Here is a 57,671-nt window from a genome sequence, read left to right as displayed (position 1 = left end):
GGTTTAGGTTGCCTGTTACTTGCAGGAAGCGAAGTGTACAAATTGAAATAAGCACAGAGCTACCATTAATATAACTGCCCTATGAAAACAGAAGAAAATTTAAAGCGTATTCACTTTTCTCAAGACAAATTAAATGTTTTGGGCAGAAGTTGTTTGAAAGACAAAAATTTCTCGAACGTTTTAAAAAAGATGTTTCTTGCGGCAGTTATTTTTTTTTGTACTTTCTTTCAAGCACAACAATCTGCAATTTCAACTCTTATTATACCTGCCTCGGATTTTTTAGATGAAATTCCAAAAGGAAATTATGTGACAACGGCTGCCGAACAAAAACAGGATTGGCTATTCAATAATACCGGAATCATCCTTAATTCGGAAACGAACATTATGACAAAAATAAATGCTGCTGAAGCAGGAGATTATCATCTATTTGTTCGCAGTAGCGGGAATGGTAAAAGCACCTTCAAAGTAGCGGTCAACGATAAGGTTACGAATGTTTTCTTCGGCAAAAATGAATTGAGTTGGGTAGGTGGAGGCGTATTTAAGCTCAAAAAAGGCATTAATGATGTCAAAATTACACGTATTTCAAAAGGTGCAATGTTTGATGTTTTGGCGTTGAGTAAAAATGCTTCTCTTACGGAAAAAGAAATTTATTCTAAGCAATTGCCTGACGATGTTAAGTTACTTAAAGAGTATAAAATTCCAGAATGCAATGCTGTGAAGTTTGGTGATGTAGATGGTGATGGTAAAACTGATTTTCTTGTATTGGAAAGAGATTTTTCTGCCCATGTCTTTAATCATGAAGGTAAGGAACTTTGGCAATGGAAAGCTCCGGAAGAATATGCGAAAGAGCGTTCAGAATTTGAAGCACCAGGCGTTATCTGGGACTTTGATAAGGATGGGAAAAGCGAAATTGCACATTGGCGTCTGATGGATGGCAAAGAATGGCTGGTGATTGCAGACGGAGAAACGGGTGAAATCAAAAATAAAACAGAATGGCCTACACAACCGCTGCCACATGTTTACAATAATTTCAGGTTAGCCATGGGTAAATTCAGCAATGCTACTCCGAATGAACTAGCCGTATTTACAGACATGGGAAACAACATCAATGTGAATGTGTATGACAGTAATTTAAAGCAATTCTGGCAACACACCGAGAAAAGAAAAAAAGACAATCTCGGTCATTATATTTATCCTGTTGATTTCAATAAAGATGGTATCGATGAAGTATTGGTGGGTTCTCTTCTTCTAGATTCAAAGGGAAAAACCATCTGGAATAAGTTTGATTTGATTCCCGATAACCACGACCATGCTGACAGCTACAAATTTGCAGACATTAATGAAGATGGTAAACTGGACATTGTTACGGCAAACAGCGAAGCCGGAATATTCATGTATGATGGCATGACGGGTAAAATTATCTGGCAGAATGTAGCAGAGCACAGCCAACAAATACAGGTGGGTCATTTTTTAAAAAACAATCTTGGTTTGCAGGTCGTTGTCGGTGGCAGAACCTATGGAAATCGTCAATTGGGTGAACCTTATTTATCGAGTCAGCTGTATTGGTTTAATCAGTCCGGAGATTTTCTATTCAAATGGCCAGGAAATCCTATCAATGGAAATCCCGATTTTGTAAAAGGTGCATGGAATGGGAAAGATGAACAGCTTTTTTGGTACAAATTTAAAATCGAAGATAATGGAAAAGGGAAACTTTATTTCCCTGACCCTGTTTTTCATATGTTCGATTTTATGGGTAAAGGAGCAGAGGAAGTCATAACGCTTAGCGGTGGCAGTCTGAAGGTTTGGGGAAGTAGAAAAGCTGTGTACACCAATAAAGACAGAAAAAAAGATTTAACGTATTTGAAAAACACAGTTGTTAATCATACGCATTATTAGAAATCGTTTTAATTATTAAACCAGCGAAAAAAATAGTTTAATTTAAAAAATCAGAGCAATAGTTCTGATTTTCTGTTTTATAGAAACTCAGTGCAATTTTTATCATTTCGAATTACAGAAAAAAAGAGAATACTAAAGATTGATTTGATACATTGCAAAAATGCAAATATCTTTGAGGTTTTGTTGTGCATGACACTACAAGATGCGCAGTTGCTGTCATATCAGTAATTTTCAGATTCAACCAATACAATAATTATGAATGCATTATTAGGAGTACTATTTCATTTTCTCGGAGGCTTTGCTTCTGGCAGTTTTTATATGCCTTACAAAAAAGTAAAGGGCTGGCAATGGGAAACTTTCTGGTTAGTTGGTGGCGTCTTCTCATGGATTATTGTTCCGCCATTGGCAGCATATCTTACCATTCCCGGATTTTGGGATATTATTCAGAATGCGAGTTCATCCATAATAGGTTTGACCTTTTTATTCGGTGCTTTATGGGGAATTGGCGGCTTCATGTATGGTTTGGGCGTTCGTTATTTGGGCGTGGCATTGGGAAGCAGCATTATGTTAGGACTTACGATGGTCATCGGCTCACTCGTTCCGTCTATTTTTTATGAATTTTCTCCGCAGGCCGGAAAAGACAATATAGGTTTAATGTTTTCAGAATCTTGGGGACAATTTGTTTTGCTCGGACTTTTCGTTTGCGTCATCGGAATTATCATCAGCGGAAAAGCTGGCGTGATGAAGGATAAGGAACTTCAAAACGAAACCACAACAGATCCACACGGTGTAACGGTAAAAACTGAATATAAATTTGGATTAGGTTTAACGGTAGCTATTATTTCCGGAGTTTTGAGCGCTTGTTTCAATTTCGGTTTAGAAGCAGGAAAACCGATGGCAATGGTTGCCAACGAAGCCTGGAAAGTTGCCAACCCAAATCAGGGAGAATTTCTTTTTCAGAATAATGTAACGTACATTGTTGTTCTATGGGGTGGTATGGCTTCTAACCTTATCGGCTGTCTTTATTTGGCGTTTAAAAATAAATCGTATACCGATTATACAAAAAAAAATGTACCTGTTGTAAAAAACATCATCTTCTGTGCATTGGCAGGAACGATGTGGTATCTCCAGTTTTTCTTCTACGGAATGGGAGAAAGCAAAATGGGGAACGGTGCCAGTTCATGGATTTTACACATGGCATTCATTATTTTAATAGCTAACCTTTGGGGTGTTATTATCAAGGAATGGAAAGGTGTTTCCAAAAAAACAATTACTACCATTTCACTTGGGATGTTTGTTTTGCTGATCTCGATTCTGATTGTAGGTTACGGAAATTCATTAAGATAATGATGAGCAGAAAGGCCTTCAAAATGTTCCTGAATAAAGGTTCTGAAATTGAATATAAAAGGCGTCATGAGGAAACCTGGCCTGAGATTAAAGAGCTTTTGAAAGATGCCGGTGTTGCCAATTATTCAATTTTTTTAGATGAAGAAACAGGTGTTTTGTTTGGTATTTTAGACAGTCATGATGAAATTAAATATCAAAATATTCCCCTTCAGCCAATCATGCAGAAATGGTGGCATTATATGAAAGATTTAATGCAAACCAATGAAGACAATTCACCGGTAAGCATTTCTTTGAAGGAAGTGTTTTACCTAAAGTAAATCATACTATTTTTTTAAAATATAATCGAACTTTCGAGGGCAGCTGGTTTTTCTAGCTGCCTTTTTTGCTGAGTTGCAGCCCAGATTTGAAAACGAAAATGTTAAAATATGACAAATGTCAGGTAATCCTATCAATTAAGTATTTCAATAATTTAAGCGTTAATTGTAATTAAAATGATAATAGTTTGAGTTTTTAGTATAAAAATATATAAATTATTAAGAAATATTATGAATTTTGCAATGCAGGATAAGGCAGGATGCCAAAACATTTGTAACGATGTACTTTGGAGACAGAAATAAGTAATGTAAATAAAAAATTAATATATGTCTCAAATAATTAAACAGAAGAATCTAAAGCCACTCATCGCACCGCTGTTTTTGCTTGCGTCTGGCCTTATGTTCGGACAGCAAGCAAAAAGTGATACTGCTAAGGTAGATACTAAAGATATCGAAGAGGTAGTGGTTATTGGATATGGTAAAGTAAAAAAATCTGACCTTACCGGATCTGTATCATCAGTATCAGCAAAAGATTTGGCGGCAACGCCTTCAATGAATGCACTTCAGGCTTTGCAGGGTAGAGCAGCCGGACTAAATATTGTGACCGCTGGTGGTGCTCCTGGAGCAGGTGCAAATGTTACCATTCGTGGTGGAGCATCTATCACTCAGGGTACAGAACCACTGTATATTGTGGATGGATTTCAGTTTGATAATGCATTAAATATTATTAACCCTAATGATATTGAAAGTATTGATGTTCTTAAGGGTGCTTCTGCAATTGCCATCTATGGTGCCCGTGGTTCCAACGGAATTATTGTTATTAAAACCAAAACCGGTAAGAAAGGAAGAGTGACCGTTCAGTACAATTCTTTCATGGCGTTTGATATGCTTTCTAAGAAATTGGATATGATTTCAAATGCTGAGCAATATGTAAAATATCAATATGAAATGGCTCAACTGCAGGGTAAAACTACCCAGTGGAGTAATGTTTTTGATAATAGCTTAGGAATAGATTCACCAGGATTTTATACAGGTGCTTTTAACAGAATAAGTAACCGTTACGGTTCAGCGCCAGCATTAGACTGGCAGGAAAAAATGCTTGGCGGAACAGGACTTACACAAAACCATAACGTAAATGTCTCAGCAGGTACCGATAAAACTCAGGTTTTTGTGAGTTACAACTACAATAAGCAGGAAGGTTTACTGCAAAATTTCAGCGAAACAAGAAATTCATTACGTGCCAACATCAACTCAGAATTGTATAAAGGAATACGTTTAGATTTCAGTTCAATGTTTACCTCCAATTCTACCAACGGAGGTGGAGCGTATTCAGGAATGAAAAAAATTCTTCTTCAGCCTATTACCGGAGGAACATTATTTACTCAGGATCAGTTATTTAATACTCAGACTTTCGCAGATTACTCTGCTTTAGACTCGAGTTTTGATACAGAGAATCCATTTATTGAAACTGCAGCATCAACTTCAAACAGACGTGCTCGAACATTTTTGGCTAACATAGGTTTGGAGTTTGATTTAATGAAAAATTTCACATTCAGAACTGCAGGGTCTTATAACTGGACAAACAGTAAGTCTACTTCATTCTCAGATAAAAATTCCCGTGCATTTCTTACAGATCCTGTAAATACAGGAATTAATGGAAGTATCGGTAATTCTGAATCTTACAGATATCAAATTACCAATACATTGACTTACAACAAAACTTTTGGCGAAAAGCATAGAGTTACAGCTTTAATAGGTAATGAAATAATTTACCAGGAAAGTGAAAGCAACAGCATGAGATTGATAAGGTTTCCTACTATTTTAAATTATGGTCTGAATGATATCACCAATGCTACAGTTGCCGATAAAGATGCAGACAAATCATCATTGAGCTTACTCTCGTATTTCGCACGTGTAAATTATAGCTATGATAATCGTTATTTACTTACAGGTACTGTGCGTCGTGACGGATCTTCAAAATTTGGCCCTGATAACAAATATGGAGTGTTTCCATCAGTAGCTTTTGCCTGGAGAACTTCAGAAGAAGGTTTCTGGAAGAATTCTAAAATCGAGGACTACATTAATGATTTAAAATTCAGATTTGAGTATGGAATTGTTGGGAATAACAGTATCCCAAATAATGTATTCAGAACCAACGTGGTGGGGACAGATTATCCTATAAATAATACCATTGGTAACCTAGCACTGGTAACAAGCAGTGTATTGGGAAATCGTTTGGTGCAGTGGGAGGAAATGAAATCTACCAACGTAGGAGTAGATTTAGCAATGTTTAATAACAGAATTAAATTAACTTCTGAATGGTATAATAATAATGTAAGCGGAATGTTACTGGAAACTGTTCTACCTGCCTCCACAGGATATTCAAGACAGTTTAAAAATATCGGTTCTATGGTGAACCGAGGTATGGAATTTACATTAAACACGATTAACCTGAAATCTGAAAACTTCAGATGGTCTACAGATGCAAATATTGGTTTTAATAAATCTAAAGTATTGTCTCTTGATGACGGAAGAACTTTCAGAAACTTCAGTGTAGGAAGCAACAGAGCAGGTATGGTAACGTATTATGCAACCGTTGGAGAAGAATTGGGAGATATGTACGGATATGTTTATCAGGGAATCTATACGACTGATGACTTTACTCAGGCAGCAAACGGAACATTAACCTTAAAGCCAGGAGTTGTAAAACCGGCTTCCGGAACACCTAGACCCGGAGATATTAAATTTGCTGCAGATAATGAAGCAGGAGATCAGTTTACCAGAAAAATGGTGAAAATAGGAAATGGTACACCAGATTTTATTGGTGGTATAAGTAATAACTTTTCTTACAAAGGATTTGATTTAGCAGTCTTTTTAAAATTCAGTGTGGGTGGTGATATTTATAATGCGACTAAGCACAGTTTGAGTCCGTATGCTTTATATCAAAACGTTCCTTCAGAATTCGGTGATAACTATTACCATGTAGTAGATCCGAATACAGGTCAGGCTGCAACAAGTTTAGTAAGATTAAAAGAACTTAACCCTAATGAAAGCGACAGGCTTTGGAGCTTAGGCAATACAAATTCCAGTTACATTACTTACCCTTCATCATATTATGTAGAAGATGGTTCTTATTTAAGAGTTTCTATGGTAACTTTAGGGTATTCATTTCCGAAAGAATTCTTAAACACAGTGAGATTATCAAATGCACGTATTTATGCTACAGTGAATAACTTAGCAACAATTACAGGATATTCTGGTTTCGATCCGGAGGTTTCAGCAGCAAGTGGTGTTACGGTAACACCTGGATATGATAATTCTTCGTTCCCGAGATCCAGAAGCTATGTATTGGGGATCAATCTTACTTTTTAATATTTAATTGTTTCAATTATGAAAAATATATTTAACAAACATAATTTAATAAAAAAACTGATCATCGTTCCTACAATACTTATTGCAGGTTTGGGTGTAAATTCTTGTAGTGATGATTTCCTAGATCAGCCTGCTTATAACTCATCTGATACAGAATCTGTTTTTACCAATATAGAAACTGCAGATGCATTTGTTCAGGGCTTGTATAGAGGTCTTGTACCTACTGAAATGTTTTACCAGTTGGGAGCTGGTGATACGGTAACCCATTCAGCGGAAGATGGATCTACCAATAATTCAAAATATAATATTTGTAATTATCAGTACGACTCAAAAACTCCTAACACAATTACAGGAATTTACGCGGCAATGTATGCGGTTATAGAAAGAACGAATATCGCTATCGATAGATTACCCGATATGCCATCCAGTGCAAAGCGTGATGCATTATTGGCAGAAGCAAAAGCAATCCGCGCTTTCTGTTACTACAATCTGATTAGGGTGTACGGAGATGTACCTGCAATTTGGATTCCTTTGGAAGAGGCAGATCCGAATGATCCAAGTACATTATATCCGAAGCGTGCTTCTCGTGATGTTATTTATGATAAAGTCATTGGCGATATACAAGAATCTATTGCTAATATGCCTACTTCAAACGGAACTCCGGAAAGATTAAATAGACAATCAACAAATGCATTACTGGCAAAAATTGCTTTGTATGCTGCAGGATACTCGCTTCGTTGGCCTCTTAATACTTCTACACCGGGTACAATGGCTCGTCGTCCGGATAATGCAAGAGTTCAGCAATTGTATCAAATTGCAGATGCGGCAGCGGCTTCGGTAATTAATGGCGGTACAAACAGTTTAGTACAGGCATCAGGAGGTAAAAGTGGTTTTGAAGCGCTTTGGTTTAATTTCGACAGAAGAAATTTTGCAGCGGTTAATCAGGAGATGCTTTGGCATATTGCTTCATACGGACCTAATACCAATTCGGCATTTGGAGTGTATGCACACCCGGGTTCAAGAGGAGGTACGTATGGTTCTCGTAAAGCATTACAATTTATACTTCCAAGTTACTACCTATCTTTCGATGCAGCAGATAAACGTCGAGATGTGGCTACAACTTCTTACAGTATTTATTTTTTAAATGGTGGTGCAGCTACTGATACATGGGTAGATGTAGGAACTACATACTCTTGTATCATGCCGGGTAAATTTAGGATTTCTTGGTGTGTGGAGCCACAGGCTGCAGATTCACGTAATTTGAATATTCCTATCATCAGATATGCTGATGTATTATTAATGTATGCGGAAACACAAAATTATTTAAATAATGGACCTACTCCTCTCGGTATAGCGGCTTTACAACAAGTGAGAAACCGTGCAGGTATTGGTTCTATGGCTATTCCTAGCGGTCAGCAGGCTTTTGAATCTGCTATTGTTCAGGAGCGTAAATGGGAATTTTCAGACGAATTTATGCTTCGTACTGACTTAATCAGAATGAATCGTATCGCTAGTGAAATTGACGCTACTAGAACTGCAATGAAAAACTTGTCAAATCGTACAGGCCAGTTCGCATCAACGCCAATCTATCGTCTTTACAAATTCCACAAGAATGCGCAGGTGTATGGTGACCCATTCTTGGCTGTGACTTACATTGAACTGACTAATCCTGCACAGATCGCACAGGTTCAGGCAGTTCCGACAAGCAATGCGAATAATGCATATGCAACATACCAAACAACATTGAAAGCTATAGCATTAGCAAACGGACAAACTTCAACAACTGATGACAAGTGGTATCCTGTAAATATGTTCCAGGCTTACACAAGTACATTCAATGGTAATGCAAGAAAAGCGGTAGGATTTACAGCTGGATTTAATACCCTTCAGGTTGGTGCAATTATTTACACCAAACCAACAGGATCATTTGAAAACGGCGGTGTGTATCCAAACTGGATTGAAGGCGGTGGTGATGGTCTTTTCTACGGATTTGTACCTAATAAAACAGAATTGCTTCCATTTGCGGCGCAGTCTGCAGGTCACCCAATGATTGACAATCCGAACCTTACACAGCTTCCTGGTTATTAATCGAACCGGTCGTTAAGATTTATTTTAAACATTAAGAAAGTTGAAAGATTGATGGTATTTCCAATTGCTCTTGAAAACTTTCTTAATGTTTATTTTTTTTAAGACATTCAATCACAAAATATTAATTGTAATAATCCTCTTACGATTGTTCTTTGACCGACAAAAAAATCAAACGTTAATTTATCTTTAAATAGTGTATTTAGCAGTATAGTGCGGGATAGTCTAACGGGTAAAACAATCTAAATTTGAGTAAAATTCAGAAAAACAAAAGAAAACAAATGGAAAACGTAAAAACATTCAAATACGTAGATTATTTATGGGACGAAAGTAAAGCGGCGTCTTTTGGTGATGACCAGGTGGCTTTATTTTTATACCGTTCAAATATATTAGGAGCAGATCTTAGAATTACCAATTACGGTGGAGGTAACACAAGTTGCAAAACCATCGAAAAAGACCCGTTGACCAACGAAGAAGTTGAGGTAATGTGGGTAAAAGGTTCAGGTGGCGACATCGGAACTTTGACCAGAAAAGGAATCGCCGGATTATATACGGAAAGATTAAGAAATCTTAAAAATGTTTACGGAGGTCTTGCAGACGAAGACAGAATGGTAGGTTTATTCGATCACTGTATTTTCGATTTGGAAAGCAAAGCCCCTTCTATTGATACGCCTTTGCACGGTTTACTTCCATTCAAACATATCGATCACCTTCACCCGGATGCATTAATTGCAGTTGCAGCAGCGAAAGATAGCGAAGCAATTACAAAAGAAATCTGGGGTGATACAATGGGATGGGTTCCATGGCAGCGTCCTGGCTTTGACTTAGGACTTCAGTTAGAAAAATGTTTAGCCGATAATCCGGGAATCAGAGGAATCGTTTTAGGTAGCCACGGATTATTCACATGGGGAGACACTTCTTATGAATCTTACATGAACAGTTTGGAAGTGATCGAAATGGCTTCTGAATATATCGCTAAAAAAATCGAAGAAAAAGGACAGGTTTTTGGCGGACAGAAAGTAGAATCACTACCAGCTGATGAACGTAAAAACAAAGCTGCTCAGATCATGCCTTTGTTAAGAGGTTTAGCTTCTTCTGAAAACAGAATGGTAGGTCATTTCACAGACAGCGATGTTGTTTTGGAATACATCAACAGTAATGATTTGGAAAGACTGGCTCCGCTTGGAACTTCTTGTCCGGATCACTTCTTGAGAACGAAGATTCAACCGTTAGTGTTGACTTTAGATAAAAATGAAGATTTATCTGATTCTAAAGCTATTTTAGAAAAATTAAATCCACTTTTCGAACAGTACAGACAGGAATACAAAGACTATTACGAAACTTGTAAACATCCAAACAGCCCTGCAATGCGTGACCCGAATCCGGTGATCATCATCTACCCTGGAGTTGGAATGTTCAGTTTCTCAAAAGATAAGCAGACAACTCGTGTTGCCAACGAATTTTATGTGAATGCAATCAACGTAATGCGTGGCGCAGAAGCAATTTCTGAATACACTTCTCTACCGAGACAGGAAGCATTCGATATCGAATACTGGTTGTTGGAAGAAGCTAAGCTTCAGAGAATGCCTAAAGAAAAACCATTGTCAAGAAAGGTTGCCATCGTAACCGGAGCAGGCGGCGGAATCGGACAGGCCATCGCAGACAAAATGGTTCAGGAAGGTGCAGTCGTTGTTTATACAGATTTGAATCAGGAAGCAGTAGAATCTGTAACTGCAAAATACAGCAAAGATCAGGCAGTAGCCGTGACTTGTGATGTGACCAGCGAAGAGGCAATTGCCAACGCTTTCAAAGAGGCGGTTTTAGCTTTCGGTGGAGTAGATATCATCGTGCATTCTGCAGGTTTGGCTATTTCTAAATCTTTGGAAGATACTACTACAAAAGACTGGGAATTACTGGAAAATGTTTTGGTAAAAGGTCAGTTCTTGATGGCGAAAAGCGGTACTGAAATTATGAAAAAGCAAAATTTAGGAGGAGATATCGTAAATATTGCAAGTAAAAACGGATTGGTTGCCGGACCAAACAACGTAGCCTACGGAACTGCAAAAGCTGCTCAACAGCATATGACAAGATTATTGGCAGCAGAATTGGCAGCTGATAAAATCAGAGTAAATGTAGTGAATCCTGATGGCGTGATCGTTGGAAGTAAAATCTGGGAAGGTTCTTGGGCAGAAGGCCGTGCAAAAGCAAACGGAATTTCTGTAGAAGAATTACCTGCATTTTATGCGAAGAGAAATTTATTAAACGAAATTATCCTTCCTGAAGACATCGCAAACGGAGTATTCGCTTGTGTGGCGATCTTAGATAAAACAACAGGAAATATCATCAATGTAGATGGTGGAATGGCCAATGCGTTCCCGAGATAATATTTTTTTTGTCGGATTTTAGTTGTCGGTTGTTAGTTTTAACTTTCAATTTATTTGGGCAGCTTAATCCGCCTTCCACTCCCGCTTTTTTGCTCGTCGTACCTCCTCACAAAAAGAGCTCCGTTCAAGTCGGGCTGCGAGAGATTTGAAAAGCCACGAAGTGGAGAAAACATTAGCATAGTGTGAAGCCCTATGAAAATAAAATGCAAAAATGTTGCAAAGCCCTGAAAGGGCTAAATCAATATTTAATGCTAATTTTAATCAATCATTCAACCTTGTCAAGATTCAAAACCTTGATAAGGTTACTAAAAATTAACGTATGATTTTAGGAAAAGATATCATTGAACAACACAATAAAAACGAAGTTGAAAACTTTAATTCAGACTTCGCATATTTATCAGATAAATTAACAAAATCAGGTTCAAATGTTGCTGAAATTGTCAACAAAATCGTCGATTTTCAGGTGGCAATTCCAAGCTGGGCTTTAGGTGCAGGAGGAACCCGTTTCGGAAGATTTTCTTACGGTGGCGAACCTGCTGTTTTGGAACAGAAATTAGATGACGTTGGTTTGCTTCATGCCCTGACTCATTCTGCTGGAGCGGTTTCATTGCACATTCCATGGGATATTCCAAGTGATGTAAGTGCTTTGAAAGAAAGTGCAGCGTCTCACGGATTGATCTTTGATGCGATGAATTCAAATACTTTTCAGGATCAGCCGGATGCAAAACATTCATATAAATTTGGTTCATTAAATTCTGTGAATGAAAATTCAAGAGCTTACGCTGTTGAACACAACAAAGAAGTGATCAGAATCGGAAAAGAACTAGGTTCAAAAAGCTTAACCGTTTGGTTGGCAGACGGGGCGAGTTTTCCTGGACAGTTAAATTTCCAGACCGCTTTATCAAACACTGAAAAAAGCTTGAAAGAAATCTACGCAGGAATGCCGGAAGACTGGAAACTGTTTATTGAATACAAACCTTACGAACCGAATTTCTACTCAACAACCATTCAGGATTGGGGAACTTCTTTCATGCTGGCAAATGCATGTGGTGAAAGAGCCTTCACATTGGTTGACCTTGGCCATCATTTACCAAACACCAATATCGAACAAATCGTTGCAACTTTGATGTACAAAGGTAAATTGGGCGGTTTCCACTTCAACGACAGTAAATACGGAGATGATGATTTGACGGTAGGTTCTATTAAACCTTATGCTTTGTTCTTGATTTTCAACGAATTGGTGTACGGAATGGAAAATAATAAAAACAATCCTTATCCGGCCTGGATGATCGACGCAAGTCATAACATTAAAGATCCTTTGGAAGATCTGTTGCAGTCTTTGGAAGCCATCTTAATTGCTTATGCGCAGGCACTTTTGGTTGATCAGAAAGCTTTAAAAGAAGCACAGCTGAACAATGACGTTGTTGCGGCTCAGGATATTTTGCAGAACGCGTACAGAACAGATGTCCGTCCGTTGTTAAAAGCGGCTAGACTCCAGACTGGAGCGGCTTTAGACCCGATCGCTGCTTACAGAAGTTTAAAGGTAAGAGAAACCTTGATTTCTGAAAGAGGATGGGCAAAGGCAACTGGATTGTAAAATCCGTCTTATTTGATAATTACTTTCAGGTGCAATCGAAAGTTTAATTATATGTATCCTTATTTACCGTTGAGACCCGAGTGTTTAGAAAATTAATAATAGATTCTTTATTTAAGAAATCAGTGGATTTTTTTCTTAATTATTATTAGTCACTAAACACTCCTTGATGGTTTTAAAATTTAAAATGAATTTAAACAAATTTTAAATTTTACACAAAATAAAAATCTTTTGTAACTCTGCTAAGTGAAATCGAAGATTCGACGAAGTCAAACGCCTTTGCGAACTTAAAAATAGCTAGCTTGTCAAAAAAACTTAGCGTACTTTGCGTTAAAATAAGAATTTTTTAAATGAAATTTTGAAAAAATACTAATAACCATTTTATAATAAATCATTAAATTCATCTCAGGAATGTCCAAAAAAAAGGTAACCATCGTATTTGATATTGGAAAAACCAACAAAAAGTTTTTTTTATTTGATAAAAATTACAAAGAAGTTGTGCGTGAATATACCGAACTTCCCCTTACCACCGATGAAGATGGTTATCCCACAGAAGATCTTGCAGCGCTCCAAAATTGGATCAAAGATAATTTCAATGCCATTTTGGATGATGAAAATTTTGAAGTAAAAGCCATCAATTTTTCTACGTACGGAGCAAGCTTTGTCCACCTCGATCAGAAAGGAAATGTTCTGACACCTTTGTACAACTACACCAAACCGATGGATCAGGATATTCTTGATGTATTTTACGAAAAACATGGCAGCAAACTGAAAATTGCCCGCGAAACTGCATCTCCACAAACCGGAATGCTGAACTCCGGACTGCAGTTATTCTGGTTAAAATACAAACATCCGGAGGTTTTTAAAAAAATCCGGTACAGTCTTCATTTACCTCAGTATTTATCATACTTATTCACCGGAATATGTGTTTCGGAATTTACCTCAATTGGCTGTCATACCAATTTGTGGGATTACGACAAAGCAGATTACCACGACTGGGTTTACGATGAAGGAATTGATGCTATATTGGGACCAATCGTTCCGACTTCTGCGAGTATCAACACGTCTTACAGAAACAAAAAAATTAAAATCGGCGTTGGAATTCACGACAGTTCTTCAGCGTTATTGCCTTATATTTTAAGTAAAAAAGAACCGTTTTTATTGCTTTCAACAGGAACGTGGAGTATTTCTTTAAATCCATTTAACGATGAGAGTTTAACAGATGAAGATATCGAAAACAACTGTCTGAATTACATGCGAATCGACGGTAAACGTGTGAAAGCATCCCGTTTTTTCATGGGAAATGAATACAAAATTCAGGTTGAAAAATTGTGCGCTTACTACGGAAAAGAATACGGTTTTCACAGAGAAGTGCAGTTTGATCAGGATTTGTATTTGCGTTTAATGAAAAATAAAAATATCTATTTCCGTTTTGAAGGCATTATTTTAAAACGAAAAATGATTACTGCAACCGATCTGAATTCATTTGAAACTTTCGAAGAAGCGTATCATCAATTGATGATTGAATTGATGGATTTGCAGATTCATACCATTACCAATGCGATCGGAAACTCAGAAATAAAAAATATTTATATCGACGGAGGTTTCACAGACAACGATGTCTTTATGAAACTGATGTCGCACCATTTCCAGCATTACAATGTGATGTCAACACACTCTCCTCTGGGATCGGCTTTGGGTGCATCGATGGTGATCTCCAACAAAAAAATAGACGAAACTTTTTTACAGCAGCATTATCAGATGAAAGTGCTTCAGCCTTTAATTCTTAATTTATAAATTTTGTTGGAAGCTGGAACTCAGATGTTGGTAATTAAAAAAGTAATTTTGTTTTTAACATCAACAGTAAACATCCATCACCCAACATCCAACATCTAACAACAAACTATGTCCTTTCCATTTGATACCAACTACGCTTCCCTCGAATTGCTGATCGAAAAAGCAAAAAAGAAAATGCCCCGTTTCGCCTTCGAATATCTGGATGGCGGCTGTAACGAAAATATCAACCGCGACAGAAATACAAGTGAATTGAGAGATGTTCTGCTTCGTCCGCAATATTTAAACAACAGCTACACGGAGGCCAATATGGAAACGGAACTGTTCGGAGTAAAATATTCCGCACCGTTCGGAATTTCTCCGGTTGGTCTGCAGGGTTTGATGTGGCCGAATGCTCCGGAAATTTTAGCTAAAGCAGCTTTTAAACATAATATTCCTTTCATTTTAAGTACTGTAACAACGAGCAGTATTGAAAGAATTGCTGAATTAACGGAAGGAAAAGCATGGTATCAACTCTATCATCCAAGAGAAGAATGGTTGCGTGACGATATTCTTGACCGTTGTGAAGCTTCTGGCTATGACGTTTTATGTGTTTTGTCAGATGTTCCGACTTTCGGTTACAGAGCCAAAGAAATCAGAAACGGTTTGGCAATGCCTCCGCAGCTGAATTTCAGAAATGTTTCCCAAGCTTTGGCGAGACCGGAATGGTGCCTTGAAATTTTAAAACATGGCGTTCCGAGTTTTAAAACAATGGAAAAATACATGGATAAAAACATGAATGTAAAGCAATTGGGACAGTTCATGAACTCCACTTTTTCCGGCAGATTAAATTCCGACAGAATCAAAGCCATCCGCGATAAATGGAAAGGAAAACTGGTAATTAAAGGCGTAGCTTCCGATGAAGATGCAGCCGAAGCGGTACGTTTAGGTTTCGACGGAATGATCATTTCCAATCACGGCGGACGACAGTTGGACGCCGGAGAATCAACAATTGCTGTAGTAAAAGAGATCAGTGAAAAATACAAAGGTCAGATTAAAATCATGATGGACAGTGGCATAAGAACCGGTCCGGATGTTGCCCGTGCCTTGAGCTGTGGTGCCGAATTTACCTTCATGGGAAGAACATTTATGTATGCAGTCGGAGCTTTGGGCGACAAAGGTGGCGATCATATTATTGAAATGCTTAAAATGCAGTTCAGACAGGTAATGGAGCAGGTTTGCTGTGATACGCCGGAGGATTTGCAGAAGTTTAGGGTGAAGTAGTTTGAGCGGGAAGCTGAGTGACGAAAGTTGGAAGTTTTCACGTTTTCATTAAAAGATATTTTATCTAAATACAGCTTTACAGAATGCGAACCATCAATTTTCATATCAAAAATATCCCTATTTTGTAATGAATGAAAAGCTTAGTGAGCTTGTATAAGTGAAACGGCTTTGTGTAACTTAAAAGCAGATAGTATTTAAAACTTCTTTGTGCACTTTGCGTAAAATAAAATATTTTGAATAATCATAGCTAAAAAAAATACAGTTCGGTGAATTGTATTTTTTGTTTTATAATACTATTTTTAATCAAATTTCAAAGAATGTTTTCAAGCTTTGCGAAGCAAATTTATTTGCCTTAGCTTTCTTAAAAAATATGCAACATTAAAATAATCTTTGCGTTAAAAACAATTTGTGTAATGTCTGAAAAATTATTGCATACGTATTTTTTACCACAAGGAGCACAAAGATTTTTCACAAGGTTCACAAGCCCTGTGTTCATTGTGAAATGCTTAGTGTTCTTAGTGGTAAAATCACATCATGAAAACAAAAGATAATCAAAAACAAAATCATTTAAAACCAAATTACTGTCATGAAAAAATTCCTCATATTGCTTCTCATAATTTATTCAGTTTTTACCTTTTCTCAAAACAAAAAACAGGAATTGCCATGGTCAAATGGAGCTCTGCAGGTCAGCTCTAACAGCAGATATTTGCAGCACAAAAACGGAAAACCATTTTTCTGGTTAGGAGAAACCGGTTGGCTTCTGCCAGAACGTACCGATCGGGATGAAGTAGATTTTTATCTGAGTCAATGTGCGAAAAACGGATTCAATGTCGTTCAGGTTCAAACCATCAATGCCGTTCCTGTTTACAACAAATACGGACAAGCCTCTATGATTGACGGTTTTGATTTCACCAACATCAATCATAAAGGAGTTTACGGATATTGGGATCACATGGATTATATCATAAAAACTGCCGAGAAAAACGGAATTTACATCGGCATGGTCTGCATTTGGGGCGGTTTGGTCAAAGGTGGAAAAATGAATGTGGAAGAAGCAAAAAGTTATGGTAAATTTCTGGCTGAACGATATAAAGATTCACCAAATATCATCTGGTTTATTGGAGGAGATTTAAGAGGCGACATCAAAACTGAAGTTTGGGAAGCTCTCGCCAACAGCATAAAATCAGTTGACAAAATCCATTTAATGACCTATCATCCTTTCGGTGCTACAAGTTCCGTTGATTGGTTTAACGATGCTGATTGGTTAGATTTCAATATGTTTCAAAGCGGTCACAGAAGATACGGACAGCGAAAAGGCGACGGCGAAGCGAAAAAAATTGCCGATACCGAAGAAGATAACTGGAGATATGCCGAAAAAGCACTTTCGATGAAACCTTTAAAACCCATCATCGATGGCGAACCTTCCTACGAAGACATTCCACAGGGACTTCACGATACCGGTGAACCGCGATGGAAAGATCATGATGTAAGAAGATATGCATATTGGTCGGTGTTTGCCGGTTCTTTTGGGCACACTTACGGGCACAATTCCATCATGCAGTTTTACAGACCAGGTTTGTCGCCTGCATACGGAGCTCAGCGTGCGTGGTACGAATGTCTCAATGACGCAGGTTTTGTGCAGATGCAGTATTTAAAAAATCTGATGTTGAAATTTCCGTACTTTGAAAGAATTCCGGATCAAAGTATTATTAAAGGCGAAGTGGGCGAACGTTACGAAAGACTTATTGCTACCCGCGGAGCAGATTATCTGCTCGTGTACAATTACACCGGAAGAAATATGCAAATCGATTTGTCGAAGATCAGTGGAAAGAAGAAAAAATGTTGGTGGTACAATCCAAGAACCGGCGGGTACAAATACATTGGCGAGTCTGATGGAAATAAAATTGTACAGTTTACGCCTGATAAAGAAAATGGAGAGGCTAAGGATTTTGTTTTTGTGGCGGTGGATGCGGAAAAGAATTATTTGAATTGATTATAAATTGATTTAATAAGCATCATTTAAAACAAAATAATACAAAGAAATATTGGGAGAAATGGCTTTAGTGTGTTTTTGATGTTCAACTTTGATTGGCTTTAGTTAACTAAAAATGAAAGCAATTCTTACCTTCTTGGGATATAAATTCCATTAACTCCGTTCTCTGGACGCCAATAAAGTTGCACAAGAAAATGTTTGTCAGTTAAATATTGATATTTACGTTTATAAGATTTGTTTCTAAAATCATAAATGTCTGCAATCAAATATTTCTGGTCGAGCAGATATTTTGAGAGCTCAATCTCAAAATTTACTATACCCTGTTTACCATTTATATAGGTATAGTAATCAACATTTAAATAAAACTTTTTTTCTGGTTGACTTTTGATGATTTCCCATGCTTCCTCTGTTAAACTTAAATCTCCAGGTAAATAATTAACATTAATGATTTTTGAACGATTTTCTAAATCAAACTTGAGATAGACATTAGCAAATTCTGAAGTAATAATTTTACCATTCACCTGTAAAATTAGATTTGCACTCTGTGAAAAGATGAAGAAATATGAGAAAAAAAAGATTGTTATTAGTATTTTATTCATTTCGGAATCTTTAATAATACATTTATTAGTTTCAAAATTTCTAATTAACTATAAACAAATAACTCACAATTAGTAGTTAATCATAGTAATACTGTTAAATAAGAATTTTTTAATAGAGGAATCTACTTTTTATTCTCCGACTTCACCGCCTGTCTCGCCAGCAATTTCCAGTCGTTTTTCACCTTTGTCCAGACTAATAAAATATCCAAAGTCACATCACCCGGTTCCTTCCCCAAATCAGCAGTCGTTGCATAAAAATGATGACGGACAATCGCAGTATTTCCTACGATCTGTATGTTTTGGTTCGTAATATCAATCGTTAGAAAATCAGATTTTTTGCTGACCAGTTTTTCAACAAATTCTTTGGCATCATCGATATGACCTCCCGAATGTCCGTAAGTCAGTTCGGGCACAATTAACGATTCCAATGCTGATTTTTCACCGCTGATCATTGCTGATCGCAGTTTTTCTGCTGCATCGGTTACAGATTGGGTATCATTTTTTTTCTGTCCGAAAACAGTGATTGCCACTAAAAAACTCAGGGCGAAAATTATTTTTTTAATCATTTTAATTAAATATTTTTTGAAAGATTTAAATTTATTCTGATAATTATTAGAATCTTATTCTTTTAAAGTATGATATAATAAATGTCCGTTAGTAGTAATAACTTAGTTTCTTAACGGTTTGTCTGTCATTCCGAAGGAATCTGAGCTGCTTTATTTTGGTGTGTTGAGATTCCTACGGATTGACAAAGTGACTGCTGATCTTAGCGTTATGATTAACAATCGACATTCATTTATAATTTTATCAATCATCAATCCTCTATAGCGACTCTCTCTGAATAAATTTAAATACATTATTCACCTGCTCTTTTTTATTCTTCAAAATCATATACGCAGCAGATTCTCCCATCGCCTTAAAATCAGTCGTGATTACGGTAATTCCAAGCAACTCTTTCAAAGGGGTTTCGTTGTAAGAAATAATTCCGATGTCTTCACCCAGTTTTAAATTTTTCTGACGGATCTGTTTCACCAGATTCACCAAATCACGCTCACGGATGGTGATGAAAATATCTTTATCCTGCAGTTCCATGTCGGGATAGATTTCATCCAGAATTTCATAGTCGAGTTTAAAATCTCTGCAAAACTGCTCAAAACCGCGAACAATACGGAAAGGATAGGGATGAATCGATTTATTTGGATACACCAAAATAATCTTTTCGTATTTTTTTATTTTATCCAAACCTTCCTCTAATGCATTGTAAATATCATGCTCAAAATCCTGAAAAATAGAACCGTAATCTCCGGAAATATTGGGTTTTGTATTGTCTAAAAGTAAAAGTTTATTCTTTGGGATCTGTTCGATAATATCTAAAACTTCCTGCGTGGAACTCGTATGTTTCGACTGTTCATCACGAAAATGGGGCATTACCACATAATAATCAAATCCGCCAATATTCTTTTTAAGAGCATTGATGAAAAGTGTTTCGTCGCAATGGTAAATATACATCTCAACATTGCCTTTGGTGCCGATTGCATTGACGAAGTAGTTGTAAATCATCATTTTATAAGTACTCGGCTTATTAATCAGAAAGAAAATATTGATGATGTCATTCTTGTTGATACGGGAAATGTAGTAGCCTTTACCTTTTACAGATTCAATGATCTGCCTTTTGCGAAGCTCTTTATAAGCCTTTTCCACAGTATCTCTGGAGAGAAAGCAGGATTCACTAAGTTCATTGATCGACGGGATTTTTTCTCCGATTTTTATTTGCCCTCCATCAATTCCGTTCAGAATAGAATCTACAATCTGTTTGTATTTCGGAACTCTGGAGTTTTCATTGATGTTGATTTCTAATGTTTCGGCCATGATTTTTTACGGATAGGAAATGCAATTCAGTTAACAAAATAGCTAAAATCAAAAGCGATTAATAGCTGAAAACAAGATACAAAAATTTGAAGTAACTGATTCATGAATGTTTTTTATGACAGTAATAGTTTAAAACTGTTAATTTTCAGTAGCTTATGTATCTTTGAATAAAAAGCTTTAATTTATTAAAAACTCCCATTTTCAGCCATCAAGGTTTTTAAAAGCCAAAAAGTTCCGGATATTTTGAACTTTACATCCTGAAAATCTCCGACGCAAGAAACCCTCCAACTCAAGCACTCTCCAACAAAAAAGCCTGCCCCTCTCGGAACAGACTTCAGAAACTATATGAATGTGAAATTTTTAAGGCATCTTTTTAAAACCTTCTGCTTTTATTTTCCAGCTTCCGTCTTTCGGGAAACCTGGATATTGTCCGGTTGAGCTGTCCCAACCCTCCAGCATCATTGCAACAGTTGTCAAAACACCACCGTTTCCGGGAAGATAAATTCTCAAACGTTTGTCCTGGAAATTATGTCCGTTTTTCAAATACGTATTGGTCTGAATGTCCATAAACAGGGCATCCAAAGCTTTATTTGGAAGTCCCAATCTTGCTGCATTCATTGCCGTCATCGGGAAATCCCAACCCCAAGTGTGTTCCCAGTTCCATCTTTCCCAAACGATATCCAGCGTGTTTTTCATTATTTTTTTATCCAGTTTCGGAGATTCAGGAACCATTCCTAAGGCACCCAAAACAGCTGGGTGATCGGTCATCCATTTTGGAAATGTGAACGAGTCTTTCGCTGATTCTGTCGATAAATAAACGCCGTCCTGAACCGGAAGCGGAGCCAGCTTATTAATTACATCATCCCATTTTTTATCTCTCGGTTGCCCCAATCTTTCTTTCCATTCTTGAGCGATTCTTAGCGACCAATCCCAATACGCCACTTCGTAAGTTGGGTTGTAGGTATCTTTCGCTGGAAAAACTTCCTGAGCCGGAATTACGCCTTTCCCCAAATTGTAGCGGTTTTTCTCCTTGTCATACGTCGCAAAATCAGCCATAAAATCAGCCGTTGCAAAAATCAAATCTTTATATTTTTCAAGAACCTTTTTGTCTTTGCTGTTGCGGTACAGAAGTTCGGTCATATAAATAATGTGCGGTTGCTCCCAAATCAAGAATGCAGCAACAGAAGACGGACTTTCATTGCCTTCATTGTCCGACATTTTAATCCAGCGAACGCCTTTATAGCCCTGTCTTTCTGCTAGTTTTTTAGCTTTATCAAATGACCTGAAATAATAATCGAGTTGCTTTTCCAAAATTTCCGGTCTTCCCCAAAGTGCAAAGTGAACACCGTGCCACCAATGCATTTCTGTATGCGGTTTTCCGTACCAGCTGTTGAAAGTTAAACCCGTTTCCTGAGGCGGATTGTTCCCACCACACTGAACTTTCGTTAAGTATTCTGACAGCACAACTCTTCTTTCAAGCTCATTGGCTCTCGGGTCTGTACTTCCTTCAAAATCAACAGCAGCGCCGCTTTCCCAGAATTTTTTCCAACCAGAAGTACTTTCTTTTTCAGCATCCGCGAATAAAGTTCTGTTAGATTTCGGACTTTTAGCTGAAAATTCAACACTTAATTCCACTGTTTTGTTTTTCATAGAAGGCTCGTAAACGAAGTAGTGTTTTCCGGCCTCACGAAGTTTTCCTTCCGTAAAATTGAATTGAGTATAATAATCCGTGCTTTGTAATTTATGCTGAATCAAACCCTGCGTCGACTGTGAAGAAACAATTTTCGTGGTATGTTCATTTTCTCTTCCGTAAAATGCGGCGTCATCCAAAAACTGTCCCGACGGATGTGGATATTTTGCAAAAACTTTCAACTTGCCCTTAGCCACCAAATCAGATTCAATTTTCACCCCGATTTTATCTGAATTTTGGAAAGAAGCCGTCCATACTTTTACCGGAGTTCCTTCCAGAGAAAATTCGCTGGTGATGATTCCCGTCCACAAATCAATTTTCTGATTGACGTTGGTTAAATCTGAAATTTTTGCTTTCTGACCATCTTTTTTCGTCAGCTCAATCCCGATATTTCCTAACTGCAAACGGTGTTGGTTCACACGGAAATATTCAACAGCACCTTTATTTCTTTCCGGTTCTTTGATTTGAACGGAGTACAAAGCTTTTCGCCCGTCGTTATTAAAATCGTAAGGCTTTAGAGTTTCCTCAAATTTATAATTTTCTTTATTCGGAAAGCTGTTCCATCCCCATTCAGACTGCGTTCCGAGAGAAACTCCATTTTTGTAATATTCAGGAAACGACTGCATTCCGGTAATGTCAACCGTGTAGGCAAATTTTCCGTTTCCAACGGTAAAAGTGGAAAGCGTATCGGCTTTTGTGTTGACAATATTGTGTCGCTGAACGACCTTTTTCCGGTCGATTTTCTGGGCATTCACTGAAGAAAATCCCATTAAAAAAATCCCTAGATATATTGTGATTTTTTTCATTTTATCTTAATTAATATTTTAAAAACTTGCAATTCTACCGTGCTGTCAAACTGAGCTTGTCGAAGTCTTGCGCTGATATTTCTATATTGTTCGCCACGAATATTTTAATATTTTTAAACGTTCTTTTAATCCGTGCATTCGTGGCATTATCTTCTATTTCAAAATCGTCACACTCATCATTCCAATCACAACATCATTGCTCACAGCCGTTAGTTTTATCGATTTTAATTCTTTACTCGCATCAATCGGCAAATCCAGAATTGTGGCAGAACCACCATCCACCTGACGGTCTGTAAATCCTTTGATACTCGAGTATTTGCTCAAAGTTCCGCCTTTGTACAGTTCGCCCGTTTTCAGTTTCACACGATATGGAATTTTATCATCCGGAATTTCAAACGCAAAATTGTCATCAAACAAATCCTGCTCAATCGGCCACCAGTTCGTCGGATTTTTCAGTTCCATTTCTGCTGTCGAGCCATCTGCATACTGAACCGTAATTTTTCCATTTACAATCTGCGACTGCATCGGATTGGTAGTTCCAGCCATCAGAAAATAGATTTTCTTTCCTTTTCCTGAAATTGGAATATCAAGAGAATCCGAATAGTTATCCCACTGACTTACAAACGCTATATTTTTATCTGTTTTATCAATTAAAAATGGAATTCCAAGAAAATCAACTTTGCCGTTTTTTCTTTTACTCATCAATCCGCTGTCATCGATTTGAGCGGTGATTAATGGATAACACCAGTTTCCGATTCCCTGCCACGGAAGCTGTAAAGTCGGAACTTCCAATCTCGGTGAAAGGTATTTTTGGTTAAAAATCTCAGTTACTTTTTCATTGTAGTTTGAAGCTAATGAAATGTTGTTAAACTGACCTTGATTCTCAATTTCCCAATCTGTGATTTCAATATTTTGTTTAATTTCGTTGTAATCAAGCACGAGTGAATTGTTTCCTTTGCTTAAAACATTTGTCGGAATTTCAATATTTGTATTTTGATTTTTCTGAATGGTAAAAGTTTTGTTTAATCCATTAACCGTCAGTTTTCCAGTGATTGGATTGGATGATTTGGATTGAATCTGAAGTTGTTTATTTACCCATTTTGTCTCTAGAGGAAAACGGATATCAACATTTACGGGTTGCCACCAGGTTGTTCCGTTTTGCTCGACCTGAACGAAAAAAGTTCCTTTTCTTTCTTTCTGAGCCAAGTTAAATTGATTTCCATTTCTGGTTTTAATCAATTCCTGTGGGTCAAGAATTTCTTTAATTTTCTTTTTTGAATCAAAATTTAGCTGAAGATTTTCAGAAATATAATTGACGTAGTCGGTTTGTTCGTTTTTCAGTTCTTCTCCGGAATAATTGATTTCAATTTTAAAATCATTTCCTTTTGGCGTTTCAAACTGAACAAATGGTTGTGAAATCGAATTGGGTTTAATCTTCCAGTCCACTTTTTTGCCATTCACTTTTACCGATTTAATGTTGGAATAATTCACAGGAACCTGCATCTCCAGCGCCACCGGATTTTGATATTTTGATTTAAATAAATATTCTGTCTTTTTTGAAGTTCTGGTAAACTGATAATCCCAATCCGGAAGTTTCAGGTCGGCAGAATTCCAATCTTTCGGAAAACCGGGTTTGATGCTGATTTTATTCTCCAACAAATTTGGATAAACTCCGAAAAGTCCTTCAGTCAAAGTTCTTGATGCCACACCAATCGGGTCGGCAAAATCACGGTACAATTCTCCACGAAACGCGTCGTAATGAGAAAGCTGTTCAAAATTCCCCGGACTGATGCCGTAATACATCGACTCCACCAGATTTCCCTTCCAAAGTTGATAAGCATCCTCAGTTCGTCCTGCCTGCCAATATGCCAAAGCAGTCTGTAAATTTTCCGCCAAAGCCACATTGTTAATCGACCAATCGTATGGTTGCCAAGTCGTAGTCGCCAAAGTAAAATAGTCTTTATTATCCGCACCTTTTACCGTAATCGGAATTTTTGGTGTGTGATGATTGATGTACTGTAAGTTTTGGTAATCTTCAAATTCATTCAGAATAAAAGCATCGGAAACGTGATAAATCGACCAGATTCCCGGTTTGTCGTGAACGATTTGATTGCCCAAAGCATCTTTGTATTCAGCAAAATAACCTTTGTCTTTAATCCAAAGTTGGTTTTTCATTGCCTTTAAAATCGCATCAGCTTCCTGTTCGTAAGGCTGAGGATTTTCGCCAATGATTTTCGCCAGTTTTGCCATTTCACGGTTGGCTCTGTAATTATAAGCTGACGTGTGCGTCACTTTGCCTCCCGAATATTGAAGCGCATCACTTGCCCAAATTGCTGCATACGCATCATACAAATCGCCACGCTTGAAATTCCGTTTTTCCCAATCCATGTGACGAACCATCGTTGGCCACATTTTTTTTAGGAAATCCTTGTCTCCGGTGTAATTGAAGTGTGAAAAGATCTGGTCAAAAAACACCAGATTCATATCATAATGGTGCGGTTTTGTGCTGTCGTTCGGATTTCTGGAAATGTATCCGCTGGAAAAAACAGAAGTTCCCATTTTTTCCTCGTGTCGCGCAAGATGACGCATCGTATCCATTTCCACCGGTGCAAAATCGGGTTTCAGAACCTGCGAATTGGCATAACTTTCAAAATGTTCTTTAGCTCTGTCGTGCCAGTTCAACGCATCGGCTGTGTAAGCTCCACGCCACGCATTCAACCGCATTCTCCAAGCAACTGCGCCGTGAAGGAAAGTCGGACTTTCCCAAATTCCGTCTGCTGCAACGGCTAAATTGGCTCCGAAATTATTTAAATCTGCATCCGGAGTTTTTAGTTGAATTCTGTTCGTTAATGTCAAACGGGATTTTTCCGCTTCATTGAAAATATTTTTTAACTCTTCATCTGAAAAATTCTTATCTGATTTTCCTTTAGCAACCTGAATATAAACCGGTTGTTTTTGTGAAGAATATGAAGCGTAAACAATCGGTGATTTGTCCGTTTTATTTTGGGTAAACTCACTTAATTTTTCCAAAGTCATTGCATCGGTTTGCTGTAATGAAGTGACATTAGAAAAACTTCCATAAACGGTTTGAGCTTCTTTTTTCTTATTTAAATAATTGAGTTGAAACTTATTTTTATTGAGTTGAAACTTATTGTTCAAACAATATTCCGGCAACAGATAAAATCCGGATTCCGGGTCTGCGCCGATGTCGCCGTTTCTGCTGAAAGTCGTTCCGCTCGCACCGCCGTAAACTGCATAGATTTTTGTGGAAGAATCTATATTCACAGTTTCCATTTTTAAAACCAAGCCTTCTTCTTTAGCCTGTGCCAGAACGGTCAGTTTTAAAGTTCCATTTCCGAGAATCGGGTCTTTGATTTCATACAGCATCGAACCCGGACGGTAACGTGTTTCAATTTTATCAGCCTTTATTAATTGTTTAATCGAATTTCCTTTCTGAATAACAAACTGAAGATTGCCGCCCATTCCAGGAAGATACAATGCGAATTCCGGCAAATCTCCCGCTTCAACTCTCGAAGCACGGTTATCGCCATACAAAGCACGGTTGAATCTGTACTTTCCGTTGACCAGTAAAAAATCGCCTTTGTCTTCTTTGTAATGCAGTTCACGCTCATTATTCTGCCAGTGTTTCGACTGGGAATAGGAGAGTGAGAATGCCGACAAAACCAAAAGTCCGGCGAAAATGGTTTTTCTTCGCATTTTATGGTTTTAACTCGGTTAATGGCTGTCCGTTAACGGTTACATTTTTTAAAGTCACATTTTTCAGATAGTCCACTTTGTAAGGAATCTGAACGCCAACCATTTTAGCATTAATCATTGTGAAATCTGTCACCGGAGAAGATTCGTAAGCGTCAGAGAATACGGCGTATTTTCCGCCTTTGTCAACGGTTAAATTCTCAACCCAGATATTTCTGATGGTCGGAATGTGATTTCCTGGCTTTTCATAATGCATATTGAACCGTACGGCCGCTTCTTTGTAAGCACCCACTTTTGTGTTGTAGAAAAATACATTTTCTATCGTTCCGCCACGGCTTGAGCTGGTTTTAATTCTTAAAGCACGGTCAAGATTCTTGCTGTCCATCACGTTTCCGATGGCATAAATATTTTTCGCACCGCCTGCAATTTCACTTCCAATTACAACACCACCGTGACCGTCTTTCATTTCACAATTTTCGATGATGTGGTTTTCGGCAGGTCTTCCGATATCTCTTCCGTCTTCGTCTCTTCCGGATTTGATGGCGATACAGTCGTCACCTGTGTCGAAATAAGAATCTTTAATCCATACATTTTTACACGCCTCAGGGTCGAAACCGTCGTTGTTTGGTCCGTGGCTGATAACTTTTACTCTTTCAATTAGAACATTTTCACACAAAACAGGATTCAGATTCCACATTGGAGAGTTTTTCACCAATACATCTGCCATATAAAAGTTTTTAGATTTGTATGGCTGAACGAAATTCGGTCTTAAGTACCATCCGTCCCCAAAAATTCTTTCTCTCGCAGGCGTTCTGTTGGCCATATATTCGTGAAGTTTCGCTCTTGCAGGATTTTGTCTTCCCGGACGAGATGTGTTATAACCGTATTTTGTAGCGCCACACCAGAACCACCAGTTATCTAAATCTGAATTTCCATCTAAAGTTCCTTTTCCGGTAACCGCAATATTTTCTTCTTCATAAGCATAAATCAAAGAAGAATAATTCATACATTCCATTCCTTCCCAACGGGTGAAAACGATAGGGTAGTCGTTGCTGTCCTGGCTGAACAGAATCGTCGAACCGTCACTTAAATGAAGATTGACATTAGATTCGAGATAAATAGCGCCTGTTAAGAAAACGCCGTTCGGAACAACCACTCTTCCTCCACCTTCAGCACTACACTTTTCAATCGCTTTTTTGAAAGCTTCCGTGTTTTTTGTTTTTCCGTCGCCTACTGCTCCGAAATCTGTAATCAGATAGTCTGCTTTTCTGAATTTTGGAGCTTTGATCTGTTTCTTTAAAGCTTTAATTTCTTTTAAAGGCTCCTTTGCGGAAGTCCACGGTTTATATTGCGCCGATAGTGATATCGAGATGGATGCGAGTAGTAGAAGTGCGAATTTTTTCATAATGTCAGCCAATTTTTTTCATTTTAAAAGAAGATATTTTTCTTCAGATAATTTACTTTATTAATCGCAATCTAAAAGAATTGTACAGAATAATTGTCCTGCACTGTCGGTATTCATAAAAATATCTGGATTTTTATTTAAATTTAACTAAATACTATTGTAATCGATTGCGCTGATTCAAAGATAATTTATTTTAAAAAATCTGAAAAAATTTAATTTAATGTTATAAAAGCTTTTAATATGTTCACTGACCTTGAAATATTCTAAAATTTTGAATGTTCGGCAAAGGCTTTAATAAGTTATTTTTTTTCCTTTGAATCTATTATATTTTTAACTAATTTTCATCCATCAACATTTGAAACTTTTCGGTAAAAAGCCCGACATGATAGCCATCCATTAAAGCGTGATGTCCATGGATAGAGACATTCATTGTTTTAATCCCATTTGTATCCATCATTTTTCCAAATGAGATTTTTGGACAACTGTCAGAAATAGAAAATTTTCTTGCGTGTGAAATCGAAGTGAAGTTTAACCAAGGAACGGCAGAGAAATGAATAACATTATCTCCTCCTTTTGCCGGAAGTAATGTGTTTGATAATTTAACCCTTTCAATTTCGTTTTTGGCTATGGTTTGAAAAACAGACTCATCAGAATCAAAATCGATGTAAGAAAAGCCAAAAGTGTTATTCGGTCGATTGATAGTCGCTGATGCATGAATAACATCATATAGAAATGGTTTGTCTTCAAAAATTCGATATCTGAAGTTTTCAATTTCGTTGGCTGCTTTTATGGCTCTGTAAAGATAGTACAGGAAAAAAGAATGATTTTTTTCCTTGGCAGATTGGTAGGCTTTTGTACAATCTATGCTCACCGTTGTTCCGAAAAAAGGCTCTTCAAACTGAGAGAAAAAAAGGTATTGCTCTTTACGATCCCAATCGTCGATTGATATTAACGTCTTCATTTTTATTATTTATTATTGTTATTTCGAAAAAAATAAAATTGATTGTTTTTCTATATTTGCATGTTTTACAGCAGCAAAATTCTTAAATACTCAAAACAATAAAAAGGACATTTGTCCCTGGCAAGCAATGTTAAGAACCAATCAGTCATTTTTGGCTTATGTAAGCGATCTTTATGAGAAGCAAAGCCGCAAAGAAGATATTATTGTAAAATCTTTTGAGAGGGGAGAGCTGCTGGTATCTCAAGGTGAAGAGGTAAGTAAGGTAATACTTTTGAGAGAAGGCATTGTAAAATGCAGTCTTACTGAGAAAAACGGAAAAGAATATATTCTTGAATTTTCCGGCAGTGGAGAGATTATAGGAGAGTTAGAAAGCATTCGTGAAGTAAAAGCATTATGCACGATTGAAGCACTGACAGCGGTAAAAGTTTATTCCATCTCAATTCCTTATTTCAGAAAACTTTTAAAAGAAGATATTGTTTTCAATGGGTTTTTGTTGAATGTTTTTGCAGAACGCATATCCAATACTTCATCGCGCGCCTCATACCAGCAGCTTTACACGGTTGAGGAAAGTCTAAACAGACTATTAGAACTTCAATCTGAACAAGACCTAAAAATTTCAAAAGAAAACATGGCAGCCTATCTCGGAGTTTCTGTGAGAAGCTTAAACCGAAGCTTAAAAAGTTTACTGAATAAAGATGAATAGTATTTTATCTAAAGAAAATTAAGGAAAAAATGTTTTATGAATTCTTCAGAAAAATAGCAAATTCTTTTTTTGTAATTTCAAATAGTTCCATTTTCTTCTGATTATAAATTATTGTCAGGCGTGAGTCATTCCGTTTTTTGACACCGTTTTTTTTGAACTGATATTTTCAGGGAAAATCATTGAGATCAATCGATGATGGAAATTATTTTCAAAAGCAAAAATTTTACATCGATTAGCACTTTCATAAGCAAATCCTTGATTTCTAAAATTGGGAAGTATAGAATATGCAATTTCCAGCTCGCACTGTCCTTCAATCTTTCTTACCAGAAGTCCACACTTGCCCACTAGCTGATTGGTTGCTTTACAAATCAATGCATTTTGCCCGCCTAAATCATTTTCATATCGGTGAAAGGTCCATACAAACCATTTTTTACAGCATTCTTCTGGAGATGAAAATTCAGACATTCCCAAAAATTGTACTGTTTCTTGATCTTTAAATAATTCGATCCAGGCTTCAAAATCTGGAGATTCCAGTTTTCTAAATCCAAGTCTGTCGGTTTCAAGATCTGTTAAAAGATATTTCATGGTAGATATTGCTTACAATATTTTTAGATATATCAAATTTAAGTTTAAATCAGCGATTAGCCACTCGTCAATGACTTTTTGTAAAAGAATAGACTGTTTTTTAAGATGTAAGTTAAATAATTCACGTTTAACATTAAATTTTTTCGTCAATGTTAGGCTGGATGCATCTGAAAACATATATTTGCACCCTAAATTTTTATAGACATGAAAGAACTTATTGAAAAAATCAACGCAGAATTCGAGGCATTTGCAACTGAAGCAAACCAACAATCAGAAAAAGGAAACAAAGCAGCGGGTACAAGAGCTCGTAAATCAGCTTTAGAATTGAGCAAATTGTTCAAAGAATTCAGAAAAGTTTCTGTAGAAGAATCTAAAAAATAATACAGACTCAGCCGGCTTTCTTTAGCCGGCTTTTTTATGCTCTTTTGCAGTGGGTTTTTCAGTACCTAAGCTGCATTTCCGTTCAAATTCTATTCATTTATTTCTGTTAAAATATTGTAAGATTATAACCGAAATTCCCAAATTTTATCCTGATAAAGTTAAATACTATTAATTAATTCATTTTCTATTGAATTGTATGCTTGCTGAAATATATATTTGCGTTATCAAATAACTGTGATAACCAAATCTATATGAAACGAATTTCTATCCTATTTCTCATTTTTTCAACATTCCTTTATTCACAAAAAATACAGATTGTCGACGCTGAAAACAGCCAACCCATTGCCAATGCAAGAATTGTTTTATCAGATCAGTTGATGTACACAAATGAAGATGGTTTTGCGCCATTAGATGGGAATTCTAAGGATTTTGAAGTTTCGGCGTCTGGTTTTCATAAAGAGAAACTCAACACTTTTCAAAATGTGGTGAGACTGAAACCCTATGTGAAAGATATTGAAGAAGTGAAAATCATTGATATTGATATTAAAAATCTGTTTGAAGACCTTTATAAAAATTATCACAAAAGATATTACGACGAACCTTCCCTGTATGACGTTACCTTTAAATCTAAGGGTTTTAACAATGATAAGCTTTTTTTTATGGTCATTGCAGAAGCCAAACTTTGGAGCAAAAGCAATGCATACAATTTCAAATATGGCTACAGAAAAGATTATGATGAAATGTTACAGATGCAACTTAACAACGTAAAATTCTATAAGAAGAATGAGTCTGAGAGCATTTTTAACATCAAAACAAAAGATGTTAGTCATGACGAGATAGGGAATTATTTTTTCAGCTATGAAATCTACAGAATGCTCTTGAATATGAGAATGAAGAATTCAAAAAATGTTGGAAGATTATTGTCTGAAGATGTTGATCTACAGTTGATTGGGATTAAGATAAAATCAGAGAACGGTATTGAGATCGAAGGGGAAATCACTTATGATAAAAAAGATAAAGTAATCACATTGTATAATCTTAATTATATGCAGGGTGGCTATCCGGTCTATAAAAAAGTAAATACGGACGGTAAAGAATTTGAATACCAGCTGGGCAATGCAAATGTGACGTTCGATTTTTACAAGAAAGAAGGGAAATATATTCAGGCACTGAAGAAGACTTCGGGAGAACAATTTTTTATCATACATGATGGTAAAAAAGATGAGAGGAAATTCAGCACAGAAATTATTTACAATACGTTTGCAAAATCTGACAAAAAAGGATTGATATCCAAAGTAGATTTCACTAAAAACATTTGGGAAAACATTCCTGTTAAAGAAGATAAAGAGAGTACTATTTTACTTTCAAAAGAAGAGCAGGAATTTATCAATCAAAAATAATTTATATGAAAAATCTACTTTTATCAGCATGTATTCTAAGTTCTTTTGCCCTACGAGCACAGGCGCACCGCTTCATTTATGATGTGGAATACAAAAAAGATTCTATACAGAATATCACCACCAAAGAAAATTATCATCTGGATATCGATATAAAAGAAATAAAATATTATCCCCGCGACTTCTTTGTAGGAGATTCTTTGGTTGTGAACAACCTTACGATTCCGAAAGATTCAAAATTTAATACCTCAAGCATTATTGTACATCAATCTGGTAAAGAAATTTATGATGATTATGATATTCTTGATAATATTGTTCTTAAACTTTCTTCAGAAAACAATCAAAACTGGAAACTCACTGACGAAAAAAAGAAAGTAAAAGATTTAAACTTACAAAAAGCAACAGCAAGATGGGGCGGGAGAAACTGGATTGCCTGGTTCACTGCCGACATTCCTTTTCAGGAAGGGCCGTACAAATTTCATGGACTTCCGGGACTGATAGTGGAGTTGTATGATGATAAAAATAATTACAGATTTGAGTTGGTGAAAACTCAGAAACTAGAAAAACCATATGTTAATCAGTATATTTCTTATTTTATGTCTCAGAGTGTAGCTGTTGATCAGGATAAATACAGAACAACAAAACTTAAGTATTACGATTCTCCTATCAATGCCTTGAGAAATAACGGTGGCGGGACAAAATCAAATGAAGAATTTTACCTGAATGACGGTACCAAAGTAAACCAAAGCAACACGCGTGAAGTTAATGAAAGGTTGAGAGAATCAATCAGAAAGTATAACAACCCGATTGAGCTGGATAAGGCAATAAAATACTCCTTGTAAATTCTATTACATAAAGTGATTTTTAGTGAAAATTATCTAAAGATGAAAAAAGAAAGATAACCAAAAAGAAAAGTAGCCTATTTTAGGCTACTTTTTGTGTTAAGAGTTTTTTGATTTGAATCAGCTGACTTTCTTTTACAATGTAGGTTCTGCATACTTTGTTGTTCATATGAATCGTAAAGTTAGCTTCTTTATGCTCTATTTTTAAGACTTCATTTAATGGAGGAATGTAATCGTTTACTAAAAGCTTAAAAGCGGCTAAGCATAAAAGATTTCTGCAGAGAGATTTGAGAATTGCCGGATAATTTCCTCTATCATCAATGACTTTTATTTTAAATGTTTTTTTTCCTAATGTTGTTCCCCAATTATTCTCTGTCAGCGTTCCGAATATGATTACGGATAGGATGGAATATAGTATAGAGTAGAATCCAGGTTGATGAAAAATAAAAAAGAAAACTAAAAAGAAAGGAAGCAGATCAATAATTTTTGCAAAAATTCGCTGCCTCTCATTATTTCTGAAACTTGCATTATATGGTAAATCATATTCAAACTCATTATAAATTCTCATTCCCGACAAATCAAATTGGCGGGTCGGTCTACGAATGATTTTTTTAACTTTTAATTCAGAGATCTTCAATGTTGTAGCCACTAAGTTATTATTTAAAAATACAAAAAATATTTGCTTAAAAACTTTAAATTACAAAATCATACTCAGCTGAATCCTCTTCCTTGCTTCATCCACTTCAGTCACTCTCACCTGAACGTGCTGATGCAGTTTTACCACTTCATTTACGTCAGAGACGAAGCCTTCTTTCAACTGTGAGATGTGAACCAATCCGCTTTCTTTGATGCCCAAATCCACAAAGCATCCGAAAGCAGTAATATTGTTGATGATTCCCGGAAGAATCATACCGATATTTAAATTTTTAATGCTCTTTACATTCGGGTCAAATTCAAAAACTTTAGCCGCTTTTCTCGGGTCTAAACCTGGTTTTTCAAGTTCTTTTAAAATATCTTTTATTCCTAAAATACCAATGGTTTCATTGATGTATTTTTCAGGTTGAACCAATGCGATTTTTTCTTTATTGGCAATCAGTTCGTCGGTTTTTATGCCTAAGTCCTTTGCCATTTTTTCAATAATTCCGTAAGCTTCGGGATGTACTGCAGAATTATCTAATGGATTCTTTGCATTGCTAATCCTTACGAAAGCCGCAGCTTGTTGATAGGCTTTTTCTCCAAGACGGGGAACTTTTTTAAGTTGTTTTCTGTCTTCAAATGATCCGTTTTCGGCACGGTAATTCACGATATTTTCAGCCATTTTTTCACCAATTCCGGAAACATAACTTAACAGTGATTTGCTTGCTGTGTTTAAATTAATTCCGACAGAATTTACGCATTTCATTACTGTCGAGTCCAGTTCATTCTTTAATTGAGTTTGGTCCACATCATGTTGGTATTGTCCGACACCGATTGATTTGGCATCAATCTTTACCAGTTCTGCCAAAGGATCGGCCAGTCTTCTTCCGATAGAAACGGCCCCACGTACGGTCACATCATAACTTGGAAATTCATCTCTTGCAATTTTACTTGCAGAATAGACCGAAGCACCTGCTTCTGACACTACAAAAACCTGCAAAGGCTTGTCAAATGCAATTTTTTTAATGAAAAATTCAGTCTCACGGCTTGCGGTGCCGTTTCCTATAGAGATTGCCTGAATATTATAGGCGTTCACCATCGAACGTATTTTCTTCATAGCCATTCCGCTCTCGTTTTGTGGAGCATGTGGATAAAGGGTCTCGTTGTGTAGAAGATCACCTTTTTCATCCAAGCAGACAACTTTACAGCCGCTTTTATAACCGGGATCAATGGCTAAAATTCTTTTTTCTCCTAGTGGCGGAGCTAACAGAAGCTGGCTCAGGTTTTCCGAAAAGATTTCAATCGCTTTTTTATCTGCTTTTTCTTTGGCTTCCTGCAGAGTTTCGTTTGAAATCGCTGGTTCAAGAAGTCTTTTGTAGGAATCTTTAATCGCTAAGGCAATCTGTTGGGAACTGTCATTTTTGGTTTTAATAATTGCATTTTCAATAAAATCAACAGCTTCATCTTTATCAATCAGGATGTTGGTTTTCACAAAACCTTCAGCTTCAGCTCTCAGCATGGCCAACAGACGGTGAGATGGGGCTCTGTTCAGACTTTCTTCCCACTCGAAATACTGTGAGAATTTCTGAGCTCCTTCCTCGTCTTTTTTTGCTTTAACCAATTTAGAAGTAATCACTGCTTTTCTTTGGAATAGGCGGCGTAAGTTTTTGCGGACATACATATTTTCATTAATCCATTCTGCCATGATGTCTCTTGCACCCTGTAATGCTTCTTCTTCCGATGTAACCTCATCATTGAAATATTTTGAAGCTAAATACTGAACGTCATCCACTTTCTGGCTCATAATGATTTTCGCCAATGGTTCCAGACCTTTTTCTTTAGCAGTATCGGCTTTTGTTTTCCGGCGTTTTTTAAACGGCAAATAAAGATCTTCCAGTTCCTGAAGGTCAAAACTTTCGTCAATTCTATGTTTTAACTCGGTGGTCAAAGCATTCTGTTCATCAATTGATTTTAAGATGCTTTCTTTTCGTTTTATAATTTCCTCAAACTGTTTATTGAGTTTTGAGATTTGTTCAATCTGTATCTCATCCAGATTTCCAGTCGCATCTTTTCTGTAACGGGAAATAAACGGAATGGTACAGTCTTCTGAAAGTAATTTTAAGGTAGCATTGATGCTTTTGTCGGAGATATTGAGTTGTTGTTGAATAAATGTAACTGAAGTCATATCTTGTAGGTATTACATGAAAAAAGGCGAGTTGCCCCGCCCTTGAAATGTTTTCACACAGGAAAAATCCTTATTGTGAATTGCTTTTCAAAATTATTAATACAAATGTATAATAAAAATATCAAACACAATATGTAGTCACTTATTATGGATATTTTTTTCTGCTTATTATAAATATAAAAAACTGATTGACATGAAATATACTTAGGAACGAATTTGATTGGGTGTGGTAACTTTGTAAAATAAAACAATACGACCAATGTTTTTTCGTAGCATTATTCAATTTCCGAATAACGATTTTCCTCTAATATCTAATGTTTGCATCATTACGTCTGTACCACTCAGATTAGCCATTCGTGTTAATTTCTCTCGCATTTCTGTGCTGTAATTGGATAAATATAGAGTAATTGACGGAGCAAATAATTCCTCATTCTCCGTATTTAGTGTGACATAACCATTTTCGCCTTCAATCAAACCCAACATTGTTTTTTTTATTTCTGACCAATAAAGTTTAGTCTCATATTTTTCTCCGTCGATTTTGCTTACCGCGCTAATGAAACTTTCTGTCATTTCCACTTTGAAATTCTCACTGCTATAACCACTTGGGTTAACCATAGTAATGTATTTCTTGTGTTTATTTAACCATTTAAGAGTTTCTTGCTTATTTTGAGCATTCACTGAACTTATCATCATTAGCGAGAATAAAAGAGTAATAAAGGTTTTCATAGTTTTTTGGTTTTTATTGTTATCTATTTGTTTCTTCGAAGTGATATCAGTTTTGATATATCTTTTTTCTCATTTGTTTTGTTGTTGATTTCGTATTTTTCAAGTTGTTTGTAAATTTCTCTTCTTCAACTTTAGCCTCTTCAATCATTTTTTTAAGAGTACAAAAGTCTTTTATTTAAAGGCATAGGCTGGTTGTAGTCTCTTTACATTAATCAAAATTAGCATAAGTTTCAATCTGAAAAAATAGCACTTTTGGAGTATTTTTGGTTTTTGAAAGGCTAAATTATTCCTTGAAGAATACATTTTTTTATGAGCTGAACTGTATTTTTCGAATCAGATTTTGTCAAAATATTGGTACGGTGTTTTTTTACGGTTAATGGGCTTATGAAAAGTTTTTCAGCAATTTCATTATTGTTTAAGCCATTAGCCAGCAATTTGATGATATCAATTTCTCTTTTAGAAAACTCTCTTAAATCCTGATTTTCTTCATCAAGGCTTAAATTCATAAATGAGGGTTCACCATTGAGTCCTATAAGTGAAATTTTATACGTATTAAAATTACTTAAATGGTCGATGCGAGTATGAATGTTTAATGATTTTCCATAGCCTCCACTATCATCCATGGTAAGCATCAAAGCCTGGTGATTAAACAATGCATATTCTCCGTTTTCTAATCTGGCTCTATGGCAATAACTTATTTTATATGTTAACAATTTTTCTCGGCCCACATTTTCATAAAAAAATTTCGTCAAAAAAGCTTCAGCTTTTATTACAAATTCAACATCGTCTGGATGAATTGCACCCAAAACATCATCAAATGTGATTGTCTCGGGTATGAATCCATGCATGTCATATAAAGAAGAGCTTATATGTGACAGCGACATGTCAAAAAAATCAATTATATAAAATGAAAAAGGTCCTGTACTTATAATTGAATTGGTCAGATCATCAAAGGATATTTGATGTGATTTCGTATTTTTTACTGTGCGGTTAGTAAGCCAAACATCGTGAAGACCTTGTATTTCTGGTAGCATATATACGGTGTATCTGTTAAAGAATTGTTAAAACAAATTAACGTAAAAAACTGTTAAAATCAAATTTTTTATTAAGAATCATTAAATGATTACCTTAAATAATTTCAATAATAAAACAGATTCTTTATTTTGAGATTAAAATGACAATATGGAAATGGTCTAAAACTGCCTCTGTTCAAAAATATTTGTATCTTCTTTCTGCAATTGATTACGTACTTGTATCGGGATGTTGGATAGAGGGTGAGATTGCGCAGCTTCATTAGCAATTACTTTTTTTAATGCGCTGATGAACCTTGATAGGGTTGTTATTGTTGATGAGATTGCGCAGCTTCGCTCGCAATACCTAAAGCAATCAATTTAAAAACTCACCAGTAATAATCCTTACACAGTATTCACTCCCCAAATACAGCGGATTACCATGCTTTTCTGACCAGAAGCCATTCAGAATATCTTTAGAAAGACAGCGATAAACAGCAGTTCCTTTATATATTTTCTGATCATCACCTTCGTATTGAAAATTGATCACTAAAATGTTATCTTTAAAAAATCCTGTTCCGTATTGTTCGTGGTCGCCAATCATCCATTGGGCGATGATTCGGTTACTGTCATCAAGAGAAAGAGTGAGAATACCATAATAGGAAATATGATCTGTTTCCTCCTGATTACTGCCTTGAATGGAGTAGTTGCCCACTAAATCCTGTACTGTCATTGATTGGTTTTTGCGAATAACAAATGTAGAAACTTTTCAATTGACAGTAGGTGGATGTTGTATATTTCTGATATTTATTTTTGTTTTAGATTTGCCGTAATGTTGTACCTACTTTTAATGATCAATCTGATCACGTTCGTGACCTTCGCTGTGGATAAATGGAAATCAATTAGGCACAAGAGAAGAATTTCTGAGTCCTTTCTATTGATCTTGACTTTTTTTGGCGGAACGATTGGAGCATTTTTGGCGATGATAATTTGCAGACATAAAGTGTCGAAGGGGAGTTTTTTAATCAAATGGGGTGGAATTGTTGTGTTGCAGCTTTTTGTTTTGGCTGGATATTGGAATTGGTATGTTGGAAGCTTTGGGAAGAGGCTAGACGATAAATCTTTAGAATGGAGTAGTTTTTTCGATAGTGTCAAAATCAAAAATTAACGAACCAAAAGCTTCTGTATTTTAACATTATTTATATACCACAACTATATGCAACGGCATTATATTTTCTTAGTTAATGGCATAACACCAAAAAACAAAATATTATGTCAAAGAAAATTGCAATTTTGTCAACACACGGATTCGAAGAAAGCGAATTGAAATCTCCTAAAGAATACTTAGAACAACATGGCTGGACAGCTCATATCGTCAGTCCGGAAGCGGGAACGATTAAAGCATGGGCAGAAAAAGACTGGGGAAAGGAATACAATGTTGATAAAACTTTAGATGAGGTTTCTGCGTCTGATTATGATGCTTTGGTTTTGCCTGGTGGTGTAATCAATCCCGATCAACTGAGAACCAACGAAAAGGCTTTGAGCTTTGTAAAAGACTTTTTCAGTCAACACAAACCGGTGGCGGCGATTTGTCACGGTCCCCAGATTTTAATTAATGCCAAAGTTATTGAAGGCAGAAAAGTAACGTCAGTAGATTCTATCAGTCAGGATTTAAAAAATGCTGGTGCGGCATGGGAAGATGTTGAGGTAGTGGTAGATAACGGCTTGGTGACAAGCAGAACTCCAAAAGATCTTCCAGCCTTCAATGCCAAACTGGTTGAAGAAATCAGTGAAGGTAAAAATGAAGATCAGAATAGGTAATCAAATTGAAGATGAATATAGATAAAGGCTTAGATCTGTTGATCTGAGTCTTTTTTAATTTTATTTTTCAGCTACTTTGTTTAAATCTTCCGTAAAGTGTCAAATGGTTAAAGGAATTATTCTTATTCTGTAGAGTCTTAGAAAAACAAATAATTTTCAAAATCGGCAAACTTTTTTTAAAGTCCTGATTAAAGCATCAAAGCTGTCGCGAAACTATTTTCAGCCTATATATTTTAAAAAAAAATCGGAAATCCTCAATATTAATGTACTGAAACAACTATTTATTACCCATTATTTATTACTCATTACTCATGTCAGAATCACAGCTTTCTCATTATGAATTTGTTAATTAATAAAAGTTTTTATGGTTAATTCATTAAAAATCACTAATTTCGCACCCGTAAAAATCATTCATGCAAAACATTAGAAATATTGCGATTATCGCACACGTTGACCACGGTAAAACTACTTTGGTTGATAAGATTATTCATGCTACAAACATTTTCAGAGAAAATCAGGAAAGTGGAGAATTAATAATGGATAACAACGATCTTGAAAGAGAAAGGGGGATTACCATTTTGTCAAAAAATATTTCTGTTACCTATAAAGACGTTAAAATCAACGTTATCGACACTCCTGGTCACGCCGATTTCGGTGGTGAGGTAGAGAGAGTTCTTAAAATGGCAGACGGTGTAATCTTGTTGGTAGATGCGTTCGAAGGACCAATGCCTCAGACAAGATTCGTATTGCAGAAAGCTTTGGAATTAGGTCTTAGACCTTTGGTAGTTATCAATAAAGTTGATAAACCAAACTGTCGTCCTGAAGAAGTTCACGATCAGGTATTTGATTTGTTCTTTAATCTTGAAGCTACTGAGGAGCAGTTGGATTTCCCAACATTCTACGGTTCTTCTAAACAAGGTTGGTTCAACACTTCATTAGAAGAAACTGAAAACATTTTCCCATTATTAGACGGGATCTTACAATATGTACCTGAGCCTAAAGTGGAGGAAGGTAACTTGCAGATGCAGATTGTTTCTCTAGATTTCTCTTCTTTCTTAGGAAGAATTGCAATTGGGAAAGTAATCAGAGGTGAAATCAAAGAATCTCAATGGATCGGTTTGGCGCAAGCTGACGGTAAAATACTGAAAGGAAAAGTAAAAGAATTGTACGTTTTCGAAGGTCTTGGAAAGAAAAAAGTTTCTGAAGTAAAAGCTGGGGATATCTGTGCTGTAGTAGGTTTCGATGCTTTCCAGATTGGAGATTCTTTCGTAGATCTTGAAAATCCTGAGCCATTGCCAAGAACTTCAATTGATGAGCCTACGTTGAACATGACGTTCTCAATCAACAATTCACCTTTCTTTGGTAAAGACGGTAAGTTTGTTACTTCAAACCACCTGAAAGAAAGATTGACTAAAGAATTAGAGAAAAACTTAGCATTGAGAGTTGAGCAGACTGGTGATGCAAATACATTCTTGGTATTCGGTAGAGGTATTCTTCACTTATCAGTTTTAATTGAAACAATGAGAAGAGAAGGGTATGAAATGACCATCGGACAGCCACAGGTTATCTTGAGAGAAGATGAAAACGGACAAAAACTGGAGCCTTATGAGTCTTTAGTTGTAGATGTTCCTGAAGAATTTGCTTCAAGAGTAATCGATCTGGCAACTCAGAGAAAAGGTGATCTTCACATTATGGAAACTAAAGGTGAAATGCAGCACTTAGAATTCGAAATTCCTTCTAGAGGTTTGATCGGATTGCGTTCTCAGATGTTGACTGCTACTGCTGGTGAAGCTATTATGGCACACCGTTTCACAGAATACAAGCCTTTCAAAGGTGCGATTCCTGGAAGAAGCAACGGAGTATTGATCAGCAAAACTCAAGGGCCGGCTACAGAATATTCTATTGCTAAATTACAAGATAGAGGTAAGTTCTATGTTGATCCGGGCGAGGAGATCTATGCAGGTATGGTGATCGGTGAGCAAAATAAGCCGGGAGATTTAGTTGTAAACATCGTTGAAGCTAAGCAGTTGAATAACATGAGAGCTTCAGGTAAAGATAAAGATACAGGTGTAGCACCAAAAATCTTGTTCTCTCTTGAAGAATGTATGGAGTACATCCAGTCTGACGAAGCGATCGAGGTGACTCCAAACTTTATCAGAATGAGAAAGAAAGTACTTTCTGAAGAAGAAAGAAAAAGAATTGAGAGAGGAGCGAAAGCTTAATTTCATTCTAAAATATATTAATAAAAGGCCTCGATTTTCGAGGCTTTTTTATGGAAATATAATAAATTTTGTTATCTTGAATTTTTAAAATCATAATTAAATAGTCTGTCAAAAAATGAAGATTGATAAAATAAAAATGATAGTGTTGCTGGGCTTTTTCGCCTCATTCAGCAGTGCGTGTGCTGTAAAGAAAAGTACGGCCACATCTAAAAATACATATAAGGAGACAAAATTAAAAGCTAAGCCTGCTGATTCTTTAGTGATTAACAATCCCATAGTTCCAAAAACTGTGGAAGAAGATTTTAAAGTGAATCTTCCTGCTATCAATCGTGAATTTCGTGGTGCATGGGTTGCAAGTGTAGCCAATATCAACTGGCCCTCAAGAAATAATTTATCGGTTGATCAGCAGAAAGCTGAAGCCATCAGTATGTTGAATATGCTTCAGGAAAACAATTTTAATGCAGTGATTTTTCAGGCCCGTCCGTCGGCAGATGCTTTGTATACAAGTGAGTTAGAACCTTGGTCTTACTTCCTCACCGGGAAAACAGGTGAACCTCCTTATCCGAACTATGATCCTTTGCAGTTTTGGATTGAAGAATCCCATAAAAGGGGAATGGAGCTTCATGTTTGGTTAAATCCTTACAGGGCGCATCATTCTAACGGCGGAGCTGTTTCTAATCAATCGATGGTGAATAAACTGTCGGAAATTACCGTTAAGTTAAAAAATGGGATGTACTGGTTTGATCCTGCGGATCCCAGAACACAAGGACATGTTTCAAATGTCGTCAAAGATTTGGTGAAGCGATATGATCTGGATGCCATTCATTTTGATGATTATTTTTATCCCTATGCAACCTATAACAGAGGGGCAGATTTTCCCGATAATGCGAGTTGGAATAAATATTTAAGTTCGGGCGGCACACTTTCGAGAGCCGATTGGAGAAGAGATCAGGTGAATCAGTTTGTGGAAAGAATTTATAAGGAAATTCACGCCGAGAAAAACCACGTCCGTTTCGGGATCAGTCCTTTTGGGATTTGGAAACCCGGGTTTCCTGAAGGTGTGGTGGGATCTTCGCAGTATGACGAATTGTACGCTGATGCCAAGTTATGGCTCAATAAAGGCTGGGTAGATTATTTCTCGCCTCAGTTATACTGGCCGATTGAATCAAAAGGTCAGTCTTTCAATGCCCTTTTAAACTGGTGGAAATCTGAAAACACCATGAACCGTCATCTTTGGCCAGGACTGAATACGGTTGAAATTAAAGTGTCAGACCGTCCGACAGAAATAAAAAACCAGGTTGAATTGACTAGACAGATTCTGGCAAACGACGCCGGCGAAATCCATTGGAGTATTGCGGGTTTAACGAAAAACTCAAATATGCTCCCGACTTTGAAAAACGGACCGTATAAAGATAGAGCCTTGACTCCGAAAAGTCCATGGATTAAATCAATTCCATTAGAAAAACCGACTTTATTTACAAACGATAATGGAATTACTATTCAGACAAGCTGGAGTGCAAAAAATATTGGAAATGTTTTCCAATGGGTACTTTTCACACAATACAATGGAGTTTGGGAAACTGAAATCTTAACTCTCGAAAACCTTTCAAAAGAAATTCCAAAAAGCAAAGATGGCAAAATCCTTAATGCGATTGCCATCAAAGCGATTGACCGATTGGGGAATGAAAGTGACTATATGGCGAAGAAAGTAAAATAGAATTGGGGGAGGATTTGAGTAATTTTTGCTGTTATTCTGAATGAACCGAAGTGTAATGAAGAATCTCTTAATAATCTTATCAATTAAATAGAACTTAATAGTTCAACAAAAAGGTAATTCAAAGTCAGCTCAAAATATAGAGCTGGCTTTTCTATTTTAGACTCACTATAAATTATTTTGTTAATACATTGAATAGTAATAAATTAAATAATTCAAAAATCATTTAAAAAGTGGTCGTGCGCTATCGGAATCATTTTTGTATCATTTAAATAACAAACACTAAAAAATATACATTATGAATACCAACAGACTTTCACCAAGACTGGAGCAAGCGCTAAGCGACCAGATGAATACCGAAGATTTACAGTCAAGAGTTTATTTTTCTTACGGAATATGGGCTGCAGACAAAGGGTATGGTGGAATTTCAAACTTTCTTTTCCGTCATGCTCAGGAGGAAAGAGATCATGCCGTGAAATTTATGCAGTATGTACTCAACAGAGGAGGAAAACCAACAATTACTGCGTTATCTTCGCCAGGTCAGGAGCCAACAAGTTTAACGGACTGTTTTGATTTAGTTTTTAAACATGAGGTAGACAATACAACAGCAATTTACAATTTGGTAAACATTGCTTTCGAAGAAAAAGACTGGGCTTCATGGAATTTCCTACAGTGGTTTGTAAAAGAACAAATCGAGGAAGAAACATTTGCAATGAATTTAATTGATAAATTAAAAATTGCCGGTGGAGACAGAGCAAGCGACGAATCTCTGTTCACACTAGATAAAACATTGGAAACACTTCCGGATGATGCAGAGCTTGCGCAAAACGCTACAGGAGCAAACCCATAAAAACACAACGATAAAATATTATTTCTGAAAATCTGTCATTTACTTGGCAGATTTTTTTATTATGAAAATCACCCTAAAATTACTATCTTTGCACACCTTTATTTGTAATAAGCAAAAAGCGCAAAGCCAATTGCCAAAAGCGATATAAAATATGTTACCGGAAGGTTGCATAACATTAATAAAATAAAATTTCGTTATGAAGTGTGGAATCGTAGGCTTACCGAACGTAGGTAAATCAACTCTTTTTAACTGCTTAAGCAATGCTAAAGCGCAATCAGCCAATTATCCTTTCTGTACGATTGAGCCTAACTTAGGAACAGTTTCAGTGCCGGATCAGAGATTATTTGAGCTTGAAAAACTTGTAAACCCTGAAAGAGTTTTGCCAGCTGTTGTAGAGATCGTTGATATTGCCGGTTTGGTAAAAGGAGCGAGCAAAGGTGAAGGTTTAGGAAATCAGTTTTTGGCCAACATTAGAGAGTGCGAGGCGATTATTCATGTTTTAAGATGTTTCGAAAACGGAAATATCATCCACGTTGAAGGTTCTGTAGACCCGATGAGAGATAAAGAAATTATCGACATCGAGCTTCAGTTGAAAGATTTGGAAACTGTGGGAAAAGCAGTTGAGAAAGCTAAAAAATTCTTCAAGTCTGGTAAGAAAGAAGATATTTTGACTTATGAAACTCTTCACAATCTTGAAAAATTTATCGAAGACGGAAAAAATGCAAGAGAATTCCCGATGGATGATTTTGCAGCATCAATTATATCAGATGTTCAGTTGTTGACGAACAAACCAGTTCTTTACGTTTGTAATGTAGATGAAAATTCTATCAAAAACGGAAACGAATGGATTGCCAAGATCGAAGAGATGGCTCAGAAAGAAAATGCTGAAGTAGTGGTACTGGCGGCTCAGATAGAAGCTGATATCAACGAATTGGATACTTTCGAAGAGAGAGAAATTTTCCTGGAAGAATTAGGCTTAACTGAACCTGGAGTTAACCGTTTGATCAGAAAAGCTTACGATCTATTGAAACTTCAAACGTATTTTACCGCTGGAGTGAAAGAAGTAAGAGCTTGGACGATCGGACAAGGCTGGACGGCTCCTCAAGCTGCAGGAGTTATTCACACAGATTTTGAGAAAGGATTCATCCGTGCAGAAGTAATCAAGTACAATGATTACGTAAGCTACGGTACAGAAGCTAAAGTAAAAGAAGCTGGAAAGCTTTCTGTTGAAGGAAAAGAATACATCGTACAAGACGGTGATATTATGCACTTCAGATTTAATGTTTAAAAGTATTAAAAGTTAGTTATAGTATTTTAAAGAGCGCTTCCATGAATTTTGGGAGCGCTTTTGCTTTGTTAAAATTATATAGATCTTGACTTTAATTCTATCTTAGTCGTTTTTACGCAAAGTGATTTTAGAAGGTTTGAAGTTGGGTTCATTTTCATACGAGAGAAATACAGTGTAATCGCCATTTAGAATATCCCACGAATCTCTTGATTTGAGAAAAGCTCTTTCAGTCTCCATTTTTTCATTTCTATTAGATTTCAACCATTGCAGTACATTATTATAATCTTCTTCAGTGATGTTATCTGTTTCCACGATAAAAGATTTTCCGCTTTTGTAGGTTACCACGATTTCTGTTTCATAATCGATGTCTATAAAAACTTCTTCACTTCGCCCATCTTCCTCATCATCTAAACTTTCATCATGAAAATATTTTTTCTGGACTAATATTTTTTGTACAGATTTATTATTTTGCCCCAGTACTTCTTTTAATCTGTCAACGGTTACCAAACGGTCATTTTTCGACGGCTTTACTGTGTTGATTTCATCTGTAAATAATGTCAAAGAGTTTCCATCTGTAGATTTATAAGTACTAAAAGAATATTTATAACTGCTTTTCTTAAAAAGATCATCTTCTTCTTTGAATTGCTGACTTTTCAATTCAGATTCTGCAGCAGAAATATTTTCTTTCACGCTAAGATATACGCTGTATAATTTCCCGGCATCAGTGTATCCAATCACAGCATTTTGATCAGACGAGTTCGTGAACGCAAATAATTTTGAGTTAAACTTGTTATCAGAATCTTCTAGTGAAAATCCTTTTTTCTTCATATAGCTTTTGATGTCGTTTTGACTTACTGATGCAATTTCTTCTACAAATTGTAGATTTTTGTCTTTAAAGCTAGATTGTGCAAACATCAGAGCAAAGCATGATGACAGAATTGTGAAGAACAATTGTAATGTTTGAGGTTTCATAGTTATTAGTTTTGATCAAAATTAGAGATAATATCAAGATCGGTCAATTACCCAAAAGGGGTATTTTTCATTTAAATTTAAAAATGATGTTCGAAAACTCGCTATATTTGATTTATACAAATTCCCTATCATGGAAAAAATAGCTCATGCTTCTTTAGAAGATTTTTATGGTGATATGGCACAGTTGCTTGGTAAAGATTTGGAAAGCATATTTCCAAAAGGTCTTCATAAAGATATTGGTCATTTTAATGTTTTTGATATTGCCCAAACAATCGCTAATGTCAAAAAAAATTCCGAAATGCCTTACAACAGGAGGAAATACTATAAAATAAGTCTGATCAGAGGAAAAAACAGAGCAGAATATGCAGACAAAGTGATTTCGATAAAAAAGAATGCGCTGCTTTTTGCAACCCCAAAAGTTCCATATCATTATGTTCCTGAAGATGCAGATCAGAAAGGAAGTTTCTGCGTTTTTACTGCTGATTTTTTCACTAAAAATTCATCACAGCATGTTTTGGAAGATTTGCCTTTGTTTCAACCGGGAGCAATTCCAGTCTTTGAAATTGATGATGAGCTTGCTGATGAAATTGAATTTCTGTTTTCAAAAATCAAAAAAGAGATTGATTCTGAGTATGCTTTTAAATATGACCTGATCCGTAATTATGTTTTTGAACTGATTCATTACGGCCAAAAATTACAACCCGCGGCCAAAACTTCAACTTCGCAAAATGCATCCCACCGTGTAGTATCTCTGTTTATTGAACTGCTGGAAAGACAGTTTCCGATTGAGTCTCCCGATCAGAGAATTCAGCTGAAGGTAGCTAAAGATTACGCAGACAGATTGGCAATTCACGTGAATTATTTAAATAAAAATTTAAAAGAAAGCACAGGAAAAACAACGACTGAATTTATTGCAGATCGAATCATTCAGGAAGCTAAGATCTTATTAAAACAAACCAAGTGGAATGTGTCTGAAATTTCCTACGCATTAGGTTTTGAAGAAATTGCTCATTTTTCTAATTTCTTCAAACGAAAAACTTCATTTGCGCCTCTTGAATTTCGCTCATGATTTGAATTTTGCAAATTTTAGATTGATTGAAGCAACCATATTTGCATGAGAACAGCTGAACTTTGTCCTAACAAAAAATACCAAAAATGAATACAGTTAAAATAGCATTAGTAACAGGCGCAAGCCGTGGCTTAGGAAAAAATTCAGCATTGAAAATTGCTGAGAAAGGTTTGGATGTCATTATTACCTATCATAGCAATAAAGAAGAAGCTGAAAACGTCGTAAATGAAATTAAAGCTTTGGGAAGGAATGCGGCAGCTTTTCAGTTAGATACGAGAGATATTAAAAGTTTTGACGCTTTTATTAACAATGTAAATAATCATTTAAAAGAAAATATGCAAAGCGGAAACATTGATTATCTGATCAATAATGCAGGAACTGCTTTGTATTCTCCGATCATGGAAACTACTGAAGAGCAGGTAGAAGATATGTTCAATATTCATTTTAAAGGGGTATTCTTTCTAACGCAGAAATTTTTGCCATTCTTGAACGATGGTGGCGGAATTATTAATATTTCTTCAGGATTGGCAAGATTTGCATTGCCGGGATCATCAGTGTATGGTTCTATGAAAGCCGGAGTTGAAATGTTGACAAAATATATGGCTAAAGAATTGGGATCAAGAAAAATAAAAGTGAACGTGGTTGCTCCGGGAGCTATTGAAACCGATTTTGGTGGTGGAAGAACGAGGGATGATGAAAATATCAACGCAATGATTGCCGGAAATACAGCTTTAGGAAGAGCCGGCTTGCCGGATGATATCGGTGGAGTAGTAGCTTTTTTGTGTACTGAAGATGCTCGTTGGATTACAGCGCAGAGAATTGAAGCTTCAGGTGGAATGTTCTTTTAAATAAAATATTTTTTCTCTCGCAGATTGAGTGGACTACGCAGATCAAATAAAAATCTGCTCGATTTGCTGAATCTGCGAGAGATTTATTTTTTACAACTTGGCCAAATTTTCAATCGCTCTTTCAAGAGTTTCCTGCTTCTTGGCAAAGCACAATCTGATTACATTTTCACTCAGTTTATTTTTATAGAAAGATGAGAACGGAACACTCGCTACTTTATGGGTAACCGTTAATTCTTTTGCAAAGTCAAAATCTAGTTTGTCTGAAATTTTATCAAACTTCAAAGCCTGAAAATACGATCCTTCACAATCGAGCAATTCAAATGAAGTTTGCGCTAATCCTTCTCTTAAAAAGTCTCTTTTTTCCTGAAAAAATTGATTTAACCCAAAATAATGCTCATCATTTTTCATATATTCAGCCAAAGCCATTTGAATCGGTGTGTTGACAGAAAATACATTGAACTGGTGAATTTTTCTGAATTCATCTGTTAAAGCTTTGGGAGCGGCACAATATCCGATTTTCCAACCTGTCACATGGAAAAGTTTACCGAAAGATGCAACCAAAAGACTTCTTTCTTTCAGTTCTGGATATTTACAGATGCTTAAATGTTCTTTTCCGTCAAAAACGATATTTTCATAGACTTCATCACTCAAAATCAGTATGGAAGTATCTTTCACAATCTTAATTAATTCCTGAATATCATTTTCCTTTAAAATCCTGCCTGATGGATTGTTCGGATTGTTCAGAATAATCATTTTCGTTTTTTCTGAAACCAAATTTTTCACTACATTCCAATCAATTTCATAATTGGGAGCTTTCATTTCAAATCGTTTTACAATTCCTCCGAACAGTTCAACCGTTGGTTCGTAGCAGTCATAAGCAGGTTCGAAAATTATGACTTCATCATCTTTTTTTACGAACGTGGCAATCGTGGTGAAAATAGCCTGAGTTCCGCCTGCGGTAATGGTGATTTCTGAATCAGGATGGTACACCGCCTGATGGCTGTTCTCTATTTTTCTTGCAATTTCTTCCTTCAACCCAATCATTCCTCCCATAGGAGCGTATTGGTTAAAACCTTTTTGAATAAAATGATTAACATGATCCAACAATTCTGAATCAGGCATAAAATCAGGAAATCCCTGTGATAAATTGATGGCCTCATTTTCATTGGCTAACTGTGTCATCTGACTAAAAATGGTGGTTCCTACATTAGAAAGTTTAGAAAAAGGAAGATGTATCATGAACTGGATTTTTTGCTTAGTCCGAATGTACTGCATTTTTTCAAATTTAATGATATTGTATTATTGAAATTTGTTTTATAATTAAAAAAATAAAACCGCTTTTTTATGAGAAATAATAGTAAAAAATGAGTTAAAATATTCGGATATTTTTGTTTGATTCCGTACTTTTGTATGTTTGCTGAAATAATCTATGTCACAAGAAATAAACCCTGTATATTCCGAAGATAACATCAGAACCCTCGATTGGCAGGAGCATATTCGTTTACGTCCCGGTATGTACATCGGGAAGTTGGGAGATGGCTCGTCTGCGGATGATGGAATCTATATTTTACTTAAAGAAATTCTCGATAACTCGATTGATGAGTTCAGAATGAAATCCGGTAAGAGAATTGAAATAAAAGTCGACGACGGAAAAGTTACGATTCGAGATTTTGGTCGTGGAATTCCGTTAGGTAAAGTAGTGGATGCAGTTTCAAAAATGAATACCGGTGGTAAATACGACAGCAAAGCCTTCAAAAAATCAGTGGGTCTAAATGGTGTCGGAACAAAAGCGGTAAATGCACTTTCTGATTATTTCCGTGTACGATCTTTCCGTGAAGGGAAGATGAAAATGGCTGAGTTCTCAAGAGGAATCATCACCGAAGATCACGCCGAAAAAGATACGTCAGACAGAAACGGAACAGAAATTTCTTTTGTACCGGATGCTGATATTTTTCTTCATTTTAAATTTAGAAAAGAGTATATCGAAAGAATGCTCCGCAACTATTCTTATCTGAATCCCGGATTGAAAATTCTTTTTAACGGCGAAACTTTTTATTCTGAAAACGGTCTTAAAGATTTGTTAGAAGAAGAACTGGAAAATGATGTACTGTATCCGATTGTTCATTTGAGAGATAATGACATCGAACTGGCGGTAACGCATACCGATAAATCTCAGACAGAAACTTACTTTTCATTCGTAAACGGACAGAATACAACGCAGGGTGGTACGCATTTGAATGCTTTCCGCGAAGCGTATGTGAAAACCATCCGTGAATTTTTTAATAAGAATTTTGACGCATCAGACATCAGAAAGTCTATTGTTGCAGCAATTTCAATTAATGTAGAAGAACCCGTTTTTGAATCTCAGACGAAAACAAAATTAGGTTCCAATGATATCGGCCCGAATGGTCCGACGGTAAGAATTTTCATTATTGATTTCTTAAAAAGCAAATTAGATAATTTCCTGCATAAAAATCCTGAGATTGCTGAAGCGATACAGAGAAAAATTTTAATCTCGGAAAGAGAAAGAAAAGAACTTTCAGGAATTCAGAAATTGGCGAGAGAAAGAGCTAAAAAAGTTTCGCTTCACAATAAAAAACTTCGTGACTGCAGACAGCATTACAACGATCAGAAGGCAGAAAGAAAAGCTGAAACACAGATTTTCATTACCGAAGGAGATTCTGCATCAGGATCTATCACAAAATCAAGAGATGTAGAAACGCAGGCTGTATTTTCTTTGAAAGGTAAACCTCTGAACTGTTATGGTTTGACGAAAAAAGTGGTGTATGAAAATGAAGAATTCAACCTTCTGCAGGCGGCTTTGAATATTGAAGAAAGTCTTGAAGATTTAAGATATAACCAAGTGATTATTGCTACCGATGCCGATGTAGACGGTATGCACATCAGACTTCTGATGATTACGTTTTTCCTTCAGTTTTTCCCAGATGTCATTAAAAACGGACATTTATATATACTTCAGACTCCATTATTCAGAGTAAGAAATAAGAAAGAAACGAGATATTGCTATTCTGAACTGGAAAGGGTAAAGGCTTTAAATGAGTTGGGGAAAAACCCTGAGATCACGAGATTTAAAGGTTTGGGAGAAATTTCACCGGACGAATTTAAAAATTTCATTGGGAAAGATATCCGTCTAGAACCCGTTGTACTGGGGAAAGATCAAACTATTGAGCAGTTGTTAGAATTTTATATGGGAAAAAATACTCCCGACAGACAGGTTTTTATCCTTGAAAATCTGGTTGTTGAGGATTCTAATATTAGCGATAAAGAAATTGTAAGTGAAGCAGAGGGAATTTTATAGAGATCGATAAAACAAATGAGATCCGGTAAAGAGAATAACATCTTATATAATTTTTCAATTTATTCTCATGCTTAAATAAGAAATATTATTTAACAAAAATAGTAACGACTCAAAATTTTCGCTTATTAAAGTGATAAAAACAAATAAAGAAAGAAGACACTAAGAAAGCAATGATAGAAGACAACTCGCACGAAGGCGAAAGCTTAAAAAAGGTTTCAGGACTGTATAAAGACTGGTTTCTGGATTATGCATCTTATGTAATTTTAGATAGAGCCATTCCTTCTGTGTATGATGGTTTTAAGCCTGTTCAGCGTAGAATTATGCACTCAATGCGTGAGCTTGAGGACGGTAGATACAACAAAGTGGCCAATATCGTCGGAAATACAATGAAATATCACCCTCACGGTGATGCGTCGATTACCGATGCAATGGTTGGAATCGGACAAAGAGAATTACTGATTGATACTCAGGGAAACTGGGGAAATATTTACACGGGAGATTCTGCTGCGGCAGCGAGATATATTGAAGCAAGGCTTACACCTTTCGCCCTGGAAGTCGTTTTCAACCCTAAAACTACAGTGTGGTCTAAATCTTATGACGGAAGAAATAACGAGCCTGTAGATTTACCTGTAAAATTCCCGTTGCTTTTGGCACAGGGTGTTGAAGGAATTGGAGTAGGGCTTTCTACAAAAATTCTTCCGCATAACTTTAATGAGTTAATTAATGCATCTGTTGCATATTTAAAAGGCAAAAGATTTGAGCTTTTTCCTGATTTTCTTACGGCAGGTTTTCTTGATGTTTCAGAGTACAATGACGGCCACAGAGGTGGGAAAGTACGAGCCAGAGCCAAGATTTCTCAGGTTGATAAACATACTCTGATGATTTCTGAGCTTCCTTTTTCTAAAAATACTGGTGATTTGATTGATTCAATCATTAAAGCCAATGAAAAAGGAAAAATTAAAATTAAAAAAATTGAAGATAACACTTCAGATAAAGTTGAGATTCTAATCTATCTTCACAATGAAGTGTCGCCTGACAAAACGATTGATGCTTTGTATGCATTTACCGACTGCCAGGTTACGATATCTCCCAATGCGTGCGTAATTGTCGGTGATAAACCGATGTTCCTCAATGTTTCTGAAATTTTGAGAATGAATACCGACCATACGGTTTCGTTGCTGAAAAAAGAATTGGAAATTGAGCTGAATGAATTACAGGAAAGCTGGCATTTTTCTTCTCTGGAAAGGATTTTTATCGAAAACAGAATTTATCACGATATTGAAGAGGTTAAAAGCTGGGAAGATGTATTAACAACCATTGCGGAAGGATTAAAACCTCACACGGCGCATCTTTTAAGAGAGGTTACAGAAGAAGATATCCTGAGACTGACTGAAATTAGAATTAAAAGAATTTCAAGATTCGACTTAGATAAATTTAAAGAAAATATCGCTGCATTAGAAGGCAAGATAGAGCAGGTACGCCATCATTTGGGGAATCTTATTGCCTATGCAATTGATTATTATTTAAATATTCAGAAGAAATACGGAAAAGGCAGAGAACGTAAAACAGAATTAAGAATTTTCGATACCATCGATGCCTCTAAAGTAGCTGTTGCCAATGAAAAATTTTATGCCAATTTTGAAGAAGGTTTCGTAGGAACTTCACTGAAAAAAGACCAGTTTTTGTTTGATTGTTCGGATATTGACGACATCATCACTTTCCGAAAAGACGGAAGCATGAAAGTGGTAAAAGTAGAAGCCAAAACGTTCATCGGAAAAGATATTCTGCATGTTGCCATTTGGAAGAAAAATGACAAGCGTACGGTGTACAACATGATTTACCGTGAAGGAATGCAGGGGCCCTACTACATGAAGCGTTTTTCCGTAACCGGTGTGACGAGAAATACAGATTATCGTTTAGCCTCAGATATAAAAGGTTCTGAAACCCTTTATTTTTCGGCAAATCCTAATGGGGAAGCAGAAACTGTAACAGTTCTGTTAAAACCGAATCCAAGAATCAGAAAAAACAAGATGGATATTGATTTCTCTGAAATAGGAATCAAAGGACGTGATTCTAAAGGAAATTTAGTGACCAAATATTCAGTCAAAAAAGTAGATTTGAAAGAAGAAGGTGTTTCTACACTGGCCCCGAGAAAAATCTGGTTTGATGATACCGTAAGACGTCTGAATGCTGATGTGAGAGGAACTTTATTGGGAAGTTTCAAAGGTGATGATAAAATTCTGACCATTAATTCGCATGGTGAAGCAAAACTAATCAGCTTTGATCTGGGTAATCGCTTTGACGACGAATATATCATTCTTGAAAAGTGGCGACCACAACAGCCGATTACTTGTATTTACTATGACGGCGAAAAAGATATCTATTTTATCAAAAGATTTTTGCTCGAAAACACAAGCAACGCACAGACCTTTATGCCGTCTGAACATCCGAAGTCTTTTATTGAAAGAATTCTGGTTTCAAACGGTACTACTGCAGAAATTATTTTCGCAAAAGATAAAGGTAAAGAACGTGATCCTGAAACTGTAAATATCGATGAATTCATCGGTATCAAAGGGATTAAGGCGATCGGAAATCAGTTTACCAAATTTAAAGTAAAAAACATCAATATTACCATTCCTGAACCGGAAGAAGAAGAGCCGGAAGTTTATGAAGAACCAGATTTTACTCCATCGGTGGATGATGATGGTGGTACTATCGGTGATTTGTTTGAAGGAGGAAATACGGAGAATTAAAAAAAGAAACTATGAGTATTATTGTTATCATCATTATTGCCATAACATGTATTATCAGCTATTTCGGGCTGAATAATATAGCGATGTTTGAAAAATATAAATTTAATGTTGCAGCGATAAACAACAGAAAGGAATATGTAAGATTAATCAGTTCAGGATTTTTGCATGCTGATTTTATGCATTTATTTTTCAATATGTTTTCTCTTTTTTTGTTTCAAGGGGCTGTAATCCAGTTTTTTGGAGAGATAGGATTTTTAATTATCTACTTTACCTCAATGTTTCTGGGTAATTTATTTAGTCTTTTTATTTACAAAAAACAACCTTGGTATTCTGCAATTGGTGCTTCTGGTGCAGTTTCAGGTGTAATTTTTGCGGCGATAGCAATGGTACCCAATGAGATCCGTGTAAACTTTTTACCGGGATGGCTTTTCGGAACACTGTATTTCGGATATTCTGTTTATATGATGTTAAACCCAAAACAATGGGATAATTTGGGACATGCTGCCCATTTGGGCGGTGCATTCTTTGGACTGATTTATTCAATTACCATGCATCCGCAATTGGCAATGAGTAATATCCTTTACTTGGGTGCAATGTCTTTACCACTTCTCTATTTATCTTACGAAATATTCATTAAAAAAAGAATCGGTTAAGATTGTAATTTTAAAATAACAAAACCAATGTACACAGAATTAAATAACTTAACTGTTATCCTTAGTTCACAGTTCATTGGTTTTGCTGTTTTTTTAGCTTACCAGTCCTTCTTTTAGATTTAAAATTACTGATTGTAAATAACTTTTTCTCCCTTTTTGGCAATAATTATTTTATTGCAAATTATTCTCTGAAGCAAAAGGGGATTTATCCTTTAGAAGAAAAACTAAGCGAGGAACTGATCTCAATTCCTTATATTGAGCGGCAGAATTATTAGAATTATTTGCAAACAGAAAAAGCAATTTTCAGATGCTATTACATTTTCTGAAACAAGAAATAAATTATATTTAAATTACTTCAGAGCATCATATAAATTTTCAACAAAATTAATATGCTGAGTTTTATTGCTTTCGAGAATAAATTGTTTTAGGCTTTTACTTTGATATTTTTCAAAATTTCCAATAATGGCAAGACTTATTCTGTAATTGGAGAATTTCTGTAAAATTTCTCCGGCAAGACCTGTTTTGAGATCAAAAAATTCAGGGATGATGTTTTTCTCATGGAGAATAACCTTGTCAAAACCTTGATAATAAAGGTTTCCCAACAGATCTAAACCATCCTGTTCTGATTTAATAATCAGTTCATCTGAAATTAGTTCAGCAATATTGATCTCATGAAATGTGTGACTTTTGATTTCCATCTTACCTTATTTTAGACCAAAAATAAAACGGTCATTTTCACTTAAATCTTTTGCTAACTCTACATGTGAGAAAAGTCCCTGATACAATTCCAGAGTTTCCTGACCTAATTTCTGATTGATTTCCAAAAATAAAAGTCCATTCTTATTTAAAAATTTTATGGAATCTTCTGCAATCTTTTTATAAAAAATCAAAGCATCTGATGTTGGCGAAAAAAGAGCCATTGTCGGTTCAAACCCCTTTACAGAATCTTCAATGTCTATTTCTTCTTCGATACCAATATAGGGCGGGTTTGAAATAATAACATCATAGGTTTCATTCAAATTAAAATTCAGATAATCTGAATGAATAAAATTAACTTCGAGCTGATGAAATTCTGCATTTCTTTTTGCAACTTCCAAAGCTTTCTCCGAAAAATCAATAGACGAAATTTCAGCATTTGGAAAATGTTTTTTTAAAACCAAAGGAATAACACCGCTTCCTGTTCCAATGTCTAAAATCTTTAAACCATTAATTTTTGATGCTGAATTTTGAATTTTACTGATTGCTATTTCGAGCAATTCTTCCGTTTCTGGACGTGGAATTAAGACGTTTTCATTCACGAAAAAAATCATTCCGTAAAATTCCGTTTCACCCAAAATGTGTTGGTAAGGTTTTCCGGTTTTCAATTCAGAAAGAATATTTTGAAATTGATTTTCGTTGACATCTGATAATTGTTGATCAGACATCATCCTTTGTTGAATTTGATTTAAACCTGAAATTTTTTCAATAAAAACTGAATATAGAAAGTCTGTTTCAGAATCTGTATATAATTCTGAAAGTTCTGTTTTAAAGTATTTTTTTAATTCTGAGATTGTCATTTATCTTGAGAAAACGAGTTTTGTATCCGTCGATTTTTCTTCGTCAATTCTATAACCTTCGTAGTTGAAAGCTTTTACGTCATTCAGTGTTTTTACGTTGTTTTCTGCGCAGAATCTTACGACCAAACCTCTTGCATGTTTGGTGTAAACAACGATAGTTTTCAGTTTTCCTTCTCTCAATTCATAAAATTCAAAATCAATGACTTTATGATTAAGTTTCTTACGATCGATGACTTTAAAGTATTCATTGCTTGCTAGATTCAGAAGAATTTCATTTTTTTTCATCTCCGAATTGAGTTGTTCAGTCACTTTTTCGGTCCAGAAAGAATAGAGATTTTTATATTCATCAAATTCGAACGGTCTTCCCATCTCCAATCGGTACAGCATTACTTTGTCGGAAGGTCTTAGTAAACCATATAATCCGGAAAGCATTCTGTAATTTTTCTGCAAATAATCCACAGCTTTTTTATCTAAAGATTTTGCATCCAAACCTCTGTAAACTTCTCCGGTAAAGGCATACATCGCAGGGGCAGCATTTTTTGCTGTTGGTTTTGGTTTCCATTTTTGATTTCTCTCCCAATTTTCATCGGCCAGTTTTGACGAAATTTCCATAAGTTCGGAGAGATATTTTGGAGATTTTTGTTTTAAGAATGAATGGATGAATTCTGCATCATCAATGAATTTGGGGCTTGTGCTCCTCAACAAATCTGTTGAGTTTTCGGTGTTCATCAATTTTGCAGGGGAGGTTATGATTTTCATAAATTTAATAAAGATAAGTGTTTAACATCAATAAAATTCATTGCCATGATTGAGATAAAGTCGATCAGAAAATGGCAGATGATTAAAATTTTAATGTTGGAATATTTTTTATAAAATAAAGCAAAAACAATCCCGATAAAAAATGGTATAACTATCTGTCCGATTGTTCCATAAGTACTGTGTAAGATTCCGAATAATAATGCCGAAACCACAATGCCGGCAACCGGACTGTTGTATATTTTTTCAATTCTCGGCTGGATGTAAGCTCTCATCAGTAGTTCTTCGATGACACCTGC

General features: G+C 36.0%; 45 protein-coding genes (2 of these 45 running past the window's edge). 26 read left to right on the top strand and 19 right to left on the bottom strand.

What is annotated here, in order from left to right; genetic code table 11:
- The 11 genes from AR685_RS02700 to AR685_RS02650 form a co-directional block, all read left to right on the top strand.
- On the top strand, positions 1–51 hold the end of the coding sequence (locus AR685_RS02700; RefSeq protein ID WP_059123635.1) for a glycoside hydrolase family 88 protein. Its footprint begins 1,110 nt before the window's first position; 51 of the gene's 1,161 nt are visible here — the last part of the coding sequence; its start codon lies off the left edge, out of view; the stop codon is at positions 49–51.
- A gap of 30 nt (positions 52–81) precedes the next feature.
- The gene (locus AR685_RS02695; protein ID WP_059123634.1) at positions 82–1,896 is read left to right on the top strand and encodes a hypothetical protein; all 1,815 of its coding nucleotides are present in this window, start codon (positions 82–84) and stop codon (positions 1,894–1,896) included.
- 255 nt (positions 1,897–2,151) lie between these two features.
- Complete coding sequence (gene rhaT / locus AR685_RS02690; RefSeq protein WP_047446354.1) at positions 2,152–3,243, top strand: L-rhamnose/proton symporter RhaT; 1,092 nt, start codon at positions 2,152–2,154, stop codon at positions 3,241–3,243.
- Positions 3,243–3,560: an L-rhamnose mutarotase gene (gene rhaM, locus AR685_RS02685; RefSeq protein WP_228376372.1), complete on the top strand. Its 318-nt coding sequence runs from the start codon at positions 3,243–3,245 to the stop codon at positions 3,558–3,560. Before rhaT ends, rhaM begins: the two co-directional genes overlap by 1 nt.
- A gap of 324 nt (positions 3,561–3,884) precedes the next feature.
- The gene (locus AR685_RS02680) at positions 3,885–6,929 is read left to right on the top strand and encodes a SusC/RagA family TonB-linked outer membrane protein (RefSeq protein ID WP_047446356.1); all 3,045 of its coding nucleotides are present in this window, start codon (positions 3,885–3,887) and stop codon (positions 6,927–6,929) included.
- 18 nt (positions 6,930–6,947) lie between these two features.
- Complete coding sequence (locus tag AR685_RS02675; protein ID WP_117584611.1) at positions 6,948–9,017, top strand: RagB/SusD family nutrient uptake outer membrane protein; 2,070 nt, start codon at positions 6,948–6,950, stop codon at positions 9,015–9,017.
- A 278-nt stretch (positions 9,018–9,295) separates the two neighbouring features.
- Positions 9,296–11,398: a bifunctional rhamnulose-1-phosphate aldolase/short-chain dehydrogenase gene (locus AR685_RS02670; RefSeq protein WP_047446359.1), complete on the top strand. Its 2,103-nt coding sequence runs from the start codon at positions 9,296–9,298 to the stop codon at positions 11,396–11,398.
- A gap of 319 nt (positions 11,399–11,717) precedes the next feature.
- Positions 11,718–12,995, top strand: coding sequence for a TIM barrel protein (locus AR685_RS02665; RefSeq protein ID WP_059123633.1), 1,278 nt, complete (start codon positions 11,718–11,720; stop codon positions 12,993–12,995).
- 408 nt (positions 12,996–13,403) lie between these two features.
- Complete coding sequence (locus AR685_RS02660) at positions 13,404–14,789, top strand: FGGY-family carbohydrate kinase (protein WP_059123632.1); 1,386 nt, start codon at positions 13,404–13,406, stop codon at positions 14,787–14,789.
- 108 nt (positions 14,790–14,897) lie between these two features.
- Positions 14,898–16,049, top strand: a complete 1,152-nt coding sequence (locus AR685_RS02655; RefSeq protein ID WP_059123631.1) for an alpha-hydroxy acid oxidase — start codon at positions 14,898–14,900, stop codon at positions 16,047–16,049.
- Between the two features lie 586 nt (positions 16,050–16,635).
- A complete protein-coding gene (locus tag AR685_RS02650; protein WP_059123630.1) occupies positions 16,636–18,042 on the top strand; it encodes a glycoside hydrolase family 140 protein in 1,407 nt (468 codons plus the stop codon).
- Positions 18,043–18,170: 128 nt separating this feature from the next.
- Here AR685_RS02650 and AR685_RS02645 read toward each other — a convergent pair whose 3' ends face one another.
- The 7 genes from AR685_RS02645 to AR685_RS02615 form a co-directional block, all read right to left on the bottom strand.
- Positions 18,171–18,641 carry a hypothetical protein gene (locus tag AR685_RS02645; protein ID WP_059123629.1) on the bottom strand — a complete coding sequence of 157 codons (471 nt, stop codon included), beginning with the start codon at positions 18,639–18,641 and terminating at the stop codon, positions 18,171–18,173.
- A 122-nt stretch (positions 18,642–18,763) separates the two neighbouring features.
- Positions 18,764–19,207: a nuclear transport factor 2 family protein gene (locus AR685_RS02640; protein WP_059123628.1), complete on the bottom strand. Its 444-nt coding sequence runs from the start codon at positions 19,205–19,207 to the stop codon at positions 18,764–18,766.
- Positions 19,208–19,463: 256 nt separating this feature from the next.
- Positions 19,464–20,510, bottom strand: a complete 1,047-nt coding sequence (locus AR685_RS02635) for a GntR family transcriptional regulator (protein ID WP_047446373.1) — start codon at positions 20,508–20,510, stop codon at positions 19,464–19,466.
- Positions 20,511–20,870: 360 nt separating this feature from the next.
- Positions 20,871–23,006, bottom strand: a complete 2,136-nt coding sequence (locus tag AR685_RS02630) for a hypothetical protein (RefSeq protein ID WP_059123627.1) — start codon at positions 23,004–23,006, stop codon at positions 20,871–20,873.
- Positions 23,007–23,159: 153 nt separating this feature from the next.
- A complete protein-coding gene (locus AR685_RS02625) occupies positions 23,160–26,723 on the bottom strand; it encodes a DUF4450 domain-containing protein (protein ID WP_059123626.1) in 3,564 nt (1,187 codons plus the stop codon).
- Position 26,724: 1 nt separating this feature from the next.
- Complete coding sequence (locus AR685_RS02620; RefSeq protein ID WP_059123625.1) at positions 26,725–28,125, bottom strand: glycoside hydrolase family 28 protein; 1,401 nt, start codon at positions 28,123–28,125, stop codon at positions 26,725–26,727.
- A gap of 334 nt (positions 28,126–28,459) precedes the next feature.
- Positions 28,460–29,086 (bottom strand): CatA-like O-acetyltransferase, encoded by a 627-nt coding sequence (locus AR685_RS02615; RefSeq protein WP_059123624.1) that lies wholly within the window; start codon positions 29,084–29,086, stop codon positions 28,460–28,462.
- 127 nt (positions 29,087–29,213) lie between these two features.
- On the opposite strand from AR685_RS02615, the gene AR685_RS02610 reads away from it, so the two are divergent.
- A complete protein-coding gene (locus tag AR685_RS02610) occupies positions 29,214–29,789 on the top strand; it encodes a Crp/Fnr family transcriptional regulator (protein ID WP_059123623.1) in 576 nt (191 codons plus the stop codon).
- A gap of 114 nt (positions 29,790–29,903) precedes the next feature.
- On the opposite strand, the gene AR685_RS02605 is transcribed toward AR685_RS02610, so the two are convergent.
- Positions 29,904–30,374: a GNAT family N-acetyltransferase gene (locus AR685_RS02605; RefSeq protein WP_059123622.1), complete on the bottom strand. Its 471-nt coding sequence runs from the start codon at positions 30,372–30,374 to the stop codon at positions 29,904–29,906.
- A 204-nt stretch (positions 30,375–30,578) separates the two neighbouring features.
- On the opposite strand from AR685_RS02605, the gene AR685_RS02600 reads away from it, so the two are divergent.
- The 3 genes from AR685_RS02600 (at position 30,579) to AR685_RS02590 (ending at position 32,994) form a co-directional block, all read left to right on the top strand.
- Entirely contained in the window at positions 30,579–30,755 is a 177-nt protein-coding gene (locus AR685_RS02600; protein WP_047446385.1) for a histone H1, read from the top strand.
- Between the two features lie 251 nt (positions 30,756–31,006).
- Positions 31,007–32,155, top strand: a complete 1,149-nt coding sequence (locus tag AR685_RS02595) for a hypothetical protein (protein ID WP_059123621.1) — start codon at positions 31,007–31,009, stop codon at positions 32,153–32,155.
- A gap of 5 nt (positions 32,156–32,160) precedes the next feature.
- A complete protein-coding gene (locus tag AR685_RS02590) occupies positions 32,161–32,994 on the top strand; it encodes a GLPGLI family protein (protein ID WP_047446390.1) in 834 nt (277 codons plus the stop codon).
- Positions 32,995–33,076: 82 nt separating this feature from the next.
- On the opposite strand, the gene AR685_RS02585 is transcribed toward AR685_RS02590, so the two are convergent.
- From AR685_RS02585 to AR685_RS02565, 5 genes are all read right to left on the bottom strand, one after another.
- Positions 33,077–33,643: an RDD family protein gene (locus tag AR685_RS02585; RefSeq protein WP_059123619.1), complete on the bottom strand. Its 567-nt coding sequence runs from the start codon at positions 33,641–33,643 to the stop codon at positions 33,077–33,079.
- A gap of 48 nt (positions 33,644–33,691) precedes the next feature.
- Complete coding sequence (locus AR685_RS02580) at positions 33,692–35,815, bottom strand: Tex family protein (RefSeq protein ID WP_059123618.1); 2,124 nt, start codon at positions 35,813–35,815, stop codon at positions 33,692–33,694.
- Positions 35,816–36,094: 279 nt separating this feature from the next.
- The gene (locus AR685_RS02575; RefSeq protein WP_059123617.1) at positions 36,095–36,541 is read right to left on the bottom strand and encodes a hypothetical protein; all 447 of its coding nucleotides are present in this window, start codon (positions 36,539–36,541) and stop codon (positions 36,095–36,097) included.
- 278 nt (positions 36,542–36,819) lie between these two features.
- Positions 36,820–37,575 carry a response regulator transcription factor gene (locus AR685_RS02570; protein WP_047446398.1) on the bottom strand — a complete coding sequence of 252 codons (756 nt, stop codon included), beginning with the start codon at positions 37,573–37,575 and terminating at the stop codon, positions 36,820–36,822.
- A gap of 352 nt (positions 37,576–37,927) precedes the next feature.
- On the bottom strand, positions 37,928–38,284 hold the full coding sequence (locus AR685_RS02565; protein WP_047446400.1) for a hypothetical protein: 357 nt from the start codon (positions 38,282–38,284) through the stop codon (positions 37,928–37,930).
- Between the two features lie 99 nt (positions 38,285–38,383).
- On the opposite strand from AR685_RS02565, the gene AR685_RS02560 reads away from it, so the two are divergent.
- The 6 genes from AR685_RS02560 to ychF all read left to right on the top strand — a co-directional run bounded on the left by AR685_RS02560 (position 38,384) and on the right by ychF (position 45,446).
- Positions 38,384–38,719, top strand: a complete 336-nt coding sequence (locus AR685_RS02560) for a DUF1294 domain-containing protein (protein ID WP_228376371.1) — start codon at positions 38,384–38,386, stop codon at positions 38,717–38,719.
- Between the two features lie 104 nt (positions 38,720–38,823).
- Positions 38,824–39,372, top strand: a complete 549-nt coding sequence (locus AR685_RS02555; RefSeq protein ID WP_047446402.1) for a type 1 glutamine amidotransferase domain-containing protein — start codon at positions 38,824–38,826, stop codon at positions 39,370–39,372.
- Positions 39,373–39,785: 413 nt separating this feature from the next.
- Positions 39,786–41,594 (top strand): translational GTPase TypA, encoded by a 1,809-nt coding sequence (gene typA / locus AR685_RS02550; protein WP_047446404.1) that lies wholly within the window; start codon positions 39,786–39,788, stop codon positions 41,592–41,594.
- 115 nt (positions 41,595–41,709) lie between these two features.
- Positions 41,710–43,311, top strand: coding sequence for a family 10 glycosylhydrolase (locus AR685_RS02545; protein ID WP_059123616.1), 1,602 nt, complete (start codon positions 41,710–41,712; stop codon positions 43,309–43,311).
- Positions 43,312–43,606: 295 nt separating this feature from the next.
- Positions 43,607–44,158, top strand: coding sequence for a ferritin (locus AR685_RS02540; RefSeq protein ID WP_059123615.1), 552 nt, complete (start codon positions 43,607–43,609; stop codon positions 44,156–44,158).
- A 196-nt stretch (positions 44,159–44,354) separates the two neighbouring features.
- The gene (gene ychF, locus AR685_RS02535; RefSeq protein WP_059123614.1) at positions 44,355–45,446 is read left to right on the top strand and encodes a redox-regulated ATPase YchF; all 1,092 of its coding nucleotides are present in this window, start codon (positions 44,355–44,357) and stop codon (positions 45,444–45,446) included.
- Between the two features lie 102 nt (positions 45,447–45,548).
- Here the strand turns inward: ychF and AR685_RS02530 are convergent, their stop codons facing one another.
- Entirely contained in the window at positions 45,549–46,418 is an 870-nt protein-coding gene (locus tag AR685_RS02530; protein ID WP_131777588.1) for a hypothetical protein, read from the bottom strand.
- A 130-nt stretch (positions 46,419–46,548) separates the two neighbouring features.
- Here AR685_RS02530 and AR685_RS02525 point away from each other — a divergent pair, with 130 nt between their 5' ends.
- Positions 46,549–47,487: a helix-turn-helix domain-containing protein gene (locus AR685_RS02525; RefSeq protein WP_047446414.1), complete on the top strand. Its 939-nt coding sequence runs from the start codon at positions 46,549–46,551 to the stop codon at positions 47,485–47,487.
- An 86-nt stretch (positions 47,488–47,573) separates the two neighbouring features.
- On the top strand, positions 47,574–48,335 hold the full coding sequence (locus AR685_RS02520; RefSeq protein WP_059123612.1) for an SDR family NAD(P)-dependent oxidoreductase: 762 nt from the start codon (positions 47,574–47,576) through the stop codon (positions 48,333–48,335).
- Positions 48,336–48,425: 90 nt separating this feature from the next.
- Here AR685_RS02520 and AR685_RS02515 read toward each other — a convergent pair whose 3' ends face one another.
- Complete coding sequence (locus AR685_RS02515) at positions 48,426–49,574, bottom strand: methionine aminotransferase (protein ID WP_059123771.1); 1,149 nt, start codon at positions 49,572–49,574, stop codon at positions 48,426–48,428.
- A gap of 190 nt (positions 49,575–49,764) precedes the next feature.
- Between AR685_RS02515 and AR685_RS02510 the strand changes: the two genes are divergently transcribed.
- From AR685_RS02510 to AR685_RS02500, 3 genes are all read left to right on the top strand, one after another.
- Entirely contained in the window at positions 49,765–51,654 is a 1,890-nt protein-coding gene (locus AR685_RS02510; protein ID WP_059123611.1) for a DNA topoisomerase IV subunit B, read from the top strand.
- 170 nt (positions 51,655–51,824) lie between these two features.
- A complete protein-coding gene (locus AR685_RS02505; RefSeq protein ID WP_082671878.1) occupies positions 51,825–54,407 on the top strand; it encodes a DNA gyrase/topoisomerase IV subunit A in 2,583 nt (860 codons plus the stop codon).
- Positions 54,408–54,418: 11 nt separating this feature from the next.
- Positions 54,419–55,060, top strand: coding sequence for a rhomboid family intramembrane serine protease (locus tag AR685_RS02500; RefSeq protein ID WP_059123610.1), 642 nt, complete (start codon positions 54,419–54,421; stop codon positions 55,058–55,060).
- Positions 55,061–55,410: 350 nt separating this feature from the next.
- Here the strand turns inward: AR685_RS02500 and AR685_RS02495 are convergent, their stop codons facing one another.
- The 4 genes in view from AR685_RS02495 to AR685_RS02480 are tightly spaced (at most 6 nt apart) and all read right to left on the bottom strand, a layout consistent with a single transcriptional unit that may run on beyond the window.
- On the bottom strand, positions 55,411–55,758 hold the full coding sequence (locus tag AR685_RS02495; protein ID WP_047446423.1) for a DUF4180 domain-containing protein: 348 nt from the start codon (positions 55,756–55,758) through the stop codon (positions 55,411–55,413).
- 6 nt (positions 55,759–55,764) lie between these two features.
- Positions 55,765–56,616 (bottom strand): peptide chain release factor N(5)-glutamine methyltransferase, encoded by an 852-nt coding sequence (prmC, locus tag AR685_RS02490; RefSeq protein ID WP_047446426.1) that lies wholly within the window; start codon positions 56,614–56,616, stop codon positions 55,765–55,767.
- Positions 56,617–57,375: a peroxide stress protein YaaA gene (yaaA, locus tag AR685_RS02485; RefSeq protein WP_047446428.1), complete on the bottom strand. Its 759-nt coding sequence runs from the start codon at positions 57,373–57,375 to the stop codon at positions 56,617–56,619. It abuts the gene before it with no gap.
- A protein-coding gene (locus tag AR685_RS02480; protein ID WP_059123609.1) for a CPBP family intramembrane glutamic endopeptidase crosses the window boundary here: on the bottom strand, positions 57,372–57,671 show its final stretch. The gene runs 408 nt beyond the window's last position; the window shows 300 of its 708 coding nt (coding positions 409–708); its start codon lies off the right edge, out of view; its stop codon occupies positions 57,372–57,374. The genes yaaA and AR685_RS02480 overlap by 4 nt, the downstream gene beginning before the upstream one ends.

It is taken from the genome of Chryseobacterium sp. JAH, from assembly GCF_001507335.1.
Taxonomy (GTDB): Bacteria; Bacteroidota; Bacteroidia; order Flavobacteriales; family Weeksellaceae; genus Chryseobacterium.
This window is presented reverse-complemented; position numbering and strand designations above follow the sequence as displayed.

Coding starts and splice junctions, on each gene's coding strand:
- AR685_RS02695 (WP_059123634.1), top strand. CDS start 82: ATGAAAACAGAAGAAAATTTAAAGCGTATTCACTTTTCTCAAGACAAA.
- rhaT (WP_047446354.1), top strand. CDS start 2,152: ATGAATGCATTATTAGGAGTACTATTTCATTTTCTCGGAGGCTTTGCT.
- rhaM (WP_228376372.1), top strand. CDS start 3,243: ATGATGAGCAGAAAGGCCTTCAAAATGTTCCTGAATAAAGGTTCTGAA.
- AR685_RS02680 (WP_047446356.1), top strand. CDS start 3,885: ATGTCTCAAATAATTAAACAGAAGAATCTAAAGCCACTCATCGCACCG.
- AR685_RS02675 (WP_117584611.1), top strand. CDS start 6,948: ATGAAAAATATATTTAACAAACATAATTTAATAAAAAAACTGATCATC.
- AR685_RS02670 (WP_047446359.1), top strand. CDS start 9,296: ATGGAAAACGTAAAAACATTCAAATACGTAGATTATTTATGGGACGAA.
- AR685_RS02665 (WP_059123633.1), top strand. CDS start 11,718: ATGATTTTAGGAAAAGATATCATTGAACAACACAATAAAAACGAAGTT.
- AR685_RS02660 (WP_059123632.1), top strand. CDS start 13,404: ATGTCCAAAAAAAAGGTAACCATCGTATTTGATATTGGAAAAACCAAC.
- AR685_RS02655 (WP_059123631.1), top strand. CDS start 14,898: ATGTCCTTTCCATTTGATACCAACTACGCTTCCCTCGAATTGCTGATC.
- AR685_RS02650 (WP_059123630.1), top strand. CDS start 16,636: ATGAAAAAATTCCTCATATTGCTTCTCATAATTTATTCAGTTTTTACC.
- AR685_RS02645 (WP_059123629.1), bottom strand. CDS start 18,641: ATGAATAAAATACTAATAACAATCTTTTTTTTCTCATATTTCTTCATC.
- AR685_RS02640 (WP_059123628.1), bottom strand. CDS start 19,207: ATGATTAAAAAAATAATTTTCGCCCTGAGTTTTTTAGTGGCAATCACT.
- AR685_RS02635 (WP_047446373.1), bottom strand. CDS start 20,510: ATGGCCGAAACATTAGAAATCAACATCAATGAAAACTCCAGAGTTCCG.
- AR685_RS02630 (WP_059123627.1), bottom strand. CDS start 23,006: ATGAAAAAAATCACAATATATCTAGGGATTTTTTTAATGGGATTTTCT.
- AR685_RS02625 (WP_059123626.1), bottom strand. CDS start 26,723: ATGCGAAGAAAAACCATTTTCGCCGGACTTTTGGTTTTGTCGGCATTC.
- AR685_RS02620 (WP_059123625.1), bottom strand. CDS start 28,125: ATGAAAAAATTCGCACTTCTACTACTCGCATCCATCTCGATATCACTA.
- AR685_RS02615 (WP_059123624.1), bottom strand. CDS start 29,086: ATGAAGACGTTAATATCAATCGACGATTGGGATCGTAAAGAGCAATAC.
- AR685_RS02610 (WP_059123623.1), top strand. CDS start 29,214: ATGTTAAGAACCAATCAGTCATTTTTGGCTTATGTAAGCGATCTTTAT.
- AR685_RS02605 (WP_059123622.1), bottom strand. CDS start 30,374: ATGAAATATCTTTTAACAGATCTTGAAACCGACAGACTTGGATTTAGA.
- AR685_RS02600 (WP_047446385.1), top strand. CDS start 30,579: ATGAAAGAACTTATTGAAAAAATCAACGCAGAATTCGAGGCATTTGCA.
- AR685_RS02595 (WP_059123621.1), top strand. CDS start 31,007: ATGAAACGAATTTCTATCCTATTTCTCATTTTTTCAACATTCCTTTAT.
- AR685_RS02590 (WP_047446390.1), top strand. CDS start 32,161: ATGAAAAATCTACTTTTATCAGCATGTATTCTAAGTTCTTTTGCCCTA.
- AR685_RS02580 (WP_059123618.1), bottom strand. CDS start 35,815: ATGACTTCAGTTACATTTATTCAACAACAACTCAATATCTCCGACAAA.
- AR685_RS02575 (WP_059123617.1), bottom strand. CDS start 36,541: ATGAAAACCTTTATTACTCTTTTATTCTCGCTAATGATGATAAGTTCA.
- AR685_RS02570 (WP_047446398.1), bottom strand. CDS start 37,575: ATGCTACCAGAAATACAAGGTCTTCACGATGTTTGGCTTACTAACCGC.
- AR685_RS02565 (WP_047446400.1), bottom strand. CDS start 38,284: ATGACAGTACAGGATTTAGTGGGCAACTACTCCATTCAAGGCAGTAAT.
- AR685_RS02560 (WP_228376371.1), top strand. CDS start 38,384: ATGTTGTACCTACTTTTAATGATCAATCTGATCACGTTCGTGACCTTC.
- AR685_RS02555 (WP_047446402.1), top strand. CDS start 38,824: ATGTCAAAGAAAATTGCAATTTTGTCAACACACGGATTCGAAGAAAGC.
- typA (WP_047446404.1), top strand. CDS start 39,786: ATGCAAAACATTAGAAATATTGCGATTATCGCACACGTTGACCACGGT.
- AR685_RS02545 (WP_059123616.1), top strand. CDS start 41,710: ATGAAGATTGATAAAATAAAAATGATAGTGTTGCTGGGCTTTTTCGCC.
- AR685_RS02540 (WP_059123615.1), top strand. CDS start 43,607: ATGAATACCAACAGACTTTCACCAAGACTGGAGCAAGCGCTAAGCGAC.
- ychF (WP_059123614.1), top strand. CDS start 44,355: ATGAAGTGTGGAATCGTAGGCTTACCGAACGTAGGTAAATCAACTCTT.
- AR685_RS02530 (WP_131777588.1), bottom strand. CDS start 46,418: ATGAAACCTCAAACATTACAATTGTTCTTCACAATTCTGTCATCATGC.
- AR685_RS02525 (WP_047446414.1), top strand. CDS start 46,549: ATGGAAAAAATAGCTCATGCTTCTTTAGAAGATTTTTATGGTGATATG.
- AR685_RS02520 (WP_059123612.1), top strand. CDS start 47,574: ATGAATACAGTTAAAATAGCATTAGTAACAGGCGCAAGCCGTGGCTTA.
- AR685_RS02515 (WP_059123771.1), bottom strand. CDS start 49,574: ATGATACATCTTCCTTTTTCTAAACTTTCTAATGTAGGAACCACCATT.
- AR685_RS02510 (WP_059123611.1), top strand. CDS start 49,765: ATGTCACAAGAAATAAACCCTGTATATTCCGAAGATAACATCAGAACC.
- AR685_RS02505 (WP_082671878.1), top strand. CDS start 51,825: ATGATAGAAGACAACTCGCACGAAGGCGAAAGCTTAAAAAAGGTTTCA.
- AR685_RS02500 (WP_059123610.1), top strand. CDS start 54,419: ATGAGTATTATTGTTATCATCATTATTGCCATAACATGTATTATCAGC.
- AR685_RS02495 (WP_047446423.1), bottom strand. CDS start 55,758: ATGGAAATCAAAAGTCACACATTTCATGAGATCAATATTGCTGAACTA.
- prmC (WP_047446426.1), bottom strand. CDS start 56,616: ATGACAATCTCAGAATTAAAAAAATACTTTAAAACAGAACTTTCAGAA.
- yaaA (WP_047446428.1), bottom strand. CDS start 57,375: ATGAAAATCATAACCTCCCCTGCAAAATTGATGAACACCGAAAACTCA.